Origin of the sequence: Martinezella lusitana, assembly GCF_014207095.1 — a bacterium.
Classification (GTDB): Bacteria; Pseudomonadota; Alphaproteobacteria; order Rhizobiales; family Rhizobiaceae; genus Rhizobium; species Rhizobium lusitanum_B.
Genome location: NZ_JACHBG010000016.1, coordinates 57524 through 114395, shown reverse-complemented (window position 1 = coordinate 114395; position 56872 = coordinate 57524). Strand labels below are relative to the sequence as shown.

Below are 56872 nucleotides of genomic sequence, written 5' to 3'. Positions count from 1 at the left end.
ATTGTCACCGTGGTTCCATTTTGGCCACCTGGCCAAAGAGCCGGCGCCAACGACGCTGCGAGAGGATGGTCTCGAAACACGAAGACTCTCTTGCGGACGCAGCTCAAGATCTGTCAAACGGAAAGGGTATCAAATCGACGTGACGACATGTCCCGCGGCCGACTGTAATCACGTTCAGATGGTCCGAATACAGCGCGTATTTTCCCGTCGACCGATTGAATGATTCAAAGTAGCTGCTCTCACGCACCGGCTGACGATTCACAAGAATTAGGTCGCCACCTTTGGTTCTCAATTTTTGGAGATCCCCGCCCGGTTCTCTCCAAAGGCGTTGCGCAGTATCGATTGTATATTCTCTAGTACGTAAAAGTGTACGTTTCGGTCCCCGCCTTCCCTCAATCATCACAAGTTTCTCCTGACACTCAACGGTGAAGTAACTCTTGCGGTGAGAAGTCTTGGGGAATTCGGACGCCATTGCCTTCGAGGGATCTTTGGGAAAGGAATCTGGATCGATAAAAACGATAGGCCGGGCCAATTGAGCAACTTCAACTCTTTGTTCAGTCGAGTAAATCGGCGAAGCATGGAAGGCAATCGCCGGGAGCGTCCATGCAATAAGCCTAAGAATGTTCAAATTTATCCGCGCGCGATTTGAAACGTCCCTCATAAAGAGATCCTCCCCTTTGACGATATTGAGGCCCCACTGTCATATCGCCCGGATAAACACCAAAATATACCCTGTTGAAATCTAAATTAAACTTGACACTTTCCGCTATTACTAGTTTTTTCGGCTAAGTTACCTGTGCGAATTCATCAGCAGAAAAGACATAAGACTTAAAGCGAGCGATGCGCCCGTGACGCCCTTCGGTCGGCTCTGCGGGGTCCCTGATGACTCTATTCGAGCGCTAAACCCAGGCGTCAGGATCATCGTGGGTGGGTGCGGTACGAGCTGAGGCGCTTATGCTAGCGGCTTCCGACAGATCGATCGTTGACCGCCGCGCCCTGCGCGTTGGCGAACGGATTTGACGATCGACCGTAGTCGTCTCAGCGGTTTGCTTCACGCTAATCTTTAGGGCGTTGTCGTCGCGAACATCCCTGCGATCGCCTGCCTCTCCATTTGCCGCAGTGTACTTACGGCGTGGCCTGCACCAGGCAGCCTGTGCCATCTCCGAGACAGACAACGGTGCCGGCAAAGCGAGGATCCGTCAGGAACAGACCGCGCCCCGCTTCGGTGTAGGAGAAGCGGCCGTGATCCTCGGCCGGCAGCGGCGGTAGCGGCGTTGCCGTGTCGGGCGCATAGGAGCGCGGCACGATCGCGCTGGCCAGATCCGTGCTCGGGCTTGAGGGTGGGGCCGTGACCGTCAGAATGCCCTTGACGAAGCTGAGATTGTAATTGGCCAAGGCTGCAAGGCTTCCCTGTTCAATCGCATAGCTGCCGGGGGTGGAGAAGCGATCGGCGGCGCTGGCCAGTTGACCGAAAAGCCGATCTCCGTTGACGAGGCCACCGCCTGCGACCGTATAGGTGAAGTACGGATTGGCAGCACCCGCAGCACGGCTGGCATTGTTGGCAATGACGCTGATCAGGCGCGGCGTAATCGTCAGTCTGGCACCGGTATAGGTAATTGCGTAGTTGGCGTTGCCGAGCGTGCCGAGGCCGATGGCGTAGGAGCCGATACCGGAGAACTGGCTGGCCGACGCGGCGAGCGCCCCTGTCAGCGTGTCGCCATTGACGAGGCCGGCGGCGGCATAGCCGAAGACCGGGTTTTGGTCGCCATAGGTTCGGGTTGCGCCATTGGCTGTGACGGCGATCGCCCGCGGCGTGACCGACAATGTGCCGCCGAGGAAGGTCAGGTCGTAATTGCCTGACGCGGCAAGCGAGCCCTGACCGATGCCGTAGCTGCCGACACCGGAGGCCGCCGTCGCGGAGGTTGCCAGTCCGCCTGTCAAACCATCACCATTGACAAGCCCTGCACCGCCGATCGTGTAGGAAAGCGCCGGATTGGCATCGCCGTAGATGCGGGTCTGACTGTTGACCGCAACCGTGATCGCGCGTTTGCTGACCGTCAGGTCTCCACCGATGAAGCTCAGATCGTAGTTGCCGGAGGCAGTAAGCGTGCCCTGCGTGATACCATAGGTGCCGACATTCGAGGAGCCGGTAGCCGATGTCGCCAACAGACCCGACAGCGTATCACTGTTGACGAGGCCTGCCCCGCCGATCGCATAGGTCAGAGCCGGATTGGCATTGCCATAGATGCGGCTCTGGTTGTCGGTCGCAACCGTGATCGCGCGCTTGTTGATTGTCAGGGCTGCCCCGCTATAGGTGATCGCGTAATTTGCGTTGCCCAGCGACCCTTGCAAGATCGCATAGGTGCCCACGCTCGAATATTGCCCTGCCGTAGTCACCAGCGATCCGGAAAGCGTGTCGCCATTGACGAGCCCTGCGCCACCGACCGTGTAGGTCAGCGTCGGGTTTGTATCACCATAGGCCTTCGACTGTGCGTCTGCCGTTACCGTCAGTGCCCGCGGGTTGATCGTCAGGTCTGCGCCGGCGTAGCTGACCGAGTAGTTGGAATTGCCGAGGCTGCCGATCGTGATGCCATAGGTGCCCACATTCGAATATTGCCCTGTCGTAGTCACCAGCGATCCGGAAAGCGTGTCACCATTGACGAGTCCTGCGCCACCGACGGTGTAGGTCAACGTCGGGTTTGCATCGCCATAGGCCTTCGACAGCGCATCCGCCGTCACCGTCAGCACCCGCGGGTTGATCGTCAGGTCCGCGCCGGCGTAGCTGACCGAGTAGTTGGAATTGCCGAGGCTACCGATGATGATGCCATAAGTGCCCACATTCGAATATTGCCCTGCCGTAGTCACCAGCGATCCGGAAAGCGTGTCGCCATTGACGAGCCCTGCGCCACCCACCGTGTAGGTCAGTGTCGGGTTTGTATCGCCATAGGCCTTCGACTGTGCGTCCGCCGTTACCGTCAGAGCGCGCTTATTGATCGCCAGGTCTGCGGCTGTGTAGCTGATCGAATAGTTGGAATTGCCGAGGCTGCCGATCGTGATGCCATAGGTACCCACGTTCGAATACTGCATCGCCGAAGTCGAGAGCGAACCGGAAAGCGTATCGCCATTGACGAGCCCTGCGCCGCCCACCGTGTAGGTCAGCGCCGGATTGGCATCGCCATAGGTTTTTGACAGCGCATCCGCCGTCACCGTCAGCGCACGCCTATTGATCTCCAGGTCTGCGCCGGTGAAGCTGATCGAATAGTTGGAATTGCCGAGGCTTCCGATCGTGATGCCGTAGGTACCCACATTCGAATACTGCATCGCCGAAGTCGAGAGCGCCCCGGAAAGACTGTCGCCATTGACGAGCCCCGCGCCACCGACCGTGTAGGTCAGTGTCGGATTAGCATCGCCGTAAGTTCTCGACAACGCATCCGCTGCCACCGTCAAGGCTCGCCGGTTCACAGTGAGATCCGCCCCGATATAGGTGAGGGCGTAGTTGCCGGAAGCCGTGAGCGAGCCTTGCGTGATCGCGTAGCTGCCGACATTCGAATATTGTGCTGCCACGGTCGCAAGGGAACCGGAAACCGTATCGCCGTTGACGAGGCCGTTGGTCGTATAGGTTAGCGCCGGATTGATGTCGCCATAGGTCTTCGACAGAGCGTCGGCAGTCACCGTGAGGGGGCGCTGCGTGACTGCCAGGTTCGCGCCGATATAGGTCAGCACGTAATTGTTCGATGCCGCAAGCGCGCCCTGTGTGATCGCGTAGCCGCCGACATTCGAATATTGCCCGGCGGCGGTTGAAAGCAACCCGGAAAGCGTGTCGCCATTGACGAGGCCGTTGGTCGTATAGGTCAGCGCCGGATTGATGTCGCCATAGGTCTTCGACTGCGCATCCGCCGTCACCGTAATCGCACGGGGTGCCACAGTCGCGGTGTTGCCGACAAAGGTGATGGCATAGTTGGTATTGTCGAGCGTCCCCCGTGTGAGGGTGTAAGTGCCGACGCCGCTCGTACTGGTGAGACCCCCAAGACTGCCGGACAAGACATCTCCGTTCAGCAACGAACCACTCGTCACGCTATAGGCGGGCGAAGGCGTGTCGCCATAGGTGAAGCTCTGGCCGGCATTCGCCGTCACGGTAAGCGCACGCTGATTGATCGTCAGGTCAGCGCCTACATAGTTTATGGCGTAGTTGGCATTGTCGAGGGAGCCTTGCGTGATCGCATAGCGACCCACATCGGAATACTGCCCGGTGGTTGTCGCAAGCGAGCCCGAAAGCGTGTCGTTGTTGACCGTGCCTGTAGTTGTATATGTCAGCGCTGGATCGGCATCACCATAGGTTTTCGTCTGCGCCTCCGCCGTCACCGTCAGTGGGCGTCTTCCTATGGTCAAGTTCTGACTGTAATCGACATAGGCCGTGCGGGAGCCGGTCTCGCTTAACGAGATGACTCCGGCATCAGCGTAATTATAGGTTCCGGCATTGGTCGTGGCCTTAATCGCGCTACCCCAGTTGAATGTGACATTGCCTGCGCCGACGCCCGAAAGCGTCGCACCGGTGATCGTTGAATTGCTGTCTCCATAGGTGCGGGAGGCACTTCCGATCTTGACATAGTCGTCATAGAGCCCGCTGCTGAGCGAACGCAGCATCATATAGCCATTGTTCGCGCCGCTGGTGGATTTGCCCCAGACGGACGTAAAATCCCAGCCCGCGTTGATGAAAGTGAGCGGGTCTTGCATGGCAAGGCGTCCAAGGCCGCTGGCGGAGAATGTGCCTTGACCGCTGTAGCCGGTGCCCGAGTATTGGTCGCCGGTGTCCGTGTCCCAGAAACTGTTGCTGACGGTACGTAAATTCAAGCCGACCAAACCGTACCCGGGGCGCAGGCCTGAGGTAAAGGTGTATGCAATGGTGCCGCCATTGACACCAACCAGATCACCGACATATTTGTAGCCGGTGACCGCGCCGGTCGCGTAGGCCTGCGTGACTGAACCCACGCTCCAGCCGACCAGTCCACCGACATAGAAATTGCCGACGACCGCGCCGGTCGCATAGGATGTCCAGACCGAGCCCAGGTTGTAGCCAACCAGACCGCCAACATTGTCGCTGCCGCCGTTGACCGCGTTGGTGGCAAAGGACGATGTGACCGAACCTGCGCTGTAGCCGACCAGACCGCCGACATTGCTATGACCGTAAACCGACCCGCCGACCAAACCGACGCGCGCTATCTGCGAACCCGCGCCCGCATAGCCGAATAGGCCGGCAGAATTAACGCCGCTTGCGTATAGATTGTAAATCGTGTGATTTTGTCCGTCGAAGTTACCGTTAAAACCATTGGAATTGTTCAACACGTTGCCAGCGCGATCGACGCCGATCGGCACGAACCCTGCACCGGTATTCCAGTGAGTGGTTACGGAGGCGTCTATGTTGTTGGCAAGCCGCCAAGAGGCGTTGAGAGAGGTACTCGACGAACCGATACCCTGCAGGCCATAGGCATCCGCGAGTGTGTAAGGCGTAGCGCTGGTGCCGTCACCGCCGGTGACACGCAGGAAGGACGCACCGCCGGTGATGCGGAAGTCCCTGGCCAAAAAGGCGGGCAGTGCAGCGCTGTTCTGCAGCCAACTGCCCGAAGCCAGCACGAATGTGTTGACATTGACTGCCGCCGGCGCGGAAATCACACCACCGGATGCGAGCGTCAGCCCGCCCGTCGTCACATTGATCGCCGCATTGATATTGATGTCCGAAGCGGCATTGAGCGTCAGCGTCGTTGGTGCATTCCAGGCGACTGGCGCGGCAACGGTGATGGTGCCGGCCTGCGATCCGGCACTGCCGAGGCCGCCCGTCGTCACGGTGACATTGGCGCTTGCGAGCGCATTGGTCAGCGTGTTGACGTTGATGATGCTGTCATTGCCTGACGCCGTGAAGCCCGACGAGTTGCTGTCCGTCGCCGTCGATATCGTCACATTGTAGGGATCAAGCAGCAGATTGCCGACGGAACCATGCGCCGCGGTCAGGTCGGTGAGGCCGGTATAGGACAGCTTCGCCTTGCCGGAGACCTCCACCTCGCCGCCATTGCCGGAGACCGCGCCGCCCTTCGCCGTGATCGTCCCGGCAAAGCGCGTCAGATCGTCGGACCACAGTACGACATTGCCGCCATGACCCGTCGTGACCGCATCGGCATTGATGACGGTGTTGGCATCGACAGTGAGCGTCCCGGCATGCTGCAGTGCTCCCTTGCCCTGGCGGTTGCCGCCGATATTGACCGTGCCGCCGCCGGTCTTGCCCGAGGCATTGATCTTCGCATTGGCAAGCGTGATCTTGCGGCCGGTCACCTCAACCTTGCCGCCGGTGCCATGCTTGCTGCTGGCATCGATCTTGCCGGTGACGGCAACTTCGCCATCGCCGCCCGACAGCACGATGTCGCCGCTTCTGCCCGAGACACCTTTCGCCTCGATGGTCCCCGACATGTTGACCGCCTGCCGCGCCATGTCCTTGGCCGCTGCTGCGGTGAGCTGCACCGTCCCGCCCCTCGCCGAGATCCTACCGCTATTGTCGACCAGCGCCCCACTGCCTTTAGCCTTGGTCGGCACTGCCACCTGCAGAAAGCCGTCGCCGGACAGATCAAGCGTTGCCTGCTCGCCGGATCCCAAGGCTGCCTTGCCCATCGGCACGGTGATGACACCGGAATTGGCGACCGCGCCGCCGATCAGCGCCATATAGCCGCCGCGGTTAATCGTGATCGCACCGGCATTCGTCACCGGCGCCGAGGCGCCATTGCCGGTAAACGTCCGCTTGCCGCCCATGAAGTCGTCATCGGAGATGCCGAGCGTCGAGGCGACGAAGGCGCCGGCCTTGACCGTGCCTGAATTGGTAATGGCAATGCCGTTCGGATTGATCAGATAGACCTGGCCATTGGCATTGATCTGACCTGATATGGTCGACGTCGTCTGACCGGTGACGCGATTGAGGATGGCTGCATTGGCATCGGGCTGGACGAAGGTGACGCGGTTGCCCTTGCCGACATCAAAACTCTGCCAGTTGACGACGGCGCTGCCGCTCGTCTGGTTGATCGTCAGAGCCCCTGCCGATGGCGACCCGATCGTCGCACTGCCGGCTGCCACCTGACCGCCTGTCGGCAGTGACTGCGCCAGCACTGCCGTCGAATGCACCAGTGCCGTCGAGGCAAGCAGCGCAACAAGACGGGTCTTATGGGACAGCGTCATGCGGGTCGTCTGTCTGGTCATTGCCATCACCTTCAGGAGGAGGAGGCCGGCAACCAAAGCCGCAAGCCACTCCCTTTCATCGTCCACTCGTTCGCGATGCCAAGATCGTTCGGCCGAGGCATCGCTCGAAACCAATCGCTCTCACATTACTGTTGTCGATAACGTTAGGAACGTTCTGCCAAAGGGCCAACATCCATTTTTGACATGCGATTGGAATAGGATGTTCGAGACGCTGGCGAGGGCCTGTAATCCTCGGGCTGGCTAGAACGATTCGCTCGGCTGATGACAAAGACGTATCCCCTCGGAAGAGGGCATTCCGCGATCAGCGCGGCGGCGTCAAGTTCGCTGGCATCTTTTCTGCTCTCGAAGGGATTAGAACTCGCGGCCCTCATTTGATGTCGAGACCTTCTGCCGAAGTTCAGTGACTTAGAAGTGAGATTGAATGCGCTCAACCGAGGTTATTGATGAGTTTCGCTTAAGGGTTCAGCGCGGGCTCTGTTGCGAAAATTCCATATTGAAGGGAATTGCCCCGCCCACCTGCGGTCGCTACGGGGCCTGCCCTTCGATATTCCGGGTGAGTAGAGCTACCGCTTCCGTCAGCGCCCTCGGTCCGATGCCGAAGGCCCGTTCGACGATACGGACTTCGCCACGAATGTCGCCGGTTAGATTGAAAATCGCGGCTTGGCCCTTACGAAGAGCCCGCATGGCCTCGAATCCTTTGATTGTCGCATAGGCCGCTTTCAACGTCTTGAACCCTCTCACCGGCTTGATCAGTTGTTTCAGCTTGCCGTGGTCGGCGTCGACGACATCGTTCAGAAATTTGACCTGTCGATGCGCAAGGTCATCCGGGCATTTTCCTTCTGCCTTCAATTGCGCGATGGCAATCCCATAGGTTGGCGCTTTGTCTGTGTTGGCCACAGTCGGTTTTTCCCAGTCTTTCAGGCCGTTCAAAGCCTTGCCGAGAAAGCGCTTAGCCGCTTTCGCATTGTGGGTCGGCATCCGGATATGGCAGGATTGAGATCGCTATCAATGATTGCGTGCTGCTATTTCAAAGGTGAGGTACTCCAAAAAATCAGTCCTCGTTGAGCATGTTTTAAGCGCATCATCCACATCGATCCGACTTATCGGTGGCGATACGTTATTCGTAAATATCAAACTGAATAGTGACATCAATAATTCGCTCAACTTAGTCCAATTGGCTGAATTATAAGAATTGCCAAATAGCCTCGACACATCCTCGCCGTCCAGAAAACCGCTATCGTACGATGTATGGTCCTGCTCAGGCCGCATGTCACTTAGCATTACCATGGAGATTTTTTGTACAATCCCATTTCTGGTTACGCAAATGAACTTCGTTTTCCCTTCGTAACCAGCATCTACGACATCAATGATGCCTGGCGTGTCTGCTCGATTGTTCACCGGGCTCTCCTTACTTTTGTCTTACAATCGTGTGTCCAACGAGTGATGTCGCAAAATTTGCGGGTGTCATTGTATAGCTTAGTCCTTCAGGGTCGAGAATTTTGACCATCCCGCTCTCCGTTAAACCTGAAACGACTACCCAGTGCCCTGGAAGAAGCGCGAGGAATGGCTGAGTTCCTTGAGCTGACAAGACCTTTACAGCGCTGGCCGCATTAGCTGTGGTGATTGGTAACTCAAGGCTACCGCCAATAAATTCCGCCCCCGTCTCCTTCGTCAGCGCTTTTGCCAGTTGAGGGCCTGTCGTTATTCCGTCTCCCACGAGATTGACAAGTGAGCCCTCTGACACCCCTTCAAAACCCAATACATTAGCAAGATGCGCCGAATCAGATGGTGGCTCATCGCGCGCGTCGTTGCCTGTGCTCCATAAGCACGTATCCAACAAGCAAGATTGCAAGGTAAATAAATTAAATGATTATAATAGTATCTGTCGTCTAAGGGGTTCTTCTTATGATCTTATCTCTAAATTTATCTACCATTTTTGCTTGATCACTAGCCTCTTCATGCCGCTTTACTAAAACATCTTGATCGCAATCAGCGTAATCAAGAAAATCTTGTGGCAACCGGACCTTATGCGCCCTTACCCAACGCGCGAGCACGCCGTCCCATGCGAATTTTCCATCAGTTCTAATATAATGTGGCACGTCCCATTGCCCCGTCAATGGATCTTCTGTCATCCCCATGAATTCAAGTATTGGCATACCAGAATCCATGTAATCTGCTATTTTATTGGCTTCGTAAGGGTGCAATATATTCATATTATCAAATACACTGGGGGAAGCTTCTTGCCCATATCTGCGGGTCATCTCTCTGTATGGAAGTAAGTATATCAATTGTGACACGGGCTATTTTCCTTTCGACGGAACGAACATCTTCCATTCTGCAGTTACGGTGACAGTGCGCCATTTCCTTAATGATGACTTTGGTTTGATCGCGAAAGAGGATTTGCACGCGCTCGTTCCCGCTTTGGGTGGCGTGATGTGGAATATCAGTGACGGCGACCCGAGCAAGACGGGCATTTGTTTGCTGTAGTCAGGTCTGGAATCTTATTGAGTTCACTGTCACCGTAATTCCGATGTATGAGACTGCCATGTTTACTGTGGTCTGTGAAATCTAACTCTGAATGGCAGCTTGAGTGAATGCGGGGTAAAACCGATCTCGAATCAGAACTTGTTCGATTGGGCAATCTGGATAAGCCCACTCCGCCCAATTCTCGATAAGCCATTTCGCTTTCAGGCCATGCGCCATTTCAAGGCCGCGAGATTCTGATGGAAATGTCGCCAGTAGCCTTCCAGCTTTGAAGCCGGAAGCAACTATCAGCCCAAAGCCTCTTTTGAGCTGGTCAATCAAATCAACGGCCATGAAATCTACATAGTCTTCATAGGGCCATTTGCCAGAACACCGCAGAATTGCGCCAGGCGAAATAAATTCACCTTCAAATTCTGACAGGTGCTCCCAATGCTCAGTGCCAACGTGAGGATTAATTGAATTCATATCATTTTACCTTCAAATCATGAATCCCAGGGGAAACGGTTTGCTTTGGAGTAGATGTTAAATCAATCCTGACCTTCTGTTGCCATACACCTTTTGCGTTTGTCATTTCAAAAGTACCATGCAACGTATCAACCGCATATAATGTGCCGTCAGGCGCGACGTAGACGGTCCGACCATTCAAAGTCGAGAGATCAGTAGATTTAACCCACCCGTTGGAACTACTGTGACAGTGCACTAATTTTTCGCGGTAGTGGACTTGGTTTTGCGGCCGGGGGCGAGATGAGCAAGGGCGGCACCAAATAGGATGTGCGTTCTTATTGAGTGCACTGTCACCGTAATTCTATTTTTTATTGCTCGATGACTTAAAATCCGAAATCATGTTCTCCAATAAAATCGAGGCCATGCCAGGTATACCCGCGAGCTTCCAGGCTTCGAAATAATCAGGAAAATTGCTGTGAATTCTGTTGCCAACGGTTATATTTTTTTTATCCTGGCCTACATAACCGAATTCCACTATAAATTGCAGATGCATGATGGCCATTGATCGCAATCGTCTAGAGTGCCGATCTAATCTTTCAAATAGCTCTACATCCGAATATTTGGATGTTCCTTCCAGCATTGCCAAAAGTTCGGCGTATCGTCCCAATCCCATCGCCTCATCCACCAAATCTCCCTCGGCCATTTTAACTCCTATTTGCTAAATGACACGGTTGGCTGATAGCCGGAGGTTACCGTCACTTTGGTATAGCCCAGCGACTGCATCGACTTACCTAAAGGTGTTCCCATTGCAGCCTGTTCGGGAGTCGTGCCGGGAACCGCCAACAGGCCGTTATATTTTTCGAGATTTGTCAATCCGAGCTTCCCAGAAACATTATTGATGGTTTGCCGGCTGCTGCTCCTGCGCCATTGCCGGGAAATCAAGAAGCGCCGAGGAAAGAAAAACTGCCGATGTCAGGATCTTGAAGGAAAGGGTCTTATTGGCGGGGGACATACAAAATACCCAAAGTCAAAGCCAGTCGTTTGCGCAAGGCGTACCTCGCTCAAGCGGCATATCGGTCAAAAATTCATGAAGATTCACCTGAAGGCGGTGTGGCCGATCATGGGCCTGCTGCGATCAATACCAGTTCTCTAAAAAAATACAGCGGAAAGTAGCGTCAACGCGCCGCGCTACACGCTCATTTTCAGATGGTCTTGTAAAATCTGCAACACGGACGTTCAACAATTGAGTAAAATTGTCGGCGGAGATGATCGATCCCTATCTCCACGGTGGCGCAAATTGCAATTGCCGCGCAGACTCGGATATTTGATCTCGACGGTGGCGTTGAAGCGGCGGCGCTCCCGCAATCGGGGCGCCTAAGTGCTCGGGGCGAGGATGCAACGGCCATATTATTGCTCTTGAAGAAATATGGACTCATGATCCTTCAGAGGCATTGCCGGTTCAAGCGACCTCATCTAATGAAAACAACCACTTACGCTATCCAAGGTGGTAATCTATCTTTTGGAACTATAGCCGTGGCTTTAAAAATGTTGCTGTGTTGTGGACGTCGGCAGCATTTGATTTGGCGCGAAAATGGCCATCTCCAAACTTGTTCGTCCCCGGGCTTGTTCTGCGGGCGAAGTGACTCGCTTAGTCCGTTTCTGGGCGCGGCCGATGTCAAGCGGGCTTTGTGCGCAGTGAATCGAAATGCTGCATCATGCGTTCCGCATTCGGGCGCATGCCAGTGAACAGTTCGAAGGCTTTTACGGCTTGGAACACCGCCATGCCGCCGCCATCGAGAACGCGGCAGCCTGTCTGCCGGGCGCGCTTCACCAATTCGGTTTCGATCGGGAAATAGACGATTTCGGCGACCCAAAGGCGGTCTGACAGAAGTTGTGCGTCGAGTGGCAGCCCGGGATGGGCGGCCATGCCGGTTGGCGTTGCATGAACCAGGCCGTCGGCGACATTCAAGGCCCCTGCAAGATCACGACCAACCGAGAAACGGCAAGCGCCGTGTGCCGGCTGAAGCTGATCCACAAGCGCCTGCGCCCGCACAGGATCCAGATCGAATATCTCCACGGAATGCGCGCCCATCTGCGCTACTGCGTGCGCAACGGCAACGCCAGCTCCGCCCGCACCCAGTTGCACGACGCGGCCAAGCGAAACGCCGGCCAGCCCTCGCCGGAAGCTTTCGGCAAATCCCCACCAATCGGTATTGTGGCCGATCCTGCGCTTTCCTTGAAAAACGATCGTGTTGATGGATTTCAGCGTCTCGGCATCGGGTGATAGTTCATCTACCAGCGGGACTGCCGCCTGCTTGCAGGGATGGGTGATGTTGAGGCCGGCAAAGCCCTGTGCCTCAGCTTCATCGACAAGGGTCGGCAGGTCCGAGACCGTGAGGTTGCGCACGTCCAGGTCGATGAGATCGTAGCGATAGGATAGCCCGCAATGTCCGCCCTCGCGCATATGCATCGCAGGCGTCAGCGAGCGGCCAATGCCGGCGCCGATCAATCCAACATGAAGCTGACGCGGAACCATAGCGGCTTGCGTGTTCAATCTTTCCTCCCGAGTAGCAAAATAAAGCCATGCCACATGGCTGACGAAAAATGTACGAACTAGTACGTAAAGTCAATATGACCGCAGTTCTGCATACCGGCTGAAGCGCCAGCGGACACCAAACAGTTTGGCGTGAATTCAGATCAAGTCGGGAGACGGAGTTTTCAGGAAAGCAATAATAGTGTCTACTATCAAAGACTTGTGCCGTTTCTTCAATTCCTCGGAGGAAAGGTCGCGCTCGAAGATCGCCCCGAAAGTATGTCGATTAGAAACGCGAAAAAAGCATTGTGCGCTGATCATCATATGCAGATCGACCGGATCTACCCTGCGCACGAAGCTCCCATCGGCATAGCCCCTTTCGAGGATTTCCGTGACGATATCGATGACGGCAATGTTCATCTGCGACAGGACGACCGAGCGCTTCATATGTTCGGCGCGGTGAATGTTTTCGATACTGACAAGCCGTACGAAATCCGGATTTTGGTCGTCGTGATCGAAGGTGCTCGCGATCAATTGCGCCATGGCCTGGACGGGCGGCATGTTTTCGAGATCGAGTTCGCTCTCGAGCGTGCGGATCTTCGTATAGGCCTGCTCGAGAACGGCAAGATAGAGCCCTTCCTTGCTTCCAAAATAATAATAGATCATGCGCTTGGACGTCTTGGTGCGTTCGGCGATCTCGTCGACGCGCGCACCGGAAAAGCCGGCTGCGACGAATTCTTCGGTGGCGATCTTCAGGATGTTTTCCTTGGTCGCGTCTGGATCGTTCTTTCGCGTGAGACGCTCGATCTTGGCCGCTTGCGCTTTGGTCATGCCTTGCCCGTCTTCCTGGGTCTGTCCCTGCCCATCATTGAAGATCAAAGCTTTAACACAGGCTTTACGCCGATGGGGAGAGCCTAAAGTTTCGGCAGACCAATCGGTCGCAGATGCCGCCTCAGTGCCGCGATACGAAAGATGGCATTCGCCGCACCATAGCCGCGATAGCCGCTGCGCTGGACGATTTCGAAGAAGAATCCTTCGCCATAGGTCGGGCTGTAAAGCTGGAAATATTCGCCGTGATCGTCGCGGTCGTAGAGGATGTTGTGCGCCTTGAGACGGTCCGTGAAAGCCGGCTCCAGGCCGAATCGCGCCTCCAGATCGTCGTAATAGTTGGGCGAGATCATCAAGGTGGCAAAACCGTTATCCGACAAGGCGGCAGCCGTCGCGAAGATATCATCGGTCGCAAAGGCCAGATGCTGAATGCCGGAGCCGAAGGTCTCGGCGATGAAATGACCGGCCAAGGTATTGCGATTTTCCGCGCCGTTCAGCGTGATACGCAAGGTACCCGGCTCGTTTTCGACGACTTGGCTGCGAACGATACCGGCAGGATCGATGATGTCGACCATCGGTGTCTTATGCGCATTCAATATCGCCGTGTAAAAGAGCAGCCAGGTCAACAGCTCCTCATATTTCATCGTCTGTGCGACATGATCTATGCCCGTCAGCCCGACCGTCTGCAGATTGGTGTCGTCAATGACAGGATCGAATTCGATCTCCCATATGCGGCCGAGCGCGCTCCTGCGATCGAGGAAATACAGGATGCCGCCGCCAACGCCCCTGACAGCAGGCATCTCGATCTCGCCGGCGTCCAGTGGCTGCTTAAAGCGTTCGGCACCAAGGGCTACAGCCCGCGCAACCGCCGCTTCGGCATCGTCCACCCACAATCCCATCGCATAAGCCGACTGCCCGTGCAGAGCATAGGAGGCACCGGCAAACCCATCCGGGTCGGTATTGACGACAAGGTTGATGTCGCCTTGCCGGAAAACATCGACACGCTTGCTCCTGTGGCGCCAGACATGGCGAAAGCCGAGGGCACGTAGCCGATCCGAGAGGACGGATGTCTCCGCCTCGTCGACTGTAAACTCGACAAAGGCAATGCCCTCCACCTCGGCGCGCGCCGGCATGAGCGGTAGGGTGAGGCCACTATTTTCCGCGCGACGAACCTGGTCGCCGAGATAGATGAGCGAGCGCCGGCCATCGACGGCAATGGCGCTCGGCGAACCGCCGCGAAACTGATCGTTGAAAATCTCCAGCGAGAGGTAGCCATCATAACCTGTCGCAGCGACAGCTTTCATGAATTCCAGCACGGGAAGATCGCCCTCTCCGGGCATGTTGCGGAAATGGCGGCTCCAATAGAGAAGATCCATATCGATCAACGGCGCGTCGGCAAGCTGGATGATGAAGATCTTCTCTTTCGGGATCGATCGGATCGAATTGACATCGATCTTTCGCGAAAGCGTATGGAAGCTGTCGAGAATAAGGCCGATATTGGGATGATCGGCCCGACGGACGATTTCCCAGGCGTCGCGATGATCGTGAATGTGCCGACCCCAGGCAAGCGCCTCATATCCAACGCGCAGGCCGCGCTTGGCCGCTCTTTCGCCGAGTTCGAAGAAGTCGGCCGCAGCGCGATCGATACCGCCCAGAGCCACCGACGAAACGTTCGAGCAGACAAGAACGAGATCGGTGCCCATCTCCTGCATCAGGTCGAACTTGCGTTCGGCACGATCGAATGTTCGGCTGCGCAAGGGTTCGGGCATGCCCTCGAAGTCCCGGAAGGGCTGAAAGAGTGTGATCTCCAACCCATGATCCCTAACCATTTTCCCGACCTGGCGTGGCGATTCATCGAAGGCGAGGAAATCGTTTTCGAAGATCTCCACGCCATCAAAACCTGCCTTGGCGATGGCGTGAAGCTTTTCCTTCAGGTCACCGCTGATCGAAACGGTTGCAATCGAGGTTTTCATTGTTTCATCCCGTTCACTTGGCGATTTTCAACAAACTCATCCGCGATCGCTTGATATCATCGCAGTCCCGATCAGAGGCTCACAGCTATGCCGTCCGGTCGGCATGGCCGGTCGAGGCGGCAAAGTGCCGTGCATCCTTGCCTAGTCGGTCGATCGGCGTCTGGTAAGTCTCTGTTGCGGTTGCTGCGGAAACAGCAGCAATCAAGGCTGTGATCGAAGTAAACACGGCAACCGGCACCCATCCCATGGGACCGTTACCCATCAGGGCGGCGCTGATCGTCGGGGCAAAACCGCCGAGTGCAAAGCCGATCTGGGTACCGACGGCCATGCCCGACAGGCGGACGCGGGTGTCGAACATTTCCGCGTAGAGCGCCGGCCAGATGCCGTTGGATGCGCTGTAGACGACACCTGAAAGCAGAATGCCGAGGACGAAGACGAGCGTGATATTGTTCTGGCTGATTGCCCAGATGTAAGGCCAGATCAGCACCGCACAGCCGACGGCGCCGAAGATGAATATGGGTTTGCGACCGACTCGGTCTGCAAGAATGGCCCATGCGGGGATCGCGCCAAGCGCCACGATATTGGCAAGCACCAGGACGGTCAGCATCGTCGAGCGATCGATATGCATCGTGTTGACGGCATAAGACAGCGTGAAGACGCTGAAGATGGTGCTGACGACGGATATCAGCGCAGCAAAGATAATGCGCAGGACATCGGCCCAATAGTTGGTCAGCAGCGAGACCAAAGGCAGCTTCGCCACCTCGCCTTTCTTCGTCTCCTCAAGGAAGGCCGGCGTTTCCGCCAGCGTACGGCGCACCCAGAAGCCGACGATGACGACGGCAAAGCTCAAGAAAAATGGAATGCGCCAGCCCCATGACAGCAGCGCCGCCTCGTTCAGTGCCCCCAACGGAATGAAGACCAGGGTCGCAAGGATCAGGCCGGCCTGCGTTCCGCTCAGTGTGAAGCTGGTGAAGAACGCCCGCCGGTTTTCGGGCGCATGCTCGAGCGTCATCGAGCTTGCCCCGGCTTGCTCGCCCGCAGCTGAGACACCCTGCAGCAATCGCGCAAGAACCAGAAGAATCGGCGCCAAAATGCCGGCCTGGCCATAGGTCGGTAGGCAACCGATGATGAAGGTCGAGAATCCCATAAGAAGCAGCGTGAAGGTCAGCACCTTCTTGCGGCCGAACTTGTCGCCGATATGCCCTAGGATCACCGCACCCAGTGGCCGCATGATGTAGGCGACGCCAAAGGTCGCAAAGGAAGCGATCGCCGCCGTTTGCGGATCTTCCGCTGAAAAGAATATTTTCGGGAAGATCAGCGCTGCTGCCGTCCCATAGACAAAGAAATCATAATATTCGACAGCACTTCCGAGCCAGCTCGCAAGAGCGGCACGTCCAGGCGTCTTATGGTCTGTTGACATTTTCATCATCATTCCTCCCCAGAGCATCTCAATTGCAAAGAAATGCTGCATCCGTGAGCGCCGAACCTCCGTCAGCACCCCTTCGCATGACATCCAAGCTACTTGGCAGTCACCGGCACCGCTCACGGCAGCGCTCGTCACTCCTCTGATGAAATAATGTACGAACTAGTTCGTTTTGTAAAGCGGCGGCAACTTGATAGTTGTTCGACGCGCTTGCGCGGGCGACACCGAACCGCTTCTCAGTTGTGGCAGCGGCAGGTTGTGCCTGCGGTGTTTTCACATTTCTTGAGTCTTGAAGGGATGAGGACCAAGCGGCGGTGTCACGTTATCTGTGGCTTAACGGTTCGCGGACAATGCGGTGGGCATGAGCGAACCCATCATCAGCTATGAGAACCATCGCTTTCCGCCGCAGATTACTGCCCGCGCAGTCTGGCTCTATTTTCGGTTCCCTCTGAGCCTATGGCTGGTCGAGGAGATGCTGCTCGAGCGTGGCGTTGTTGTTTCGTATGAAACGATCGGCGATGGGGCCGGAAATTCGGTCCATCCTATGAAAGCGAGTGCGCCGCAAGGAGCATTCGCGAAAGGACGTCTGGCATCTGGGCGAGGTGGTGATTTCCATCTGCCGCCGAAGGTATTGGCTGTGGCGCGCCGTCGATCAGAGCGGCCACGTTCTCGATGAAACCGTGCAGACCCGCCGCGATACCAAGCCGCCAAGCGGTTGCTGATCAAGCGTTAAAGAAGCAAGGGCTGAGGCCAAGGCGCATCATCACTGACAAGCTGCGATCGTACGGCGCGGCGAAACGGCAAGTCATACCGGATGTCGAAGGTCAGTCGCCCAAAGGTCTCAGTAATCGGGTCGAGAACTCCCATCTACCGCTACGAAAACGTGCTCTGGCTCGTGCCAGGAGTATTACCCTTACCGGCAGCAACATTGCAGAACTGGAAGCTCTCGCTGCAGCCGCTGACGTGAATCCCCAGGCTGGTGGGAAAAAGATACGCAAGCCTGAAGCTCCGCTGTCCGAAGATTTTGGAGCCGCTGCGAAGGCGCATTTCGCTCGCGCTGAAGAGGCCCCGGTGCGAGCGACCTGCACAAGCCGCTGCAATCGGTGACACAAGATCTATTCAGCCGCGACCACATGCCTGCTCTTCAGCACTGCGATCGAAAGGAGGAATACGACGGCCGAGCAGATAGCGATGATGGCTACCATCGGTCTCGCCGTACCGTCCATAAACATACCGCTGACGCCAACCACCAGCGCCGATGTCATGAACTGGACCGTCCCCATCATCGCCGAGGCCGTGCCGGCGATGCGGCCATAGTGTTCAAGCGCCAGTACCGCCGCATTCGGCACGATCATTCCAAGGAAAGCGTAGCCCGCAAACAGGAGGGCCGCCATGATGTCGAGGCGATCAACCCCACCGGCCATTATGACAGCCAGCGCCAACATCGTCAGCACATAACCAGAAGCCGCACCGCGAATCACCTTGCGCAAACCAATCCGGCGGGCAAGCCAACCGTTCATCTGCGACATGCCGATGAAGCCGATGGCATTCACCGAAAAGACGAGACTGTAAAAGGTCGGAGAGAGCCCGTAATGGCCGATTAGTACGAAGGAGGAGTTGGCGACATAGATCATGTAGCTTGACATGCCGAAGGAGGCCATCAGCACCAGACCAAGATAGTACGGGTCCCTAAGGAGTGTTCCATAGGCTTTCAATGCTCCGCCGAGGCTGCTTTCACTGCGAACCGCAACCGGACGGGTCTCCTCAAGGAAAAAACGGCCCGCGACAAAACCGACAACACCGGCGAAGACCATGACCCAAAAGATCAGTCGCCAGCTCCCGAACACCGTCACCATGCTGCCCGCGAGCGGCGCCAGGATGGGTGAGATACTGAAGACCAACATAAGCCGCGACATCAGTTGCGCGGCGGCGGCCCCCGTATGCAGGTCGCGCACGATGGCGCGGGCAATCACGACGCCGGCACAGGCGCCGGTGCCCTGAATGAAACGGAAGGCGACCAGCGAGCCAATATCGGTGGAGAGCGCGCAGCCGATCGCGCCGAGGATGTAGAGCACCAGACCGACATACAGAGGCCGCTTGCGGCCAAACATGTCCGACAGTGGACCATAGATAATCTGCGACACAGCCATGGCGGCGAAGAAGGAGATCAGGCTTGCCTGAACTGCATGGCTGTCAGCGTGAAGGTCCAGACTGATCGTCGGCAACGCGGGTAGATACATGTCGAGGGCAAAGAGACCGACGGCTGAAAGGAGGCCAAGAACGATGGCATGGTGGGAGCCGCCGGCTCCGGCGGATGAAGCGGAATCCTTGCTCTGCACGGCAAAAACCTTTCCCGCACACTATTCCCCGGACGAAGCAAAGCCTCATACAAAAAGCATGTGACGAGGGTTGAGTGGGCGATTATAGATGGGACAATGGAAGACGGAGATGGTTCCAACGCATAGCCCGTCATTCCTGTAAAATATTTTGGACAGTATTGTCCAATTGGTCAAGTCCTATATGGTGGTGTCATGAAAACTTCGCCCGCAGCGGTTTCTTCCGAGACAGAGAGTTGCCCGCCCACCACCAGCAAACGTCAGGCAATCTTGAACGCGGCCGCAGGCGTTTTTGCCGAGGACGGGTTTGCAGCGGCGAGCATCGATGCCATTGCAGCAAGAGCCGGCGTGTCACGTCAGACGGTGTACAATCAACTCGGCGACAAGGATAATCTATTCAAGGTTGTAGTTGCGGAAATCACCGAGAAGTCGAGCGCCGACTTCTTTCGGGTGTTGGATACATTTCCCGTGGCGCCTATCGATCTCGAAAAGGAACTGACCGAATTTTCAGCGCTTCTCCTGCGCAAGGCAGTCTGCGATTCGAATGGTCGCTGGCTACGCAAGCTCCTGGAGACCGAAGGTGGCAGATTTCCCGAACTGTTTGAGACCTGGAAGGAGTACGGACCAGGCAAGAAATACCCCGCAATCGCAGCTCGCCTGGCACAGCTCGCGCTGGCTGGTTATCTAGACATAGAGGATCCGGCACTTGCCGCGCGCCAATACATGGCGCTGCTCGCGACAGATCTGCGGATCAACCAACAGATCGGTCGTCCAACTCAAGAGGAAGAGGTCCACCGCATGGCAGGAGAGGCAACGAAGACCTTTCTGCGCGCATTCGGCAAGCGCTAGTGGTATCGCGACCGCAACTGTAATAGAAAGCATGTCGCTCTCGCAGGCAGACTTCTCGTCTCCGCTGCGCGCTAGATATAACCCCTGGTCACGGGCATAGCTGCGTCCGATCGAAGACGTTCGGCGCCATCGGCCGAAGTCTGACCGTCGTTACCGCGGCCAATGCGCCTACATCGACCGTATGAGCAACGCAAGCACCGAGTGCTGGCTCCGCCCTTGTGACTAACGCCGAGTAGTTTGCGAAGCTCTTGAACCGATGCGATGCGATGACCGTATTGTTGCAAACAGCCATCCGTTTGATATTCCTCAGTAATCGACATCCATCTTGTTTGCGTGGAATGACCGATTTGGGGCCGGAAGCTGACCATCTGCTTTTGCATGACCACGCAAGTTAGCTGCCATTCAGCTGCAGATCAGCCGACGAAAGCACTGTCGAGCCCAAAAGCTGTCATCTCATTTCAATGGGATCAGGCCGGCGCTCGTCGGTTTGAAGCCACAGGCGTCGAAATAAAACGGCCCGAGATGTGGATCGAAATCTACATGCAGCCACTCGCAGTCTGTCCGCTTTGTATGGGCGACAGCCTCTTCGATGAGGGCCTTCCCAATCCCCTGGCGTTGGAAAGCGGGAGCGACCATGGTGTCCAGGTCAAATGCATGCACTCCTCCATCCCACGCCACGTTCACGAACCCGACCAACCTCGCCGGTCGACGAATGCAAACCCATCCTAGACTGAAGTGATTGACTTGGGCCCACCAGTCGTCCGCCAACTCCCGGTGTTCAAAGCATTTCGCGTGGAGAGCGTTGACCTCCGCGTTCTCGAAGGCTCCGCGCCATTCAGCAATTCCCGAATTGTGAGATGAAGGAAAAGGCATAGTCACTCTTAGATCGCCGCCGTTGTCCAGGCAAGGTCCGCATCTGTCCAGTATTGCCTTAACGAAGACAGTCCACTTTCCACTCAATCGGGACATTCAGCACAAGCAAGCCGAGCGGCGGCTTTCGAGAAACTTCCGGCCCGCGCGAACGGTCGGAATGGGAAGGCGCATAGCAGCTCGGTCGATTACCTCAAACGAGGGGCCGTTGCACCGAGGCACATGGCGTCGATGGTGCTCGATGCGGACCTACGGCGCTGCCAGTAAAATGGCTGCGCTGCGCCGACGATCGTCAACCGGGCATGCGTGACTGCCGTCATCCCAGCGGATCGGCCGTGAAGAATTCGTAGCTGTTGCCATCGTCGTCCCAGACATAAACCCCGCGCCCGCCATTCAGGTGATTTATCGCCTGGTCTCGCGCAAACGGCCCCGATCCGAACAGTAGCGCGCCCGCCGTGGCGCGGCGCAGAACCGCATCGAATTCCCGGTCGCTTACCAGGAAAGCGAAATGACCGAAGGCGAAGGCACCCTGGTCATAGAAGTCGAACGTCAGCCGATCGTTGACCCGCACGGCGGCGAACGGTCCCGAGACGCGCATGGGCGCCGCGTCGATCAGGTCGGCGAAGAAGCGAGCTGCCGCCGCTTTGTCGGTGCAGTGGACGATGGCGTGATTGAGCTCGAGATCCATGTGGTAATACCTTTTCGAAAGAATGATCGGCAATCAGTGCATCAACCGGCCGCCAGCGATGTCGAGCGTCGCGCCGGTCAGCCAGCCGGCGCTTTCCGACGCCAGGAACAAGGTCGCCGCGGCGATATCGGCCGGTGTTCCCAGTCGGCGCAGCGGATGGGCATCGGCGATCTCCTGTCGCACGGCGGGCGGCATGTGCTCCGCCGTGCGATCGGTCAGCACCGCGGACGGCGATATGCAGTTCACGCGCACGCCATCAGGACCCAGATCTCGTGCGAGTTGCTGGGTGAGCAGGACGATCCCCGCCTTCGCGACACCGTAACCGAGTGGCGCCGAGGAAGGAGCGCGGCCGGCGGTCGAGGCCATCGTGACTGCAGCGCCGCGGCCGCTTTTCTTGAGGTCCGCCGCGAAGGTTCGCAGCGTGAGGAAGGTCGCAGTGACGTTATTGTCCAGACTGGAACGCCAATCCCGCTCGGTCACCTGCTCGATCGGCGCGGGCCGGCTCGTGCCGCCACCGGCAAAGGCGATCAGGATGTCGAGGCCACCCTGTCGTTCGATCAGGGTGGTACGCGCGGCCTCGAGTTGATCGGCGCTGGTACAATCGAGCTCGATCGCCGCATGGCCCGCCGAAATGGCGGCGAGTGAGGCTCGGACGTGCTCGATCCGCGACCGGTCGCGTCCGACGATCGTCACCTGGACGCCGTTATGAGCGAACCAGCGCGCTGTCTCGGCGCCGATCCCGCCGGAGCCGCCGGTGATCAGCGCGGTTTTGCCAGCGAGATCGGGAAACAGGGGAATGTTGAGCATTGCCATTTACCTCAGACGTACCGTGCCACGGCCATGCAGATGATCGTGACGACAAGCAGCGCGGCGGACACGCGATAGCCGGAGGCGGCCCGCGGCGACGCCTCCTCGGATAGCATCGCCGCCCGGATCATTATGATCTGGACCAGCAAGGCCATGATCGCGGCGGCGGCCCCCGTCGCGAGGATCATTTCGGTGCGTTGGAAGCTGCCTTGATGAAGCAGATACCAGAGCAGCCCCCCCGACAGGACCGAGACGCTCGCCGCGCCGATCTGCGGACGGAACAACGCGGCACCCCCCTGCCCGCCGTTTCTGGCGAGAACGAAGGTTGACCCTGCCCAGAAGATCGACGACAGGACATGGACAGCGATGGTGATAATCAGCAAGATTTGCATTGCGAGGCTCCGGATCGACAGGCCAATCTCAAATTAGATATACAGGTTGTATAATGAATATTTCCAGCAAATCGTCAAGACCCTATTCGACCGAAAAACGCGAAGCGAAGGCGGCGGAGACGCGGGCGCGTCTGGTTGCTGCGGCTCTGGACATTCTCCGCCAGTCCGGCGGACAGGCACTGTCGCTCGAATCCGTGGCCAGGGCGGTCGGCGTCACGCGGCTGACCGTCTACAACCAATTCGGCTCGCGCAATGGGTTGCTCGAAGCCGCGTTCGACGCGGTTGCCGAGCAAGGCAATCTGACCGGCCTCGCCAAGGCGATGGCGATGCCCGAGCCGCGTGCCGCGCTCGCCTGGGTTGTCAGAACATTCTGCGATTTCTGGATGTCGGATGAAGGGCTTGGCGGAATCTTCGCCGCAGCGGCGATGGATGCCGAATTGAGCGAGGCACTGGCCGCGCGTAACGAGCGGCGGCGCGCATTGTTGGGAATATTGGTCGATCGTCAGGGCATTGCCGAGGGACAGGCGAAAGCCGACATCGTCGACCTGCTGTTCACGCTCACGAGTTTCGCGACCTTCACCACCTTACGCGGCGAACAGCGCGACGGCGAGGCAGTGTGCGCCCTGTTGCTACCACTTTGTGATCAGATCTTTTCAGGGGAGCCTAGATCGATCTCGCCTGCCGCGACCTGATCAAATGGCAGTTTCCGGGCACTGCGGCGAATGTGCTGAACGGCAACTATGAGGGCGCAATGCGGTCAAGACCGCCGTCGGCCCCTTTGCTGCCGTTCAAGATCGATCCGAGGAACGTGCGGTATGTGCTAGGATGCGGCCAGAAGGCGGAATGCGACAGCACTGCGAGTGACCGAACCGGAATTCTTGCGATCGAGAGCCGACGCTGTACTCTTGGAAGGGGAGACGAGGACGATGCCGATACCGCAGCAACCCAGTCTAATAGTTCGACAGAAATCCCCACAGAACATCGAGTTTCCGTTTGCGTCGCTCTCCGATTGGCTGATCCCAACCGAGCTGTTCTTCGTGCGAAACCATTTCCCGTCGCCGGACCTCGATGCGCGAGACTGGAGATTACGCGTTGACGGGGCAGTGGAGCGGCCGATCGAACTTGACCTCGACAGCATCAAGGCAATGCGGAGCACGACGTTGACCGCCGTCGTCGAGTGCGCAGGGAACGGGCGCGTCTACTATGTGCCGCCGAAGGAGGGGTTGCAGTGGCAGAACGGCGCTGTCGGCAATGCCACGTGGACAGGTGTTCCCCTGCGCGAGATTTTGGAAATGGCGGGCGTTAAGCGAACTGCATGCGAGGTAGTGCTCGCAGGCGCCGACAGCGGCCTTGTCGACGCGAACAAGAAGACGGCTTCTCCCGGCCCCATCGCTTTTGCGCGCAGTTTACCGCTTGAGAAGGCCATCGCTGACATTACGATGCTTGCCTATTCGATGAATGACGAGCCGTTGACGCGCGATCACGGCTATCCGTTACGGGCGGTCGTGGGTGGCTGGTTCGGCATGGCTTGGGTCAAGTGGATCACACATATCACGGTTGTGGAGCAACCATTCCTTGGCTACTGGCAGGCGCGCGACTATTTCCGTTGGGAGCGCAACCTCGGGGAACCCAGGCTGGTCCCTCTTGCGGAGATGGAGGTCAAAGCGCAGATCGCGCGTCCCATACAGGGGGCGCGTCTCATCGTCGGCCAACCGTATCGGATTTTCGGAGCCGCCTGGAGCGGAGAGGCTGCGATCCGGCAGGTGCAGGTCTGCACCGGAGATGGCAGGGGCTGGCGCGAGGGAAAGCTCCTCGAAACAGAACATCCCTTTGCATGGCGCTTGTGGGAGTACATGTGGACCCCTGAAGACGTGGGGCGATATATACTGCGATGTCGCGCGATCGATGGGGCGGGGTGCGTGCAGCCAGACCTCCAGCGTTCCGACTGTGAGAGCTACGTGGCCAATTGGATTGTTCCGGTGGAGGTTACGGTTGTTCCCGAACCCCAGACATACGAGGAGGAGTTCGTGATCTAATCACCCGTATGAAGCGGAGCGGCGGCTCATGGCGCAACTGCGACCCGCGTTGTCACTGCGTCATGTCCGCTTCGCAGCAACAGCGACGGGCGGCTCGATGACCATTATGAAGGCGCGAAGCTGCCCTACTCCCCAGCCCGCTAAAATCCGCTTAGGGTCGATAGCGAACTTCAATCGCCCGTTCGTTCTGCGTAGTTCCACGGTGAGAGATCCCCAGTCTGGCTCTGCTTGTGGCCGTTAACGATGGCGATGAGCGTGCTGGTCAAATATGTGAGCAGCCAGTGGGTGGCAAACATATGGACTTCGCCGACTGCGAACGCTCCGTCCTGCGTTAGATATGGAAACAAATCGCGCGAGATCGGCGTGCTGCTGACCAGCATAATCGTCAATGCCGTAGCAAGGCATGCGATTGTGGCAGCGTTCAGCAGCCTTGAGCTGTCGCTGAGGTTTCGCGGGATGTTTGAGACCATCGCCTGTTGAAAACATTGTGGACGATCGCGAGCGCAAAGAGCGCGGTGCCGAAGCGTTCGTGCGACGGATTGCCGAGCCACCAGTAGGCAAGGCACAGGACGACAAGAGCAAGGCTCGCAAAATCGAGGATGAGGCGGATCCGCAACGTCTTCAAATCAACCAGACATCCGCCGCCGTTCCACGGGCATCGCCGCGGCCTATCTCTGTACGGATCTGGTTCAGCGTAATTGCCGGTCCTTTCAAGTGAGAGGCGGTTGACAGAAGTCCGGTCAGCTCTAAGAGGTTGTTTCCAACAACAGTCTTCGTGCCGTTAATATTCATTTGGGGTGTGAAAGGCCCAGACTGATGCAACGGTGCCTCATATGCAATCTGTCGGTCTGTAAACGCCTGCTTTCCAAATATGTCCTTCCAGCCGAGATAGTCCCAATATGTCACTGCAAAGCTCAATGTCAGAACATCATCGCGCTTGCTGAGCTTTATCAGGTTGGCATTGGCGGGGGGACAGGACGAACGCCCCTGGCTGGTGAAGAGTTCGACAACCATGAGAGTATGGTGGTCAATCGGTGCCCCATGGGAAATACCCGCCATGCCGCACACGGCCGTTCCAAAGATGATTAACTTCGCCAGTTGCCTCATCGCTTCTCCTCCAGTGGTTCCATCATAGGCTTCGCAATGAGACCGTCGCCTGTTACAAGCTCACGGCTTTGTGACCACAAGACCGAGTCTGCCTGGACAAGCGATCCAAGTTTTTAGGAGTGGAGCTAATCCGTCTCTCAAAGATTATTTCGCTGCGCCTGTAACAAGAGTATTTTATCACCCGTATTACCCGATAGTACCGTAGCCAGCTCTGGAGGAGTGACCATGGCGAACGTGGACCATCTGGAAACAGCGCCGCCGACGCGCCGGAAGACGACCTTCATTCACCGTCATTCGGTGCTGACGCGCATTACACATTGGCTCAATCTCCTTTGCCTAAGCCTGCTTCTGATGAGCGGTCTGCAGATATTCAATGCACATCCATCCCTATATTGGGGGCAATACGGTGCCGATGCCGATCCATCCTGGCTATCGATCGGAGCGGTCCAGGACGGAGACAGCGCACGTGGCCTTCTACGCGTTGGGAGCCTCTCTCTTGTGACAACGGGCGTTCTGGGTGTTTCGCGGGTCGGCGATGATGTGACAGAGCGCGGTTTTCCTTCTTGGGCAACCATCCCGAGCTACCAGGATCTCGCGACCGGCCGTCGGTGGCATCTGTTTTTTGCCTGGCTCTTCGTGATCAACGGATCGATCTACTTGCTGTACGGCTTCCTGGGCGGTCATTTCCGGCGCGATCTTGCGCCGAGCGCCGATGAGCTCTCACCCACTCATCTCAAACAGGAAATCGCCGACCACGCGCGGCTACGCTTCCCGAAAGGAGAAAAGGCACGCCACTATAATGCTCTCCAGAAACTCGCTTATCTGATTGTTATCTTCGTTCTGCTGCCGCTGATGCTTGCGACAGGGCTGACCATGTCACCCGGCATGGATGCCGGCTTCCCCTTCCTGCTCGATTTATTTGGCGGCCGGCAGTCGGCACGCTCCATCCATTTCATCTGCGCCTGGTCGATCGTCTTCTTCGTCCTGGTGCATGTGGCAATGGTCATCCTCTCCGGTCTCTGGAACAACATGCGCTCAATGATTACTGGCCGCTACGGAATCGAAACCGGAGGAGATGGGGAATGACATTTTCTATCACTCGACGCGATCTCCTGATCGGATCGGCCGCGGGGCTTGGCGCAATCGGTCTCACGGGCTGCGACGAGGTCGCCCACAGCGCCAAAGTTCAGACCGTGCTGGCGATGGCAGAGACGCTCACAATGAAAAGCCAGCGACTTTTAGTCCCGGGCGACAGGCTGGCCCGCGAATTTTCGGAGGCGGACCTCTCACCCACCTTCAGATCGAACGGAACCAGTCAACCGGATGGCGATGAATATGCCCGGATGATAGCGACGGGTTTTGCAGATTGGCGGCTAAAGATCGACGGCCTGGTGGAGCGCCCGGTCGCCCTCTCGTTGGCGGATCTGAAAAGGCTGCCATCGCGCACGCAAATTACACGGCACGACTGCGTTGAAGGCTGGAGCGCTATCGGAAAATGGACGGGCGTGCCGCTTGGCCCCATCCTCCAGAGTGTGGGTCTGAAACCTACGGCCCGTTACGCGGTCTTCTACTGTGCCGATCAGCTCGAACAATCGATCGATGGCAGCGGCACCTATTACGAGAGCGTCGACCTGATCGATGCCTTTCATCCGCAGACAATACTTGCCTATCAGCTCAATGGCAAAGATCTCGAAGTCGCTCATGGCGCGCCGCTCAGACTGAGGGTCGAACGTCATCTTGGCTACAAGCATGCGAAATATCTGATGCGCATCGAAATCAAGGAGAGCTTTGCCAGCCTATGGGGTGGCAAAGGCGGTTTCTGGGAGGACCGCGGCTATGAGTGGTACGCGGGGATTTAATCGCCTGGAAAACGTCTGACTGCGGGCAATTGTGCCCATCAAGAGGAGGAAAACATGATCAAACTTGCGATTGCGACTGCTTTGCTGATGTCAGCTTTCACATTGCCGACGCACGCCGCGAACACGATGATGAAATGCGATGACGCCTCGATGATGAAGGCGCAGAGTGACGTGGACGCGATGACCGGCCCGATGGCGAAGGAAAAGAAAGCCACGGCGTCAAAAGAAATGATGATGGCCAAAGAGTCGATGAAGGCCAAAAAAATGGACGATTGCAAGATGCACATGGACAAAGCCATGAAGAGCATCGGCAAGATGTAGAAGCTATCCATGGCGACCGGCCAACATCCGGTCGCCACCATCATTTGTCAGATTGGTCAAATCCCTGATGACAGTCCGCGCGCGGCAGGGCCGCTCGTGGTCTAAAACTTGGTTCCGCGTTCGGTTCTAACGAGCGCATGGGAATTGATGACGAGCCTCCAAGAACGAAGTTAGCTTCCTCTTGCGCTTGCTGTCCAACGCTCCAGTGCGGCTCGCTACGGCGCACGGATTGGCTATAAGTTCGCGCGCCTGCACCCTTATCTCCTGCCTCTGGAGTACGACATAGGCTATCGCATAAACGAGCAGCAGGCGGTAATCAGCCCCGAGAACATCGTGTGGATTTTCGCTTTGAGATGAGCCGTATTTCCATTTTGATCCTGATCCGGCCTGCCTTCGGTAGTGATTTGAAACGGTTGATTAATTCGACTCTGTTCCCGATCATTGGGAGCGACAAGCCTGATTGAGTTGGCGCAGAAATCAAAACGTACATTTGCATTGTGTCCACGACCTGATATCCATCCCCTTATAAACCTCATAATTGTAATATTCGCCGTTTTTCTACCATTAGATGCAATTATTGTGGCACAGCCAGCTGACGCAAAGGTCTCTGTCCGCATTGCGCCTGCGGAACGGTGCGAGGAGCGCATTGTTAACGTCATCGACAACGCGCAATCATCGATCCGCGTGCAGGTTTCAGCCCGGATTGCCGACATCAGAGCGGAAGTCGGCACGGTTGGTCGTACCGCAGTCTCCCGGACCTGCCGATCCAGGGCAGTGAAGTGATGGTCAATCAACAAGCTGGCGCGTCGATGAAACCTATGTGAAGGTCGGCGGACAATGGACTTACCTTTACCGGGCTGTCGATAAATTCGGCAACCTCTCGCCGATGCGCAACGCCAAAGCCGCCAAACGCTCTCCCGGCAAGGCCTTGAACGGCCTCAAAGGCTGGGAAAAACCAACCGTCATCAACACCGACAAGGCGCCGCCTTACAGCATCGCGATTGCAGACCTGAAGGCCGAAGGAAAATGCCCTGGAGAGCTGGTGCACAGGCAGGTCAAATATTCGAACAATGTCGTCGAGGCCGACCACGGTAAACTGAAACAACTGATAATGCCGGTGAGAGGGTTCAAGACGTTGAAATCAGCCTACGCGACAATCAAGGACTTCGAGGTCATGCAGGCTTTGCGCAAAGGTCAGGCTGCATTTTCAATCTGACGGCCGACTTTCATGGGAAAGCCCATATAGCTGAACGTGCTTTCGGCATCGGACCAAGCTCGTTGACGGAGGCGGCAGGCTTACTCACCCAAGAACTGGAAGGTCACACCGCGTGACGACCGAGATCATAGAGCCTCATCAACCGCCCGGAATTTTTGCAACAGAGCCATTTGGATCGTGCCCATTGTCTGAAGTCGACATATTTTGCCTGGCCTCATCTAATTTGTTGTATGCGGCCTGAATGATATCGATATCGGAAACATGGCCGATTGCAGCCAGCTTATACATCACGTTCCCGACGGCGATATCTATGCGGGTTGGCTTATCTGAATACACTTTCTTGGCGATCGGCTGAACGAATTCCCATTCGCCACCCATCGCATAATATAGCTCCAGCGACCGACGTATAAATTCCTCCCTTCGATCTTTGGCGTTCAGCAAGGACTCTCTCCCTGCCTTCAAATCCATCAATTTGACCGCATTATTCTGATATTCGCTCATCTCGCCCTTCAATGAATCATCTTTCCTTCCATTCAATATTCAAATCGTAAACATACTCTATAGCTTGAACGGGCCGGCATTTTGCGCAGTTGAGCTTGCCAGGTGACCACCGCATACGAGCAGGTTCCGGCCATCGCTCGTGCGTGAACGACGACCGAGATTACGTCAATCCTCTTGCGAATATGCCACCTTCATCGGGTGGGCAGCTGCAGGATCTCGTCCGCCGGGTCTTCACGCAAGATACGCAGCTCGTACCAAAGCGCATTCAGGATGCCCATCGACGCTGCCAGCCCCAATCCAAGAATGGATATCCTGCCCCAAGTGCATTATGGCCATTTTAAGGGTTAGGGGATCAGTCTTGTTGCTGCAAATGCATGGCGAAGACCTCTGCCGGGGCTTTCTAGCCGAGGCACTTTCTCGGCTGGTCGTTGAGCATGCGCGCAAGCTGGTTGAGGGTTGCTTGTGGCAAATGGGCGGGGTCGGTATTGGTCGGTAGGAAGCGGCGAATGCGTTGATGATCTTGTCCATGACCGGACGCAAGTGCCGGCTTGGGTTCTTGATCATCACGGTATAGCGGCTCTTGCGCTCCACAAGCGACGTGACATGGTGGCCTCCAGCTCTGGTGCGACGAGGAGCGCGCCGGAAAAGCCGTGATGACCATCGTCGTGACCGATCTCGCCGCGGAAAAGGAACGTCTGTCTGCGGAAGGCATTTTGCCCGAGACGGAGGCTCGCGGATCCTTCGGCGCGGTTGCGAGTTTCTTTGATGAGGAGAACAACCGGATCGTTCTCGCTGAACCGCCGAAAAGCTGATCCGAGCACGAAATGCCTGCCATTTTTCAAGGGAGCGAACAGATGAACATGAGTGAGTTGAAACCCGCTACAGAGCTGGCTGCGAAGCGAGTGTCCCGGTTCAAGAATGAAAGCCCGCAATATTCCGAGGCCAGAACGGCGCTGCTGGCAGAAGAAATCGAAGTCCGACGTCACCTCACCCGGCTTGCAGAGCAACGGCGGAACTTGCCCTCCGGTCCGGTTGTCGAAAAGGACTATCGTTTCAAGGACGAGAATGGCAGCGAGATCGGGCTTGCGGAACTCTTCGGAGATCACGACACGCTTGTGACCTACTTCTGGATGTTCGGCCCACAGCGCGATCGGCCCTGCCCGATGTGCACAAACTTCCTTGGCGGGGCGAACGGCAACGGGGCCGACGTCAAACAACGGGTCGCGTTCAAAATCGTTGGCCGAAGCCTCGTGGAGCGGCAACGGGCCTTTGCCATGGAGCGAGGTTGGCGTGACCTCGATTTCGTTCAAACTATAGGTGACGACTATGCCCGAGATTTAGGCCTGCTCGATGATGAGGGTCACGAGTATCCGGGCTTCACGGTTTACCAGAAGAAGGGCTCAGAGGTTCGTGTCTTTTACAATGCCGAAATGCCCAGCGAAGCGGCCGATCCCGGCCAGGATCCGAGAGGTGCTGTCGATATCGCACCGCTGTGGAATATTCTCGATATGACTCCGGCGGGGCGCGGCGCCGACTGGTATCCGAAACTAAACTACTGACATTCAACTTTAAGCGCCGAACTGGCCAAGGTTACGGAGAGGACTTCAGTATATCGGCGTGTCGATGGACGAGCTTCCATTCCCCCTCCTCGCGCCGGAAGACCTCCGTCACGCGCAGCGACATCGGAACCTCTCTGTCTTGGCCAGCCATCCTGATTTTCGCGCGCTGGAGCCCTGTCCAAAAGCCCAGATTTCCCTCCGACCAAGACTGAAGGACTTCGAAACCGCCCGTGCTTCCTTCCCTAAATAAGATGGCTCCCTTCTCGTTCGACGCGTTGACCGCCACCGCGCCTTCGATAAGGTCACCGGAGGGAGGAAAGAAGGTCGCGGGGTCGTGGGCCGTCGATATGCCGATCAGGGTCGCAGAGTTGCCGTTGATATAGTCGAGAGAAACGCTCTCACGGCGCTTCATGAATTCGTCGAACGCTTCATCCAAGGCTGGCATGGCTATCTCCTCTTCGTTAGGAGTGGAACGCCTGTGCCAAGGACTTTGTTCGGCATCGAGTTCAATGCCTCCTTCAGTGAGCCAAACGCGCTGTTCTGGATCTGTGATCGACATTTAAGGTACGGCCGCAAGCTTGGACTGCCACGGAGCAGGCCATGTCTTCATAGGAAGACAGGATCCGCGCAGTCGAGTTCCATATCAGGCTCGGTAAACACGTCCAGGCGACAATTCGCCAGTTGGGGCACCTGACCAAGAATCCCTGAATACCAAGAACCCAGAAACTGCGATGGGATCGTCAAGTCCCCTGCGCCCCTTCTGAAATCCCGTTGAGCTCGCCGATCTTGATGAGATCGCCAAGGATGGAGCGCAGTTCCGGCCAGGGACTTTCGCCTGGAGTGGTGCCGGGATCTTCCCATTCGACGAGGGAATGCAGTTTGGCCGCGACGCCGGCGATTGTGCAAGCGGGGGCCATCCAGAGGCACTGTGCGGCTTCGAGCTCGGCATGCATGACATCCAATTCCTCCTGATGCGCCCGGCTGTAGCCGATTTGGTCGTCTGCCGCCTGCCATTGCGAACGCAACGCGTCGAGCTGGGCTTTGGCGCGCCTTCTCGCATCAGCCATATGCTCTCCAGGAAGAAGAGCGTCGATTTCATCGTCGGATGCCGCGAAGGCCGAAGTCTCATCGCCCGGAATGGCCAGGTCTACAATTGGAGCGCTGCCGACCATCGCCAGAAGACGGGTTTCCATCGCCTGCTGTTTGACAGACAGAGCTTCACGCCTCTCGTGCAGCATGAACCACTCGCTCCATAGCGCCAGTGCGGCATCCCCGCGCGGTTCTGCGCCGCTTGCAAGTATGTGGCGTTGCATGATTTTTGATAAAGATCTGCTATTCTCAGAATCACCCATGATCCGAGCTCCGAACAGCTTGATTGTGGTCAGGTGTGGACACAGTAATGGCCATCGACTGAAGGAAACTTGCAACCGGTGAGACGAGAACCTGACAGATCAGCACGACGGCAAGGATCAGCGCAGCGGCCATTTCTCTTGCCGTTTCCTGAAGGGCTTTGACGAACCCACCAACCTTCAAGCGGATACCCGCCGGCAGATTAGTCTTGGCGACCAAACGATCGATATCGCCGGTCACATTGCCAAGAGGACAGCTATGCCAACCATAGAGATCACGCTCGCCCACTTGCTCCTGGATCGCAAGCACTATCCGGCCCGCAGTGGCGGTGTCATCTGCTTTGTTATGGACTTTGAATTGCTTCAGGCATGCCTCAATACGCGGGCGAGCCGAACTGCGATCAATCGTCGCTATGGGTGAACACGCATCCCGGCGGGCGTTCGCTATCCGCAGCTTACCTTGCTCTCCGCTCTCGACGATCTTTGTGACCGCAAAGAGCAAGGCCATCAGCAAGTCTGCGGTTTTGTCGCGCACCACCGTTACATGTCTCCTATGGTCCATGTCGAATCTCGGCTCGGCGGGAAGCAGAATGACTGCATCGTTTCAGCCTCCGCCCAGCTCCTCGCCCATATCGAGCCCTTGATGCAGAGAGTTTGACCACATCAAATTATCTGAATTTAAGATACCTGAAAAACAGATATACTGGAAGCCCCATCTTGTCCAAAGATGGGTGATAACGTGACGAAAACTCTCGGCACGAAACGACATCAAGCGCTGATCGCGCTTCTAATCGAAAAGCGTGAGGCTATCGGCCTTACGCAAGCGGATCTCGCTGCGAAGCTCGGCGAATATCAATCGTTCGTCGCACGTCTTGAGAGCGGGCAGCGGCGGGTAGATGTAATTGAGTTTCTGGAGCTTGCAGAAATCTTGGGCTTTGATGCAGTCCAAGCCCTCATTGCCGTCGCGCAAGCGCATTAGACTGTTGATTCCGCTTGGAGCAGATCACAACTGTCGAGTTTCACAACGTTCTGACGCGTATTTTCATATCGATATCGTTCGAGGGTCACGGCGAAATGCAAGACTGGGTGAAAGCGCGACAAAAATGAACACTCACACGCCTTCCCGCGCCGATTATTTCCCCCCGATCGGCGAAATGAGTGGACAACGAATCCCGTTGACTGTCCCAGCCTAAGCAGTGCTCTATATGGGTTCGGAAGACCAAGGAGACGAGCCGCCATGATCCCGCTGACGAAACTCGGGCCCGACTGCTTTTACTGGGCAACCCGTAGGGATGATCCAAGCTCCAAGGCTCAAATTGTTCAGGTATCGACGGTGTTCGGCGCCGAGCGTGAGTACTGGACGGTCGCCTGCATGGGCTCAGATGAGCATCGCATGCCGGGCGACTTCGAATTCATCGTCCGGATCGTGGCTCCCTCCTCAAAACTCGCAGTTGCTCTAGCTGCAGAGTAAGACCGTGCCCCGCGATGGGACCGAAACGCGGGCCATTTCAAACGCATGAGATGATCCCTACAGTCTCGATCGGCCCCTCGGCGAAGCGATTGACATTGCCTGCACCTCGCCAAATGGCGGACCTGGGCCGGCATCTGGTGATGGTCGGATCGCTTGGGAAGCCACTGATTTGCGGCAATGGACGGTTCGGAGCTAGATAAGGGGCATCCGACCAAGAGATATCATTCGAAGTAAGGCGTTAGCACCTCATCGATCCAACTCATAAAGACACGGACGCGACGCGATAGGTTATGTCGGTGGGCCACCACGAGGGAGACGTTGAGCGGCTCAGGGCAGAAATCCGGCAGGATCTCGACCAACGCGCCGCTCTCCAAGTGCCGGCGTACTCCTGAAAGCGCTACCTGAATTAAACCCATGCCCGCGAGGCCAGCCGCCTCGTAGGTCTGCACGCTATTGACGCGCAACGCGCCTGGCAACGGAAGCGTCGCATACTGGCCATTGTCATGGTCTGGATATTCCCAGCCGTGGGGCTTTGAGCCGAGTGTCCGAATATAGTGGATTGTCCGATGTCCCTGACGCTGCAAGTCTTCCAGCGAATGCGGGATGCCAAAGCGCTTGAGGTATGCGGGACTGGCGGCATTCACCATGCGCAAGCGGCCCAGCGGTCGGGCAATCAATGCCTCGTCTCCGATCGGTCCAAGGCGCAGAACACAATCAAATCCCTCCTGGACCAGATCAACTTGCCGATCCGTGCTCGAAACCTCCAGTTCCAATTCGGGATAGGTAGTCATGAAACCCGGCAGGGCCGGCACGATTGTCGTGCGGGCCAGCTCAGTCGGCAAATCGACGCGGAGACGCCCGCGCAGCGCGACCCGATCTCCCGCAAACATCGAGTGTAGGTCATCGACATCAGCCAGGAGATCACGAGCGCGTGCATGAAACGCCCGCCCGTCTTCCGTCAACTGCACGCTGCGCGTCGTTCGATGCAGCAGCCTCACACCGACATCGCTTTCCAGCGTTCGAACTGCTGTTGAGGCTCGACCCTTTTGAATGCCCAGACTGTCGGCTGCCCGGGTGAAGCTTCCCATTTCGGCGACCCTTACAAAAATCAGGATGGGTTCAAGATTCTGCATTTCGGCGGCGCCTCATTGTGATTCAGAACGGGAACAATGTGTTCCAGTCGACGCTCTTTATCATACTTCGAGGACACAGTACGCCTTGAAATAGAACTCACTCATCACCGGAGAATGGCGAATGCCCGACACTTTGAAGCCCCATCGCGCTGTCTGGATAGGACGGTTGGCGAGCGCGGTGGTTGTTGCAGCGTTGCTCCTGGATGGAGCAATGCAACTGTTCGCGTCAGCCGAGATCGCGAGCATGATGCGAGAAACCGGCTTTGCGATGAACCTGAGCCCTGTGCTCGGCGGGATCATGATCGTCTGCACGCTCCTCTACGCCATCCCGGCGACAACAGTCCTTGGAGCGATCCTTCTGACAGGTTTTTTGGGAGGAGCCATTTGTGCCCATGTGCGCTTAGGCGAACTAGGGTCACCACCGGAAATCATATCCCTGCTGCTGGGCGTCCTGACCTGGGGCGGGCTTTATCTGCGTGATCCGAGGATTCGCGCCCTTCTGCCCCTGAGCCGCAAATCATCCGAGAATTATTCATCTTGAAGCGATCAATGCGCTCCACGAAGTGCCACCCATCATCTCACGACCGTCCAATATTCCATTCGCGTGAGCATTCCGACAATTGCATCGTCAACGCAAGCGAACATCGAAGTCTTACGGAGAAAACATGACCCAACCTCATATCACCACCGCCGTCGTTTATCACTCAGGCTATGGACACACGAAACGCCTGGCGGAAGCTGTCGCCGAAGGCGCTGCAGCCTCGCTGATCACGATCGATGCAGAAGGCAATATCCCGGAGGATGGATGGGAAACGCTCAATGCTGTGGACGCCATCATCTTCGGCTCGCCAACCTACATGGGTGGCCCGAGCTGGCAGTTCAAAAAATTTGCCGACGCCTCTTCAAAACCCTGGTTCGAGGATCGGTGGAAGAACAAGGTCTTCGGCGGCTTCACCAACAGCGCCAGTATCAATGGCGACAAGCTTAATACGCTGCAATATTTTGTCCTGCTGGCTGGCCAGCACGGCGGCCTTTGGGTCAGCCTCGCGATCAAACCAGCGAACGTTAAGGCATCCAGGCGTGACGATCCGAACAGGATGGGCTCCTATATCGCGCCGATGGCACAGGCAGACGCAGATGCGGCGCCCGGCGAAATGTCTAAAGGCGACCTTGAGACGGCTCGGCTTTACGGTGTCCGTGTCGCAGAAATCACCCGTGTTTTTGCAAGGCCACCGCGGCATCACTAAATCCAAAGTCAATTTCCTCCGCAACGCGCCGCTTCGGAGGGAGGCTCGACTAATCTTACGATCGAGACGACAGCGACCTCCGGATTGAGATCATCCTATAGGCAGCTGCTTCAGTAGTTGCGCCCCATTAGCAAATTGACGGCGATCCCTGCGATCGAATCCGAAGTGCCTATTGCGAGCATGCGAGAAAAAGGTGACCTGACACTATTGTCCAATCATCCTGCCCCCTGTGATAGTGGGACATGATGATGCTAAGTGGTGGGGAGGTCGCGGGGAGGCTCCCCAGGCGCCGATTGACCGCCCTATGCTCGGGCTCGGGCGCCGGAGGGAGGAATCCGGCCATTTGAACAGCGCCCGCAATCTAGCAGCCCTGCGACAGAGGCTCAGAGAGATTATCATGGGCAAGGGTCGGCGGACCGTCTTTGGAGGACGTGTCCTTGCCGGCCTTGCCAATCTCCCGCCTCAAGCAAATCTTGGTTCCCGCGCAATATCTCCACCGCGCGGGATCGCGCAACACTGCCTAATGACCGGCATCGCTTTCAGGTCAGGATCTTGGCTGCAAACACCTTCTGGACGATTTGCCAGCGTCCATTGAGGTAAAAGCAGGACAACAAATCCGTCACCTCACGAGGTGGAATATGTAGGCGCAGCCTAAGCAACGCCATGTCGCCAGTCATAGAGAGGGAGAGGATCTGGTCGGCGCGTGCAAACCCTCCCTCCCGCGGCGAGGACAGGTTTCGCACCGCATCAAGCCAAGCAGCAACTGGGGTCACCACGATGCTGGAGCCCTCGCCACGTCTGGTGACCAAGGCTGCGGGATCAAAAATCGTCGCGAATGTGTCAGCGTCCATCGCGTAGGCCGCATCGAAGTAGACTTTCGCCAAGGCGACCAGTTCATCTATGTTTTCCATTGACTGCGTCTCTTGCAAGATCATGGTGCTTCCCTTCAGTTCAAGTGCCCGAAAGAGTATAGAGCGGGAGAGGCAATGGTTAGTCTGCACGTACTAATCAGCCTTTTAAGCAGAGCTTAGCAATCGAGGTAATCATGAAACCTTCCCTTCCGTCTGCAGGAGAGTTCAACCAGCTCCGCGCTTTCGTGGCTGTCGCCGGTTCGTTGAGCTTCAGCCGCGCCGCTGAGAACCTCGGTGTGTCCTCCTCGGCACTCAGCCAGATGGTTAGAGGGTTTGAGGAACAAGTCGGGGTCAGCTTATTCAACCGTACCACCCGCAGCGTCACCCTAACCGAGGCGGGAGCCAGATTGTTCGAACGAGTACAGCCGGCCGTCGAGGAGCTGGCGGATGCGCTAGGTGAGATGCGCGAGCACCGCGCTCTCCCCGCCGGGACGGTACGGGTGCACTGCTTCCGCGCTGCCGCAGACCTCTACCTGACACCGATCCTTCGTGACTTTAACGAAGCATATCCTCAGGTCGTGCTTGACGTCACCCTCGATGATGCCGTCGTGGACATCGTGGCCGAGGGCTATGACCTCGCCATTCGCCTCGGCGAAGTGATCGACAAGGATTTCATTGCGGTGAAACTAGGCCCGGATCTGCGCCAGACCGCGGTCGCCTCGCCCGACTATCTCGCCCGGCTCGGAACACCAGCACATCCGCGTGACCTGGTTGCGCATCAGTGCATTCGCTGGCGTTGGCCTGGGCAGAAGACGCCATATAAATGGGAGTTCATGGAAAACGGCAAATGGTTCGAGGTCGCAATCGACGGCCCATTGATCTCAAACACGAAGGATCTTGCCGTGCAGGCGGCAGTCGACGGAGTCGGTATTGCATTCGCCAGTCAGCAGCTGATCGCCCCCCACCTCGCTGAGGGTCGACTTGTCGCACTGCTCGAAAACTGGTCCGCCCCGTTCCCCGGTTACTACCTCTGCTATCCGGCTCAGCGGCAGATGGCGCCGCTACTTCGCGCCGTGATCGACACCATCCGCGGCGATCAGCGCAAGGGGACGCAAGACATCAGGCTCTATGGCCAAGAGCTGGGATTTGCCTTGCGACGGTAGTGTTTGAGAACATGAGCGATCCGTGTGAGACAATGAGTGTTAGACCAATTTCTACCGTCCGAAGCCTTACAACGTCTCAGATACGCTCTGGGTCAACAGACGGCTGTTCCCGCAGAAAGCGCCGGGTCCGCCTACGAGGGAGTCCGGCGCTGATCACCAACTTGGCCGAAAGCAGCGGCTCCTAGCGCCGCGCAACGCCGCGCGCCGATCCGGCCCGAATTGCGGCGGCCGCCTCGGCCGCGACGCGCGACATGAATTTGCGGGAAAACTGCCCGAGAGGCTTCGGATCCTCGATCGCCCAGGACGTGGCTACGTCATCGGTATTGAACTCGTCGACGATGACCCAGGCGGGGGTGTAGAGCTTCGCGCGCCGGCTGCAGACACAGATGATGCGAAAGGCGCGGGGACCCGCGCCGCTTCACAACAGACTACGTTGCGGGCGATCTGCTACGCGCGGGCAGCCTCCAACTTGCGCTTGTAGAAAGCCCAGTAAACCTCAATGAGCCCGACATCAAAAACTTGATCTTTCTTTTTCGCCAGCTCGGATTGCGGCGTCGCTTTATATGGCAGTTGGGTGGAAATCAGTTCCATCTGCACACGGCAGGCTCCTTCGAGAAAGATTCCCTTCAGCGCCGCTTCCGCGATCGAGCTTCCCGCGAACAGAACCCCGTGATTGCGCATGAGCACGGTCGAGCCCGAGCCGAGAGAACGTGCCAGGCTGGCGCCAAGCGCAGGCGTGTCGATCAAGCCGGTCGTCTCATCGAAACGCCCGACCGGAAGACCAAGGCTGACTGCCTCGTTCGTGACCGCCTGCAACTCGACATCGAGCGCGGAGAACACTGTTGCATGGAACGGGTGGCTATGTCCGACCGCGCATAAATCAGGTCGCGCACGCAAGATCTCCGTATGGATGGGCCACTCCTTGTGAAGACGGCCCTCTCCCACCAGCCTATGTCCATCGAAATCGACGAGCACGAAATCTTCAGGCCCCATCACCTCGCCCAGGCCGATACCGGAGCGTTTGATCCAGACTCCACGCCCGGTAGGATCGCGCAGCGACAGGTGTCCGAGCGTCATGTCAGCATGGCCTTCCATATGCAATATGCGGCAAGCAGTAGTGGTCTCCAGAAGGTCGTTGTGGGGTATGTCGGTCATTGATTTTCTCCATGTGTTATAACTGTCATTCGCAAACTGTGGCGGTCGCCAAGGTGACGACGATCTATTGAACCTCGGGGAAGGACACGCCGAACTCCGGCATGAAGGTTGGCAAGCCGACACCCGCGACCTTCGTGCCGAGCTGCAACAACAGGATGGCTGATGACAATTCGGTCAGCACCCATCCGAGATGAATTGGGCGACGATACCTCACTGGGTGTCTGTGCTGACTAACTGTGTGAGCCGCTGCTTATCCGCTGTTGTGGGCCTGCTACGCGATCAGGGAGGACCGGCCACCACATCATTCATGTGGAGCCCGTAGAAACTAGCAGCCTGGTTCTGTTGCGAAAGCTGCGTGATTGTAACTCTATTCATGCACGAAACGCACTCATCGAAGCACGCTCCCCGGAAGGGCAATCAACGATCCGGGCATTCATAGAGTCGAAGGCATCCACGATGGTGTTTCCTTCGCCTCGGTGGGGGCGTGTGCGACACAGTGACATCTGGAAATCACCGCACAGATCCGTAGCGTGCCATCGAACATAAAGTCGTGTGCAAAAACCAATCAAAGATCGCACCATTGCAAGAACTTGAAGCCTCCGAAATGAGTGGGAAAGTTGCGCTTAGCGAATATCGCCAAACTAAAAAGTGAACGGTGAGCATTCAGGTCAAGTCATGCCTATCCTTCTTCTTGTTGTCATTGAGCTTGAATCAGAAAACCTATCCCAGATCGCGGCGGCGGGCTTTGAGCTGCACCTCGCATCTGATGCCTCTGAGCGCGTGAAGATCATAGAGACCGTCGGCGAGAGCATCCGCGCCGTACTGACTAACGGCTCCACGGGTCTCGACGCGAAGGAGATCGCCGCGCTTCCGAAGCTGGAAATCATCTGCGCCCTTGGCGCAGGCTACGAGAAGGTGGATCTCGCCGCGGCCGGGGCAAGGGGTATTGTCGTTACCAATGGTCCGGGTACTAATGATGCTTCCGTTGCAGATCATGCAATGGCGCTGCTCATGGCAATTGCACGTGGGATCGTCCAAGCCGACTCCGCAGCCAGATCAGGCGAATGGGCACGTTCCAGGTATCCACGCCCGATGATCTCGGGCAAGAAGCTGGGCATCCTGGGTTTGGGGAATATTGGTGAGCAGATCGCCCGGCGCGGCGCCGGAGGCTTCGGCATGACCGTCGCCTATCACAATCGCAAGCCTCGCGACGGATCGCCATGGGTCTATCTGCCCTCTGCAACCGCGCTTGCGCAGTGGTCCGACTTCATGGTTATCGCCACACCAGGTGGCGCAACAACCACGCACCTTGTGGATACGACCGTACTCGATGCACTTGGTGTAGATGGTTTTCTCATCAACATCGCCCGGGGCAGTGTGGTGGATACTGCCGCGCTGATCGACGCATTGGAAAATAACCGCATCCGTGGAGCAGCGCTGGATGTCATCGAGGGAGAGCCCAATATTCCAAGCAGGGCGGCGAGGTTGAAGAACCTTATCCTCACCCCCCAATATTGCCGGCCGTTCGCCCGAAGCTGTGCAAGCGACTGTTCAACTCGTTCTTGGCAACCTGGCGGCGCATTTCAGTGGACGCACGGTGCTGACGCCCGTCGTCTAGTTCCTGACTATCCATCAGGAGGGCTACAGCGAAGTTACAGGGAGGTTGCATTCCTTGCGGACATTCTTCTATCGAGGCTTTAAGGGCTATCCGAACTGGCAGAGGGCTGATCGCAATCCGTCCGGTGGCCGAAATCCCAGCATGACTCGCTCTCGATTTCGCAATGGCAAATGCGAATTCTCAGCACGGTTGTTCAAGCTTTGATGCGATTGATGCCGAGTGCCAGCATGGCCCGGCATCGTGCTGCTGCCTCTGGTGCACCAAGCCCCTCAATGTAAATGCTTCACGATGAGGTCGCGGCAGGCGGCAGAACGCCCGCCCGTTCAGGTAGCTAAACTAAACCTGTAGTAGATGATAGGTTAATTCTACCGGCTCGACGCCACCCCGAACCGGGCATCTCGGCGTCCGGCAGTTGCCTCGAAATATGCTGTCGGACGCGTCCCTTCCACCTTATGTGGCTGGTTTCTTTCTCAAGCAGACGATTATTTCGAGAATGGCTTATCTCGCTCGCGCAGAGGTACTCCCGTGTTGGCGCTTAAAAAACCTCCAATAAGTCGACGCCGGAAAGCCAAGGGGCCGGATGAGCCTATCCTGCACGTCGCAAGGCAATTCGGTACAGGCTCATCAGGACGCAAAACGTGAACAGGAATAGGGAACCAAAGACCGTGGCGAACCCCTCGTTGCTATCAAGGCTCCACCACACGAACGGATTCGAAATGGGCAGCCTGACAAGGATTGAAAACGCGGTGTAGCAAGCCAGCGTAGCGAAGACCAGGCAAAGTGTCGCCGCAAAAAACATGCCGATCAATTTATCCACCCGCGACATTCTCACGACCTTTCGTACGATATGTAAAGAACAGTGCGCCGCTCAACCGCTCTTGCCACGAAATGGATGTCAGCGAAGTTTCGCAATAATCATCCGCCGCTGGTCAAAAGATGGCCATTCGCCGCATTGCATCTTAAGGTTTTAGGACTCGTCAAGAATTTAAATGTTAGCAACAAAGCCCCGAACTCGCGATTGGCGATAAGATGAAACACCACCTGTTTTCGCGCTTCCTTTCCAGCATTACGATCTTCGCTTTGTCGTGGACTTTGGTGTCAGCCGACCAACTGCCCGATGAATTCAAAGCCGCCAAACTCAACATCTACGGCACGGAATTTGGAAATCTCTCCTGGGGCGGCATCAACGCAATAAAATCCAAGCAGCTGATGCAGAACATTGGCGGCAAGTGGGTGATGCTTGACCGAATTGATGTAAGTCAGGATAAAATTGAGAAGGGCTGCAAAGAAAACTCGGTTACATTCACAATAATAGATGAGTACTCTTTCTCTCGACAATGGGACAAAGGGGATGGAACCGATATATACATCAATAAGACTGGGCTCCTCTACAATGTAAGAAAAGACTACAAAGCGCGGATTGATCAGCAATTGGCTGCTCTAGGCAATTCCAGTCCCGCAACTAGAGAATCTGCAGCTTCCGGGCTGCTGCAATACGCAAATCAGGAAAGCCTTTTGGTACTGTATAGCCCAAACGTCTTATTGGAAATCGGTACGAGTAACGGCTTTCCACTACTTTACGGAAGGTGCCCCAAGTAGCCTATTGGTGGGGATCTTTCCGCCGTCACGAACGAGCGATGATCGAGTTTCACAACGTTCTGGCCCGTATTTTCATTTTGCGCTGATCCATTCAATCGTCGTGAACCCATTGACGAATTTGCTATATCGATATCGTTAGAGGGTAACGGCGAAACGCAAAACTGGGTGAAAGCGCGACACAAATGAAGAGACGACAGGAGCACAGTCAGACGACTCGCGATCGCAATCGCTACGCTGCTCGGCGGGTCCTTCCGTGATTTTCTCGATCCCTGGGGAAACCCTATCGAGGTGGTCGAATATCGGGATATCCAGTTCAGCAAGACGGAGGGCGTTCTTCGACCAATGGGTTTCCATCTCGACAAGACGGAAAGGCAGCAAATGAGATCCGCCAGAAGGCTATGGCGTGACTAAGCTGCGACGAAACCGGGCGAATGGTGGCGAATATGGCTTTCGTTCCCGCTAAGACTACCACCAGAATTTCGATTTAGATCGTGGGGCCGGCGTCGATGTGTTCAGCGATTGAAACAGCAAATTCGTCGGAATTTTCGCAGACTGACCGCCGCGGGCCTGCAACCGAAATCCTTCAGAACTGAAAGGCCGCCCAACATGTCCCAGCAAATTTCTCGCCCTCGCTGCGGACATTTTCATCGGCTGGAACGCTGTCACCAATAAGACTTTTTATCAGGTCGGCAGGCTATAAACTTGCCAGCACCCGGTTTGAAATCCGACCGGCATAATATTTCCTCATCTCCACTTTCTGTTCCAGCGCGATGATGACATAGAGCGCCAGGTCGACGCCGTGGAGTTCGGCAATTTCAGGCAGGCCGCCGGGTGTGAAGACGTTGATCTCGAGAATTTTGTCGCCGACGATGTCGAGGCCGACGAGGAACATGCCATCCTCGACGAGTTTAGGCCGCAGCATTTCGGCGACTGCCAACATCTTTGGGGTTATTTCGGCGACGGCGGCTGTGCCTGCCGCATGCATGTTGGAACGGACATCGCCCTTTGCCGGCACACGGCGGAAGGCGGCATATACGCCGTCACGTTGCAGCGGCCGGCCATTCATTAGGAATAGGCGGGTATCGCCAGCCATTGCATCGGGAAGATAGGCCTGTGCAATCAGATAGCCTTCACCGCTCACCGCCTCGAAAATCTGATTGAGGTTGCTCTCCCTGCTGGAGGCGATCTTGAAAACATTCCTACCGCCTGATCCCTGCAGCGGCTTCAGTATGGCACCCTGTTTCTGCCCATCGATAAAGGCGCGGATTTCCTCGATACTTTTCGATATCAGGGTGGTCGGTCGTACTGCCTCGGGAAAACCCTGAAAATAGAGTTTGTTCTGAGCGAGTGCCAAACCGTCGGGATCGTTGACCGTGAGCACACCACGCTCGGCCGCAAGCCTTCCGAAAATCGCGCCGGCATGCGCCGCCCACGGCCGTTCATCGGCATCTTCGGATGGGTCGTTGCGTAAGAAGAGCACATCGATCTCGCTGATGGGGATAGTCTGGATTTTCGACTGTTCGCCCCGCAAGGCACTGATGAAGATATCAGCTTTTTTAGGCCGTCCACTCTTAAGGGAAGTGGTTCGGATCATAAGACTGTCGTCCGGGCGAAGCACAAAGTCGCCTGGCGTCAAGTAACAGATGTCGTGGCCGCGGGCCATGGCGGCAAGCGCAAGCGCCGTCGTCGTGTAATACTCGGTTTCGCCTTCGATGGAGTTCACAAAAAATGCTATCCGCATTCACGGCTCCTGTCGTTGGATCATGTCGAGAGGGCGCATGCCGCTTCTGGCCCGCTCCAGTCGCGCGCGCCCCGCGTCCGTGTGAAGAAAGATAGGTTGGATCGCCGGCAGGCGGAGAAGTCCGCGCTCGGCGAGTTCCTGCATGACGACGAAATGCGACGTCGCAATTTTACCCATCCAGAATGGCTCCAGAGCGCCGCCGTTTTTGAGATGATCGAGCAAGGCGAGCAGACCGCGCAGATAAATCGCGTCCTTGGCAAGTCCACCGCCGCGATAGAGCCGCAGGACAAGGTTGAAGGCCGCTTGTTCGGTGAAGTTGTTGTCGTCGACGAGCATGGAATAGGTTTCGGAAAATGTCGCGCCGTCGAGCATCGAGGCGCATCCGACGACCCGGCCCGCAATCACTTTGAGCCGCTCCGGCGTCATGCCGCCGGAGAGGTACTCAGCGAAAACGGCCAACCCCTCTTGCATACCCTCGTATCCCGAAAGGCCGGAGCGGAAGAGCCGAAGCCCTTGGGCCGAGCCGTTGAAATAGGTCAACAGATGGACGCCGATCTCATGCGATAGGAGAGGTTCGACGCGGCGTGTATCCATCAACGTGCCACGAGCGATCAGCAAACGATGTCCGGACACCATCAGACCGGACGGCAGATCGTCGCGAAGCTCGACCGATGCCCTGAAGTCTTTCCCCTGCCGCTGATAAGCCCCGATCATAGCCTTGGCTTGCCGCTCCACTTGGAAACAATCGGCGATCTGATCTCCCACGCCTGCGTCGTCGGCGCCATTCGGCTCGTTCCGGGTCAAACCAGTCAGGATTGCTTGGGCCTCACGCAGCAACGGCCGCTCGACCGGCTCGTAGAGTGCACGGCCGAATTCAACAAATTTGGGATTGTGTCGCGACGACAGGAGCGACAGCTGCAGATCGAGCTCCTGCTGCTTTTCGCGATACAGTTGATAGAGCACGGGGTCTTCGAGATGTTCGAAAGAGATCGAGAAAAGCTTCCGCTTGATCGCCTCCACCTGCAACTCAAGTGGGCGGTAGAGAAAGGCCGGCTGTATTTTGCGGCCACCCGCCTTGAAGGCGTCAAACGCAGCTGCTTCATTGATGGGCGTAACCGCCAGAAGAAAATCGAAGGTCGAGGCAACGTCATCAATCCTGCGGTCTACCTTGGAAACCGCGTCGATGAATGCCTTGCGTCCGAGCGCCCGGTGCGTCGTCAGCTTGAAGAGCTGATGCATTCCGATAAACGAGGCAAAGGCCTGCAAGCCGGCGTCGAAGAACATGGCCACAAGCTGTTCGCGAAGTTCCGGATAAATTTCTTTGGAGCCGGGTTGGCGGTAGACCGGTGCGAACCTCACTGCGACGGCCGAGCAGCCAAGTTCGCGCGCAATCTGCTTGTCGTCGTTCAAGGGAGCCGCCTCCGTCTTCTCCACTTGCGGTGTTCGGAACCGTACTTCGCTATCGCTGACTGCCGCTGAGAATGCGTCAGCTGCTGCAGTCGCATCAGCGCTCGACCAGATTGACACCTCGAATGGCGGCAGGAACGGCGCGTCGACGGTCAAGAACCTGTCCTGCGATAATTCAGCGATGTCGAGGAGGATGAAAGCGCCAAAGCGCTCTTCCAGGGCATTTGCGACAGCATCGATCACCGTTATGGCCGGCGCCGCATGCGGCGCTGTTAGGTAGGAGGCATTGGCTTGGGCAACGTCTCTGGCCGTGGGCTCGGCGCCGTCCTGCGCGATATGGATGCATAGGAAGGGCAAGGGCCTGTCCATATGCAGACGACCGCCGCCGGGCAGATCGCGGCGGATCGACTTACCTTCGCGGATGCTGATCAAAATATCTTCGAGCCAATCCGTTTCGTCTTGCCGGTTGAGCGCTCCCTCCTTACTCATCGCCGAGACTCCAGCACTTGCTCCAGCAGGGGAACGGCGGATGCGATGATGCCACGGAGCTTTTCGAGGACGGTGACATCCGGCTCGCCTGTCCATTCATCCATGAAAAATTTTTTGAATTCGACTGCGATAGCGCAGCCGGTAAGAGGGAAATGCTCGTGGATGAAGCGGGTCTGCTCGCCCTTTCCCTGAAACACGATATTTTCCCGTACATCGAGCGGGCGCCCGTCGATCTCGAAAGTCCGGAAATGATTCATGAGAGCATCGAGAACGTACGACCAGTGGACACGGTCAATGGAGGATGTGCCAATATTGATATCCGGCGCTTTTGCCCGTGCCGTTGGCGCAGCCGCGGGTCCTGCTCGACGATAATTGTAGCTATGAATGTCAAGAACCACGAACCGGCCATGCCAACGCTCGATACCTTTTAAAAAGGCCAGCAATACTTCGTAATAGTGGTCATGGGTTCGAAGAGATGTCTCGACCTCATCAGATGGAAGACTGTCTTTCCAGACCTTCAATCCCCAAGCCTGCTCGGGTGTGAAATAGATCGCTCCATCGCGGCTCCGATTGAGGTCGACTTCAAAACGGGACCGATGGAAAACGATACGGTTCGGAACGTTGAGGGAGATGAACCCCGTAAATGGGTCCTCCTCACGAAGGCGCCTATCGGATGAAAGCGCGAACAGGCCTTCCAGATCCTTGCGAACGGCGTGCCCATCATGGATCGCTGTCGCAATAATCGGTGAGATGCCGCGCTCGATTGTCCAAAGCGCGTCTGCATGCACCGAGGGCATGGTCGACAATTGAGGCATATCTATCGTTGGCACCTCTCTGTGAGCGAAGAGCTGCGTACAAGGCTCGCCGCTGAAACCTTGCTTTGTGCCTAGTCTAAACGCATACGAACAATAAAAGTTACGAAAGCCTCGACTGTCTCGAGATGCGGTGGAGCTTTCCGGATGTCTTTCGAAGCTATCAAGACGCGCCCCAATGTTTCGCCATCATGGCAATACATGCAGCCCCACAATATGGCTCTCAATCCGGATTTGCTTGCCGAGCACTCGTCCAAGCCTGAAGCCATCCAGCCCGCAGCGGTGACCGCATGAACCAATCAATCCTTCAGGCGTTGTTCTCTGTTATGGTGTCGAGCGCCGCCGGAGGTCCCAATGCCGTCCGAAGTCGAACTGAAGCTTGAACTTTCAGCCGAAGCCGCCAAGCGGCTGTCGAATCTTAAGCTTCTGACCAAGCCCGATAAGGTCCTGAACCAAACTGCCACCTACTTCGACACCGAGGACCATAAACTGTTTGAGAAGGGATTTACCCTTCGTATCCGCCGGACCGGCGATGCTCATGTGCAGACCGTGAAAGCTTTGGGACGAAGCCGGTCTCTCTTCTCCCGGTCGGAGTGGGAGATGCCCGTCAACGGCGACGAGCCGGTTATCGACGATTCCAATCCGCTCAAGACTGAATTCGGCGGTGAACTCTCAGTATCCCCCGCCTTCGACGTGGAGATCGAGAGACGCCTTTGGATGGTCAATGAAAATGGCTCGCAGATCGAGGTGGCGATCGACAAAGGATCGGTCGTTTCCGGCGACCGGCTCACGGCTGTCCGGGAAGCCGAGCTCGAACTCAAGGATGGCAGCGAGAAGGACCTGTTCGTGTTCGCGCGCAAGATCGAAGCGGTCGCGCCGATCCGTTTTGGTGTTCGTTCTAAGGCGGAAAGGGGTTTCGCGTTGATCGAACAGCAGAGGTCCGTCTTCGAGGCGGAACGTCTCGACCTCGAACCGAATATGCGCGCATCCGATGCCTTCCTGGCAATTGCGGTTTCTTGCTTCCGGCATTTCCGTTTGAACGAAGATGTCCTCCTCCGGCAGAGACATGCCGAAACCCTGCATCAGGCCCGAGTAGCGTTGCGTCGGTTGCGTTCGGCCTTCTCCCTCTTCAAGCCTCTGCTTCCCGGTGCCGAGCCGCAACGGCTAAACGACGAACTGCGCTGGCTCGCCGGCGTCCTGGGAGAAGCACGCAATCTGGATGTGCTGTTAGCAAAGGCCGCCGACGCGGATTTGCGCAGCCGGCTGGAGAACGCCCGCGAGGGCACTTACGATGACGTGGCTCGGGCATTGGAGTCCAGCCGCGCCCGCGCGCTCATGCTGGATTTTAACGAGTGGCTTCGGTGCGGCGAATACCTTTCGCTTGCGGAGACCGAGGACCTCCGGAGCCTGCAGGCGGTGGAATTCGCCGACATGGCGCTGAACGGCATGCGCAAGAAGCTGAAGAAGCACGGACAGGCGCTTGCGAAAGTCGACGATGAGCAACGTCACGAAGCTCGCAAGGATGCGAAGAAGCTGCGCTATGCGGCCGAATTCTTCGCATCCCTGTTCGACGACAAGCGCAGCCTGCGTCGCCACGAGCGCTTTCTCAAGGCTATGTCAGAGCTTCAGGACTGCCTAGGATCGTTGATCGACCTGGTGACCGGGCCTGAGGTTCTGCGTAAACACGGGCTGATTGACCATCCGGCTTGTGACAGCGTTGTCTCCCACGCGAACAAGGATACGCTGGTTGGGGACGCGCAGACATGGCTCGACACCGTGATGGATTCGAAGAGGTTCTGGCGATGAACTCGCCCCACATCAGCTAGCAACCGGGGCGGCCGATACACTCTAGAGTCGCAATTGAGAGCTAGCAAGGGGCTGAGCTTTCAGACAGCTTGGTGGTATCTTCCAATATTGTCGAGACACAGTCCGCGCGGACATGACTGAAGAGCGCTCAGTCGATCGACCGAAGCCAAGTCGAGAACGCTTCGATGTCCGCAGTTCGCGGCGCGTGGGCTAGCGAAACGACATAGAAACCATAGCCAGGCAACGAGAGCGGGTGCGCCTTGACCAGCACACCATTCCTTAGTTCATTGCTGATGACGACATCGCTGCAGATCGCTATCCCTTGGCCCGCCACGACGGCATCGATCGCGTGCAGTTCCTCTCGAAAACTCAGATCCCACACTCTGTCGGTTTCCAAGTCTGGGTCAATCGAATGGGCAGTAGCGAGCCATTGCCGCCATGTCGGAGCGCCGGGATCCCTGTTCATCCAGTCAAAATGAATCAGCGGAAAACGCAAAAGATCGGCAACGCGCTGGATCGGCCGACCGTCGCCCGCCAGTAAGTGAGGACTGCAAACCGGAAAGAAGGTGTCGCGAAAGACCTCTTGGGCAATGAAGTTCTGGGGCGGCTTGCGCGCATAGCGAATTGCCACATCGGCGGCGCCAGCACGAAGATCGAGTACCGTGTCGGTCCCGATAATCTCCAATGCGACAGTCGGGTTTGCCTCACGCCATTTCGACAGACGCGGGACGAGCCATCGACTTGCAAATGCATTCGGGCTTGTAATCCGCAAGACCGCCCGGGCGGCATCGGTTTCGGCGACCGCGGCGATTGCGCCAGAAAACGCATCAAAGCCATTTCGAAGCCCCGGAAACAGCCGGGCACCAGCTTTCGTCAGTAGAAGAGGCCGCGGTCGGCGCTGAAAGAGCTGGCAACCAAAGATCTCTTCCAGCAACCGGATCTGGTGGCTGATCGCCGTCGACGTCACCCCGAGCTCGTCGGCGGCGAGCTTAAAACTGCCATGTCTGGCCGCGGCCTCGAAGGCATGCAGCGAGCGTAGGGGTGGAAGCTTCCTCATGACGCCAATCTAGATGAAATTTCCTCATCCAGCACCTGAGATCTTTGCCTTTGCTGCACGTTGCAGACGGTGAGACGATAAGCCGTTGGTTAGGAGGGCGACATCCATGAATGTAGAGCAGTCTGCTGACACCCTGTCGGGCATACCCCATTCAACCACGTCCGCCGTCGAGCGGTTGCGGCAAGACCTTCGCGGCGACCTGGTGGTGCCGGTGGATCCCGCCTATGACCAGGCACGTCGAGTCTGGAATGGTGCGATCGACAGACGACCCGCAGCGATTGCCTTTTGTGTCGACGCCGACGATGTCATCAAGGCGGTGACCTTCGCGCGAGTATACGGCCTCCTCATCGCCGTTCGAAGCGGCGGCCACAATGTCGCGGGCCTTTCTACGTGCGACAATGGCATCGTGATAGACCTGTCGCGTATGAAAGGGATGAAGGTCGACCTCGAGCGCCGCATAGCGCGAGCCGAGGCGGGGCTTAATCTGGGCGAATTCGACAAGGCCACGCAGGCGTATGGCCTCGCAACCACGATGGGCGTCAACAGCGACACTGGCATTGCCGGGTTGACGCTCGGCGGCGGGTTCGGCAAGCTCGGACGCAAACACGGCCTGACCTGCGACAATCTTATCGCCGCCGAGATCGTGACGGCTGATGGCGCGCTGCTGCGGACAAGCGCCTCCGATCATCCCGATCTATTCTGGGGGCTGCGGGGTGGTGGCGGCAATTTCGGCATCGTGACGACGTTCGAATACCAGCTTCATCCGGTCGGCCCCACGCTGCTGGTCGGGTCGGTCCTTCACCGTTACGACCATGCCCGCGGAGCGATGAAGTTCTATCATGAGTTCTCCCGCCAGGCGCCCGATGAACTCAGCGTTGATGCCGCACTTGTAACAACACCATCGGGCGACCGATTCTTCAGCATCTCAGCGTGCTATGTCGGGCCGCACGAGGCGGGCGAGCCGATCCTTGCTCCGCTCATGAAGTTCGGCTCGCCGGTCGAAAGCAGCCTCGCCGCGCGGCCTTATCTTCAGATCCAATCGGGCGGCGATGTGCTTTTCCCACGCGGGAGGCGCTACTACTGGAAAGCTCAGTTCCTCAATGAGATCGGTGATGACCTCATCGATGCGCTCCTCGACACCTATGCAAAGGCGCCGTCGCGTGCGTCGCTGTTGGTCTTTCAGCAAGTTGGTGGCGCAATCGCCCGAGTTTCGAAGTCGGATTCGCCATATGCGAACCGCGACGCCCACTATGATTGCTTCCCGATAGCCATCTGGGACGCCTCTTCGGACGATGAGGCCAATATGCGTTGGGCCCGCGAGTTGTGGCATGCCGTCAGACCGTATTCGACGGGTGGGGTGTATGCCAACAACTTGGGAGACGAAGGTGAAGATCGGGTACGCGCGGCCTATGGCGAAAACTATACGCGCCTTGTCACACTCAAAAACAAATTCGATCCGACAAATTTGTTCCGCCTGAACCAGAATATAAAGCCGACGATTTAAGGCGTGGTTTTGAGACGGAATAGCCGCGTAAAATCCAGACAGGATCGGACTTCTGTTTGACGGTTCAAGAACTCATGCAGATACCACTTACCGGCCGCGGGGTTATCCAGGAGGTTCCCTCTGTGGCCTTGTAAGGGCCTTCAGTCATCCCGGCGATGTTGCGCAGGACCCCGGTTATCGGCCGGGCTCCACACCGACCGCAGTCCAAGCCCTTGGCCGGCGCCGATCGGGACAGGGTTCAACGACCAGCGGTTGTCCGCTGTTGCGACGCCGAAGGAACATCCCATGCTGCCACCGTCGCCCCCTCTTTCCGTGGCCGCATGCTGGCGGACGCGGACACAGCTCGGGTCAATCATGACGATGTCGCCACCGTACGTCTGCGAAACTGCTTCCAGGAGCCGATCCCAGACCCCGACCCTCCGCCAGCGGACAAAGCGGTTGCCGCAGGCGGTCGGCGGGCCATAGCGCTCCGGGACTTCCGCCCAGGGCGAGACTGTCCGGAACCGCCAGAGGATGCCATTCTGCACCCGCCGGTCATCCGCGGGGGAAAGCTGCGGGGATTGTCGGACAGCAATGGCGATATGATCGACCATTCGTGTTCTGTAAGTTCGTGGCGGCGACGCATCATCAAATGTCTCTTTGTTCGGAAACCTTGAATCATGACAGACGATAATCGCCACGCATTTCTATGAGTTTACGCCCTAGCCTCTTCTCGCTCTTCGTCGGCGGCGACCTCTTGCCCGCGCAGATCATGATGATGCCGCTGCGCGATTTCATGGTCCCGGTTGGCTTCTACCACACCTACTTCGCATTGATCATCTTTCATGTCGCTTTGCAGACTGGTTTCGCAACGCTGCTCATGCGCAAATTTATCGCGGCCCTACCGGACGAATTGCTCCAGGCTGCGCGTGCTATGGGGCATCGCTCTTTCAGACCATGCGTCATGTGGTCCTTCGCGAGGGCGATGGCAGGAAGCTGCTGTTTGTGCTCGATACGGAGCATGGGACGAAAGTCGCCGAGCTGCCGGCAGGGACCGACCTGCTGATCGGCAAGGCCGTATCGGGCGGCCGAACTTGGCGGCTACGGTGTCATGGTGATCGAGCAATCGGCCTGACGCAGCTCTCAAAAGACCCGGCGCTGAACATCGATTTGGCGCTGTGGTTTTATGGTTTCGAGCGCATCAAAACGCCGGGCCATGTTGGGAAGCGAGCTACCTTGAGACTCTTCCAATCGAACGCGGCAGATGTCGGTGAATGATTGCGTGATCTTCGATCACCTTGAGTCATCGCCATTTGCGAGCGGAACGAATAGACCGAGCTTGACATCACGCAAGACCACATTCGTATGCATGCGGCGGATTTGCGGATTCTCCGCCATGATCACAGCAGCGATGTCGTCATAGTGCTCGACATCGCGAGCAGTGACGATCGCAATCAGGTCGACAGCGCCCGTCACGTAATAGACCTGCTGGATGTGATCCTGCTTTTCCGCCCAAAGGCGAAATTTGGCAAGAGCATCATAGTTGTCCCGTTCGATCTCCATGCCGACGATGAACACCATCGGTGTTCCGGTTGCCTTGCGGTCCAGGACCGCAATTTCCGCCCTGATGATGCCATCCTCGCGCAGCCGCTTCAGGCGTCGCTGCACAGCGGACGTCGAAAGGCCAACCTCCTCGGCAATCGCCTCGGCCGTGAACTGGCAATTGCGCTGGACGATATCGAGGATATCGCGATCAAAACGATCCAGATTTTCCATTCCCATTCCTCTGAGCGGCCACCGATGCAGGGTAGCGATATCTCTATTCTGTCATAAAAGATGCGCAAGAAATATATTTTTGCGTTTTTTCTGCAATTTGATCTGAAATTGCGCGCAAAATATGCGCTTCTTCGCGATATTCTCCGCGAATTGTTTTCTATTGGAATTGGGTATGACAGAGCTGTCCTCCCAGGCGCTTTGTGTGGAAGATCTTCACAAGAGTTTTGGGTCACATCAGGTCCTCAAGGGCGTTTCAACCTCGGCCAATCAGGGGGACGTGATTTCCATTATCGGCTCGTCCGGATCCGGAAAGAGCACGTTTCTGCGTTGCATCAATCTGCTTGAGATGCCCGATCGCGGGCGCATCGTCCTCAACGGTGAGGAAGTCGTCCTCCAGCAGGGGCGCCACGGACAGATGCAGCCGAAAAGCTGGCGTCAGGTCGAGCGGATACGCAGCGGGCTCGGAATGGTGTTCCAGAGCTTCAATCTCTGGGCACACATGACCGTGCTCGAAAACATCATCGAGGCGCCGGTGCATGTCCTCGGCATCTCCCGTTATGAGGCCGTTGAGAAGGCAGAGGCGCTTCTTGCCAAGGTCGGCCTCTTCGACAAGCGCGACCAATATCCCGCCTTTCTCTCCGGCGGCCAGCAGCAACGCGCCGCGATCGCGCGCGCGCTGTGCATCGATCCGGCCGTGATGCTCTTCGACGAGCCGACCTCTGCACTTGATCCCGAACTGGTTGGCGAAGTGCTCAAGGTTATCCGTGACCTCGCTGAGGAGGGCCGAACCATGCTGCTGGTCACGCATGAAATGCGCTTTGCCCGCGATGTCTCGAACCATGTTCTCTTCCTGCATCATGGACGTATCGAAGAGGAGGGTCCGCCCGCGCAGGTCTTCGACGCACCGCTCAGCCTCCGTTGCCGGGAGTTCACCGGCATGTTGGCCTCCTGATCTTTCCCTTTCACAGAACAAAACCTAGGAGAACCCCTAAGATGAGACTGGCTTCCACTTTGCTTGCCGGGCTTGCATTTACCCTTTCGGCGATGACGGCGCAGGCGGATGTTCGCTTCGGCATCATGAACGAATCCTACCCACCCTTCTTTGCCAAGGATGCCGCAGGCAAATGGCAGGGCTGGGAAATCGACATGATGAATGCCGTTTGTGATGAGATGAAGGAAAAGTGCTCGATCGTTGAGCTCTCCTGGGATGGCCTTATTCCAGCCCTTCAGAGCAAGAAGTTCGACGTCATTTGGTCTTCAATGGCAAATACCGCGGAGCGCTCGAAGGTCATCGATTTCACCGACAAATACTACAATACGCCCAGCACACTGATCGGACCGAGAGACCAGAAGACTGGAGCCGCTGCAGAAGACGTCAAGGGCAAGACCATCGGCATCCAGGTCTCGACCATCCAGTCCGAATATTACAAGAAGTATTTTGCCAAGGCCGCAGACGAGAAAACCTACCAGACCCTCGACGAAGCATTCCAGGATCTGTCTGCCGGTCGCATCGACTATGTCTTTGGCGATTCGCTTGCCCTTGATGCCTTCCTGGCAAGCGATAGCGGCAAGGATTGCTGCGCCAAGATGGGCGATGTGGCCGACGACAAGGAAATCCTCGGAGCCGGCGTTTCGGGTGGCCTGCGCAAGGAAGACACCGCACTGAAGGCAAAGCTCAATAAGGCCATCACCGCAGTCCGTGTGAGCGGCAAGTACGACGAGATCACCAAGCGGTATTTCAACTTCGACATATACGGCGGCAAGTAAGACACAGCGACGATGGCGACCTCCCAACAAGGCATCCTGGAGCTGCTCTCCCCCTATCCACCTGGATGGGGCGGCGTACTGCTGACTGGAGCCGCCTCGACGGTCGCCATCTCCGCCGGCGCCTTTCTGATTGGCCTCCTGCTTGGTACCGGTGGCGCGCTCGGAAAACTCTCCGGCAGCAGGCTGCTACGCCTCGTGCTTGAATTCTACACTATCGCGATCCGAGCAGTCCCCGAACTGATCCTGATCGTCGGGCTCTATTATGCCGGGATCGATGGTTTCAACCGGCTTCTCGCCGTGCTCAATCTGCCGGCCTTCGGACTGAACGGCTTCGCAGTGGCCGTTGCCGTGCTCGGCTTCGTACAGGGCGCCTATATGACGGAGGTGCTGCGCGGCGCGATCCTTGCAATCCCATCCGGCCAGATCGAGGCAGCGAAGGCATTCGGCATGGGGCCATGGCTGCGCTTCCGTCGCATCATCCTGCCTGCCCTCTTGCCGAACGCGCTGCCCGGCCTTGCCAATCTATGGATGTCGATCACCAAGGATAGTGCGCTCGTGGCGGTCGTCGGATATCAGGAACTCGCCCTTGCCACTCGCCTCGCCGGTGCGAGCACCAAGCACTACTTCATATTCTTCCTTGCATCCGCCTTCATCTACCTGGCACTCACTCTCGTCTCGAATGCGATATTCGATCTCCTCGAGCGACGCGTGCGGCGTGGCCAGTCAAAGCCCACGTGAGGAGCGATGATTTGACCTTCTCATGGATAGCATCATACTGGCCACTCCTGTTGACGGGTGCCGTGCAAACGCTGACGCTGCTTGTGATTTCCGTTACCTTTGGCTTCGTGATAGCCATCGGCCTTGCCTTCTCACAGGTCAGCGGCGGTCCGCTCCTTCGAACGCTTGCCCGTGGCTATTGCACCTTCTTTCGAGGCACACCGCTGCTGATACAGCTCTGGCTGCTCTATTACGGCGTCGGTTCCCTTCTGCCAATGATCCCCGGCATCCGGCAGAGCATGTTCTGGCCGATCCTGCGAGAGGGCTTCTTCTTCGCTGCCGTCAGCTTCACGTTGAACTATGCGGCATACGAGGCAGAAGTCCTGCGCGGCGCGTTGCTTGCGGTGCCTAAGGGGGAGTTGGAAGCAGGACGTGCATTCGGGATGAGTCCCATCACGCTGACGCGACGCATTTGGCTGCCGCGGGCCATTCGAATCGCGTTGCCGACGATCGCAGGCGAAGTCGTCATGCAGCTGAAGGCGACACCACTCGCCTTCACCGTCACGGTGATGGATCTCTACGCCGTTGCAAGCAAGGTGCGCCAGGACACGCTGCTCGTCTACGAGCCGCTGATCGTCGTTACCGTCTTCTATCTCGTTCTAACCGCCATCATCGCTCGAAGCTTCCGCTTTCTGGAGGCGCAGGTGCCGGTGCGGCGCTAGCCAACACACGAAGGAGAGACCGACGCTCTCCGCAGATCCGAGCATTC

At 57.1% G+C, this 56872-nt stretch carries 53 protein-coding genes and 5 pseudogenes; 26 read left to right on the top strand and 32 right to left on the bottom strand.

Annotated elements, in window-relative coordinates:
• Positions 1 to 1125: 1125 nt before the first annotated feature.
• The 10 genes and pseudogenes from GGD46_RS24945 to GGD46_RS24900 all read right to left on the bottom strand — a co-directional run bounded on the left by GGD46_RS24945 (position 1126) and on the right by GGD46_RS24900 (position 16924).
• Positions 1126 to 7236 (bottom strand): MBG domain-containing protein, encoded by a 6111-nt coding sequence (locus GGD46_RS24945; protein WP_184709021.1) that lies wholly within the window; start codon positions 7234 to 7236, stop codon positions 1126 to 1128.
• Between the two features lie 525 nt (positions 7237 to 7761).
• A pseudogene (locus tag GGD46_RS24940) lies at positions 7762 to 8208 on the bottom strand (DDE-type integrase/transposase/recombinase); the annotation flags it as partial.
• A gap of 917 nt (positions 8209 to 9125) precedes the next feature.
• Complete coding sequence (locus tag GGD46_RS24935) at positions 9126 to 9533, bottom strand: hypothetical protein (protein WP_184709020.1); 408 nt, start codon at positions 9531 to 9533, stop codon at positions 9126 to 9128.
• A gap of 271 nt (positions 9534 to 9804) precedes the next feature.
• A complete protein-coding gene (gene imm45 / locus GGD46_RS24930; RefSeq protein ID WP_184709018.1) occupies positions 9805 to 10185 on the bottom strand; it encodes an Imm45 family immunity protein in 381 nt (126 codons plus the stop codon).
• A 340-nt stretch (positions 10186 to 10525) separates the two neighbouring features.
• Positions 10526 to 10867: a hypothetical protein gene (locus GGD46_RS24925; RefSeq protein ID WP_184709016.1), complete on the bottom strand. Its 342-nt coding sequence runs from the start codon at positions 10865 to 10867 to the stop codon at positions 10526 to 10528.
• A gap of 8 nt (positions 10868 to 10875) precedes the next feature.
• Positions 10876 to 11037, bottom strand: coding sequence for a hypothetical protein (locus GGD46_RS24920; protein ID WP_184709013.1), 162 nt, complete (start codon positions 11035 to 11037; stop codon positions 10876 to 10878).
• A gap of 802 nt (positions 11038 to 11839) precedes the next feature.
• A complete protein-coding gene (locus tag GGD46_RS24915) occupies positions 11840 to 12718 on the bottom strand; it encodes a shikimate dehydrogenase (protein WP_246806464.1) in 879 nt (292 codons plus the stop codon).
• A gap of 138 nt (positions 12719 to 12856) precedes the next feature.
• Positions 12857 to 13528 (bottom strand): TetR/AcrR family transcriptional regulator, encoded by a 672-nt coding sequence (locus tag GGD46_RS24910; protein WP_184709011.1) that lies wholly within the window; start codon positions 13526 to 13528, stop codon positions 12857 to 12859.
• Positions 13529 to 13611: 83 nt separating this feature from the next.
• Positions 13612 to 15498, bottom strand: coding sequence for a bifunctional sugar phosphate isomerase/epimerase/4-hydroxyphenylpyruvate dioxygenase family protein (locus GGD46_RS24905; RefSeq protein WP_184709009.1), 1887 nt, complete (start codon positions 15496 to 15498; stop codon positions 13612 to 13614).
• Between the two features lie 85 nt (positions 15499 to 15583).
• Positions 15584 to 16924, bottom strand: coding sequence for an MFS transporter (locus GGD46_RS24900; protein ID WP_184709007.1), 1341 nt, complete (start codon positions 16922 to 16924; stop codon positions 15584 to 15586).
• Between the two features lie 311 nt (positions 16925 to 17235).
• On the opposite strand from GGD46_RS24900, the pseudogene GGD46_RS34545 reads away from it, so the two are divergent.
• Positions 17236 to 17830 (top strand): annotated as a pseudogene (locus GGD46_RS34545) (IS6 family transposase); the annotation flags it as partial.
• Positions 17831 to 18036: 206 nt separating this feature from the next.
• On the opposite strand, the gene GGD46_RS24890 reads toward GGD46_RS34545, so the two are convergent.
• Positions 18037 to 19260: a multidrug effflux MFS transporter gene (locus tag GGD46_RS24890; protein ID WP_184709005.1), complete on the bottom strand. Its 1224-nt coding sequence runs from the start codon at positions 19258 to 19260 to the stop codon at positions 18037 to 18039.
• 192 nt (positions 19261 to 19452) lie between these two features.
• On the opposite strand from GGD46_RS24890, the gene GGD46_RS24885 reads away from it, so the two are divergent.
• Positions 19453 to 20106, top strand: a complete 654-nt coding sequence (locus tag GGD46_RS24885; RefSeq protein WP_184709003.1) for a TetR/AcrR family transcriptional regulator — start codon at positions 19453 to 19455, stop codon at positions 20104 to 20106.
• 453 nt (positions 20107 to 20559) lie between these two features.
• On the opposite strand, the gene GGD46_RS24880 is transcribed toward GGD46_RS24885, so the two are convergent.
• The 4 genes from GGD46_RS24880 to GGD46_RS24865 all read right to left on the bottom strand — a co-directional run bounded on the left by GGD46_RS24880 (position 20560) and on the right by GGD46_RS24865 (position 22863).
• Positions 20560 to 20979: a GNAT family N-acetyltransferase gene (locus GGD46_RS24880; RefSeq protein ID WP_184709001.1), complete on the bottom strand. Its 420-nt coding sequence runs from the start codon at positions 20977 to 20979 to the stop codon at positions 20560 to 20562.
• Between the two features lie 313 nt (positions 20980 to 21292).
• Positions 21293 to 21664 carry a VOC family protein gene (locus GGD46_RS24875; protein ID WP_184708999.1) on the bottom strand — a complete coding sequence of 124 codons (372 nt, stop codon included), beginning with the start codon at positions 21662 to 21664 and terminating at the stop codon, positions 21293 to 21295.
• A gap of 33 nt (positions 21665 to 21697) precedes the next feature.
• Complete coding sequence (locus GGD46_RS24870; protein ID WP_184708997.1) at positions 21698 to 22471, bottom strand: SDR family NAD(P)-dependent oxidoreductase; 774 nt, start codon at positions 22469 to 22471, stop codon at positions 21698 to 21700.
• A gap of 11 nt (positions 22472 to 22482) precedes the next feature.
• A complete protein-coding gene (locus tag GGD46_RS24865; RefSeq protein WP_184708995.1) occupies positions 22483 to 22863 on the bottom strand; it encodes a hypothetical protein in 381 nt (126 codons plus the stop codon).
• A 53-nt stretch (positions 22864 to 22916) separates the two neighbouring features.
• Between GGD46_RS24865 and GGD46_RS24860 the strand changes: the two genes are divergently transcribed.
• Positions 22917 to 23555: a TetR/AcrR family transcriptional regulator gene (locus GGD46_RS24860; RefSeq protein WP_184708993.1), complete on the top strand. Its 639-nt coding sequence runs from the start codon at positions 22917 to 22919 to the stop codon at positions 23553 to 23555.
• A 234-nt stretch (positions 23556 to 23789) separates the two neighbouring features.
• Positions 23790 to 24899, top strand: coding sequence for a sulfite oxidase (locus GGD46_RS24855; protein ID WP_184708991.1), 1110 nt, complete (start codon positions 23790 to 23792; stop codon positions 24897 to 24899).
• Between the two features lie 170 nt (positions 24900 to 25069).
• Here the strand turns inward: GGD46_RS24855 and GGD46_RS24850 are convergent, their stop codons facing one another.
• The 3 genes from GGD46_RS24850 to GGD46_RS24840 are packed head-to-tail and all read right to left on the bottom strand — an operon-like array spanning position 25070 to position 26006.
• The gene (locus GGD46_RS24850; protein WP_184709071.1) at positions 25070 to 25279 is read right to left on the bottom strand and encodes a hypothetical protein; all 210 of its coding nucleotides are present in this window, start codon (positions 25277 to 25279) and stop codon (positions 25070 to 25072) included.
• A gap of 41 nt (positions 25280 to 25320) precedes the next feature.
• The gene (locus GGD46_RS24845) at positions 25321 to 25524 is read right to left on the bottom strand and encodes a hypothetical protein (RefSeq protein ID WP_184708989.1); all 204 of its coding nucleotides are present in this window, start codon (positions 25522 to 25524) and stop codon (positions 25321 to 25323) included.
• Positions 25521 to 26006 carry a DUF1223 domain-containing protein gene (locus GGD46_RS24840; protein WP_184708987.1) on the bottom strand — a complete coding sequence of 162 codons (486 nt, stop codon included), beginning with the start codon at positions 26004 to 26006 and terminating at the stop codon, positions 25521 to 25523. The genes GGD46_RS24845 and GGD46_RS24840 overlap by 4 nt, the downstream gene beginning before the upstream one ends.
• 225 nt (positions 26007 to 26231) lie before the next feature.
• Here GGD46_RS24840 and GGD46_RS24835 point away from each other — a divergent pair, with 225 nt between their 5' ends.
• The 4 genes and pseudogenes from GGD46_RS24835 to GGD46_RS24820 all read left to right on the top strand — a co-directional run.
• Complete coding sequence (locus GGD46_RS24835; protein WP_184708985.1) at positions 26232 to 27092, top strand: cytochrome b/b6 domain-containing protein; 861 nt, start codon at positions 26232 to 26234, stop codon at positions 27090 to 27092.
• A complete protein-coding gene (locus GGD46_RS24830; protein WP_184708983.1) occupies positions 27089 to 27865 on the top strand; it encodes a molybdopterin-binding protein in 777 nt (258 codons plus the stop codon). The genes GGD46_RS24835 and GGD46_RS24830 overlap by 4 nt, the downstream gene beginning before the upstream one ends.
• Before the next feature lie 54 nt (positions 27866 to 27919).
• Positions 27920 to 28186 (top strand): hypothetical protein, encoded by a 267-nt coding sequence (locus GGD46_RS24825; RefSeq protein ID WP_184708981.1) that lies wholly within the window; start codon positions 27920 to 27922, stop codon positions 28184 to 28186.
• Positions 28187 to 28976: 790 nt separating this feature from the next.
• Positions 28977 to 29518 (top strand): annotated as a pseudogene (locus GGD46_RS24820) (IS6 family transposase); the annotation flags it as partial.
• Between the two features lie 22 nt (positions 29519 to 29540).
• Here GGD46_RS24820 and GGD46_RS24815 read toward each other — a convergent pair.
• Positions 29541 to 29903, bottom strand: a complete 363-nt coding sequence (locus GGD46_RS24815; RefSeq protein ID WP_184708979.1) for a hypothetical protein — start codon at positions 29901 to 29903, stop codon at positions 29541 to 29543.
• A gap of 191 nt (positions 29904 to 30094) precedes the next feature.
• Positions 30095 to 30214, bottom strand: coding sequence for a cytochrome bd-I oxidase subunit CydX (gene cydX / locus GGD46_RS24810; protein ID WP_184709063.1), 120 nt, complete (start codon positions 30212 to 30214; stop codon positions 30095 to 30097).
• A 342-nt stretch (positions 30215 to 30556) separates the two neighbouring features.
• Here cydX and GGD46_RS24800 point away from each other — a divergent pair, with 342 nt between their 5' ends.
• Both GGD46_RS24800 and GGD46_RS24795 read left to right on the top strand, forming a co-directional pair.
• On the top strand, positions 30557 to 30715 hold the full coding sequence (locus GGD46_RS24800; RefSeq protein WP_184708977.1) for a VOC family protein: 159 nt from the start codon (positions 30557 to 30559) through the stop codon (positions 30713 to 30715).
• A 42-nt stretch (positions 30716 to 30757) separates the two neighbouring features.
• The gene (locus GGD46_RS24795; RefSeq protein ID WP_210325712.1) at positions 30758 to 31462 is read left to right on the top strand and encodes a DUF899 family protein; all 705 of its coding nucleotides are present in this window, start codon (positions 30758 to 30760) and stop codon (positions 31460 to 31462) included.
• Positions 31463 to 31493: 31 nt separating this feature from the next.
• On the opposite strand, the gene GGD46_RS24790 is transcribed toward GGD46_RS24795, so the two are convergent.
• The 3 genes from GGD46_RS24790 to GGD46_RS24780 all read right to left on the bottom strand — a co-directional run bounded on the left by GGD46_RS24790 (position 31494) and on the right by GGD46_RS24780 (position 33349).
• On the bottom strand, positions 31494 to 32021 hold the full coding sequence (locus tag GGD46_RS24790) for a nuclear transport factor 2 family protein (protein WP_210325711.1): 528 nt from the start codon (positions 32019 to 32021) through the stop codon (positions 31494 to 31496).
• A 181-nt stretch (positions 32022 to 32202) separates the two neighbouring features.
• Positions 32203 to 32775 carry a hypothetical protein gene (locus GGD46_RS24785; RefSeq protein WP_184708975.1) on the bottom strand — a complete coding sequence of 191 codons (573 nt, stop codon included), beginning with the start codon at positions 32773 to 32775 and terminating at the stop codon, positions 32203 to 32205.
• 31 nt (positions 32776 to 32806) lie between these two features.
• Entirely contained in the window at positions 32807 to 33349 is a 543-nt protein-coding gene (locus tag GGD46_RS24780; protein ID WP_210325710.1) for an efflux RND transporter permease subunit, read from the bottom strand.
• Positions 33350 to 33538: 189 nt separating this feature from the next.
• Between GGD46_RS24780 and GGD46_RS24775 the strand changes: the two genes are divergently transcribed.
• Together GGD46_RS24775 and GGD46_RS24770 are read left to right on the top strand one after the other, a co-directional pair.
• The gene (locus GGD46_RS24775) at positions 33539 to 33790 is read left to right on the top strand and encodes a helix-turn-helix transcriptional regulator (RefSeq protein ID WP_184708971.1); all 252 of its coding nucleotides are present in this window, start codon (positions 33539 to 33541) and stop codon (positions 33788 to 33790) included.
• Positions 33791 to 34048: 258 nt separating this feature from the next.
• Positions 34049 to 34282, top strand: coding sequence for a hypothetical protein (locus tag GGD46_RS24770; RefSeq protein WP_184708969.1), 234 nt, complete (start codon positions 34049 to 34051; stop codon positions 34280 to 34282).
• A 221-nt stretch (positions 34283 to 34503) separates the two neighbouring features.
• On the opposite strand, the gene GGD46_RS24765 is transcribed toward GGD46_RS24770, so the two are convergent.
• On the bottom strand, positions 34504 to 35415 hold the full coding sequence (locus tag GGD46_RS24765; RefSeq protein ID WP_184708967.1) for a LysR family transcriptional regulator: 912 nt from the start codon (positions 35413 to 35415) through the stop codon (positions 34504 to 34506).
• Positions 35416 to 35536: 121 nt separating this feature from the next.
• On the opposite strand from GGD46_RS24765, the gene GGD46_RS24760 reads away from it, so the two are divergent.
• Complete coding sequence (locus GGD46_RS24760; RefSeq protein WP_184708965.1) at positions 35537 to 35956, top strand: DoxX family protein; 420 nt, start codon at positions 35537 to 35539, stop codon at positions 35954 to 35956.
• A 124-nt stretch (positions 35957 to 36080) separates the two neighbouring features.
• The gene (locus tag GGD46_RS24755; RefSeq protein WP_184708962.1) at positions 36081 to 36662 is read left to right on the top strand and encodes a flavodoxin family protein; all 582 of its coding nucleotides are present in this window, start codon (positions 36081 to 36083) and stop codon (positions 36660 to 36662) included.
• Positions 36663 to 37201: 539 nt separating this feature from the next.
• On the opposite strand, the gene GGD46_RS24750 is transcribed toward GGD46_RS24755, so the two are convergent.
• Positions 37202 to 37573, bottom strand: a complete 372-nt coding sequence (locus tag GGD46_RS24750; protein WP_246806462.1) for a nuclear transport factor 2 family protein — start codon at positions 37571 to 37573, stop codon at positions 37202 to 37204.
• Between the two features lie 134 nt (positions 37574 to 37707).
• Between GGD46_RS24750 and GGD46_RS24745 the strand changes: the two genes are divergently transcribed.
• Entirely contained in the window at positions 37708 to 38676 is a 969-nt protein-coding gene (locus tag GGD46_RS24745) for a LysR family transcriptional regulator (protein WP_184708960.1), read from the top strand.
• 447 nt (positions 38677 to 39123) lie between these two features.
• Here the strand turns inward: GGD46_RS24745 and GGD46_RS24740 are convergent, their stop codons facing one another.
• Complete coding sequence (locus GGD46_RS24740) at positions 39124 to 39831, bottom strand: class II aldolase/adducin family protein (protein WP_184708958.1); 708 nt, start codon at positions 39829 to 39831, stop codon at positions 39124 to 39126.
• Positions 39832 to 40506: 675 nt separating this feature from the next.
• On the opposite strand from GGD46_RS24740, the gene GGD46_RS24735 reads away from it, so the two are divergent.
• Both GGD46_RS24735 and GGD46_RS24730 read left to right on the top strand, forming a co-directional pair.
• Complete coding sequence (locus GGD46_RS24735; protein ID WP_210325708.1) at positions 40507 to 41532, top strand: 2-hydroxyacid dehydrogenase; 1026 nt, start codon at positions 40507 to 40509, stop codon at positions 41530 to 41532.
• Positions 41533 to 42478: 946 nt separating this feature from the next.
• Complete coding sequence (locus tag GGD46_RS24730; RefSeq protein ID WP_184708956.1) at positions 42479 to 43048, top strand: hypothetical protein; 570 nt, start codon at positions 42479 to 42481, stop codon at positions 43046 to 43048.
• 694 nt (positions 43049 to 43742) lie between these two features.
• Here the strand turns inward: GGD46_RS24730 and GGD46_RS24725 are convergent.
• The 3 genes from GGD46_RS24725 to GGD46_RS24715 are packed head-to-tail and all read right to left on the bottom strand — an operon-like array spanning position 43743 to position 47482.
• Positions 43743 to 44789, bottom strand: a complete 1047-nt coding sequence (locus tag GGD46_RS24725) for a glutathione synthase (RefSeq protein WP_184708954.1) — start codon at positions 44787 to 44789, stop codon at positions 43743 to 43745.
• The gene (locus GGD46_RS24720; protein ID WP_184708952.1) at positions 44790 to 46685 is read right to left on the bottom strand and encodes a flavohemoglobin expression-modulating QEGLA motif protein; all 1896 of its coding nucleotides are present in this window, start codon (positions 46683 to 46685) and stop codon (positions 44790 to 44792) included.
• Positions 46682 to 47482: an N-formylglutamate amidohydrolase gene (locus tag GGD46_RS24715; RefSeq protein ID WP_184709055.1), complete on the bottom strand. Its 801-nt coding sequence runs from the start codon at positions 47480 to 47482 to the stop codon at positions 46682 to 46684. The genes GGD46_RS24720 and GGD46_RS24715 overlap by 4 nt, the downstream gene beginning before the upstream one ends.
• A 162-nt stretch (positions 47483 to 47644) precedes the next feature.
• Between GGD46_RS24715 and GGD46_RS24710 the strand changes: the two genes are divergently transcribed.
• Both GGD46_RS24710 and GGD46_RS24705 read left to right on the top strand, forming a co-directional pair.
• Positions 47645 to 47791, top strand: coding sequence for a hypothetical protein (locus tag GGD46_RS24710; RefSeq protein ID WP_184708950.1), 147 nt, complete (start codon positions 47645 to 47647; stop codon positions 47789 to 47791).
• A 60-nt stretch (positions 47792 to 47851) separates the two neighbouring features.
• Positions 47852 to 49303: a CHAD domain-containing protein gene (locus GGD46_RS24705; protein ID WP_184708948.1), complete on the top strand. Its 1452-nt coding sequence runs from the start codon at positions 47852 to 47854 to the stop codon at positions 49301 to 49303.
• A 148-nt stretch (positions 49304 to 49451) separates the two neighbouring features.
• On the opposite strand, the gene GGD46_RS24700 is transcribed toward GGD46_RS24705, so the two are convergent.
• On the bottom strand, positions 49452 to 50360 hold the full coding sequence (locus GGD46_RS24700; RefSeq protein ID WP_184708946.1) for a LysR substrate-binding domain-containing protein: 909 nt from the start codon (positions 50358 to 50360) through the stop codon (positions 49452 to 49454).
• A gap of 106 nt (positions 50361 to 50466) precedes the next feature.
• Between GGD46_RS24700 and GGD46_RS24695 the strand changes: the two genes are divergently transcribed.
• The gene (locus GGD46_RS24695; protein WP_184708944.1) at positions 50467 to 51864 is read left to right on the top strand and encodes an FAD-binding oxidoreductase; all 1398 of its coding nucleotides are present in this window, start codon (positions 50467 to 50469) and stop codon (positions 51862 to 51864) included.
• A 269-nt stretch (positions 51865 to 52133) separates the two neighbouring features.
• Here GGD46_RS24695 and GGD46_RS24690 read toward each other — a convergent pair.
• Positions 52134 to 52492: pseudogene (locus tag GGD46_RS24690) on the bottom strand (transposase); the annotation flags it as partial.
• A 78-nt stretch (positions 52493 to 52570) separates the two neighbouring features.
• Here GGD46_RS24690 and GGD46_RS24685 point away from each other — a divergent pair.
• Positions 52571 to 52818 (top strand): annotated as a pseudogene (locus tag GGD46_RS24685) (ABC transporter permease subunit); the annotation flags it as partial.
• Positions 52819 to 52848: 30 nt separating this feature from the next.
• Positions 52849 to 53121, top strand: coding sequence for a hypothetical protein (locus tag GGD46_RS24680; RefSeq protein WP_184709069.1), 273 nt, complete (start codon positions 52849 to 52851; stop codon positions 53119 to 53121).
• Positions 53122 to 53136: 15 nt separating this feature from the next.
• Here the strand turns inward: GGD46_RS24680 and GGD46_RS24675 are convergent, their stop codons facing one another.
• Complete coding sequence (locus tag GGD46_RS24675) at positions 53137 to 53619, bottom strand: Lrp/AsnC family transcriptional regulator (protein ID WP_184708940.1); 483 nt, start codon at positions 53617 to 53619, stop codon at positions 53137 to 53139.
• Positions 53620 to 53791: 172 nt separating this feature from the next.
• Here GGD46_RS24675 and GGD46_RS24670 point away from each other — a divergent pair, with 172 nt between their 5' ends.
• The 4 genes from GGD46_RS24670 to GGD46_RS24655 are packed head-to-tail and all read left to right on the top strand — an operon-like array spanning position 53792 to position 56825.
• The gene (locus tag GGD46_RS24670) at positions 53792 to 54571 is read left to right on the top strand and encodes an ABC transporter ATP-binding protein (RefSeq protein ID WP_184708938.1); all 780 of its coding nucleotides are present in this window, start codon (positions 53792 to 53794) and stop codon (positions 54569 to 54571) included.
• A 41-nt stretch (positions 54572 to 54612) separates the two neighbouring features.
• On the top strand, positions 54613 to 55386 hold the full coding sequence (locus GGD46_RS24665) for a transporter substrate-binding domain-containing protein (protein ID WP_184708936.1): 774 nt from the start codon (positions 54613 to 54615) through the stop codon (positions 55384 to 55386).
• A gap of 12 nt (positions 55387 to 55398) precedes the next feature.
• Positions 55399 to 56124 (top strand): ABC transporter permease, encoded by a 726-nt coding sequence (locus GGD46_RS24660; RefSeq protein WP_184708934.1) that lies wholly within the window; start codon positions 55399 to 55401, stop codon positions 56122 to 56124.
• Positions 56125 to 56135: 11 nt separating this feature from the next.
• On the top strand, positions 56136 to 56825 hold the full coding sequence (locus GGD46_RS24655; RefSeq protein ID WP_184708932.1) for an ABC transporter permease: 690 nt from the start codon (positions 56136 to 56138) through the stop codon (positions 56823 to 56825).
• Positions 56826 to 56872: the final 47 nt, after the last annotated feature.

Bases quoted from the DNA above. Each gene is read 5' to 3' on its own strand.
- GGD46_RS24945 (WP_184709021.1), bottom strand. From the start codon at position 7,236: ATGACCAGACAGACGACCCGCATGACGCTGTCCCATAAGACCCGTCTT.
- imm45 (WP_184709018.1), bottom strand. From the start codon at position 10,185: ATGAATTCAATTAATCCTCACGTTGGCACTGAGCATTGGGAGCACCTG.
- GGD46_RS24925 (WP_184709016.1), bottom strand. From the start codon at position 10,867: ATGGCCGAGGGAGATTTGGTGGATGAGGCGATGGGATTGGGACGATAC.
- GGD46_RS24910 (WP_184709011.1), bottom strand. From the start codon at position 13,528: ATGACCAAAGCGCAAGCGGCCAAGATCGAGCGTCTCACGCGAAAGAAC.
- GGD46_RS24905 (WP_184709009.1), bottom strand. From the start codon at position 15,498: ATGAAAACCTCGATTGCAACCGTTTCGATCAGCGGTGACCTGAAGGAA.
- GGD46_RS24900 (WP_184709007.1), bottom strand. From the start codon at position 16,924: ATGAAAATGTCAACAGACCATAAGACGCCTGGACGTGCCGCTCTTGCG.
- GGD46_RS24885 (WP_184709003.1), top strand. From the start codon at position 19,453: ATGAAAACTTCGCCCGCAGCGGTTTCTTCCGAGACAGAGAGTTGCCCG.
- GGD46_RS24880 (WP_184709001.1), bottom strand. From the start codon at position 20,979: ATGCCTTTTCCTTCATCTCACAATTCGGGAATTGCTGAATGGCGCGGA.
- GGD46_RS24875 (WP_184708999.1), bottom strand. From the start codon at position 21,664: ATGGATCTCGAGCTCAATCACGCCATCGTCCACTGCACCGACAAAGCG.
- GGD46_RS24870 (WP_184708997.1), bottom strand. From the start codon at position 22,471: ATGCTCAACATTCCCCTGTTTCCCGATCTCGCTGGCAAAACCGCGCTG.
- GGD46_RS24865 (WP_184708995.1), bottom strand. From the start codon at position 22,863: ATGCAAATCTTGCTGATTATCACCATCGCTGTCCATGTCCTGTCGTCG.
- GGD46_RS24860 (WP_184708993.1), top strand. From the start codon at position 22,917: ATGAATATTTCCAGCAAATCGTCAAGACCCTATTCGACCGAAAAACGC.
- GGD46_RS24855 (WP_184708991.1), top strand. From the start codon at position 23,790: ATGCCGATACCGCAGCAACCCAGTCTAATAGTTCGACAGAAATCCCCA.
- GGD46_RS24850 (WP_184709071.1), bottom strand. From the start codon at position 25,279: ATGCTGGTCAGCAGCACGCCGATCTCGCGCGATTTGTTTCCATATCTA.
- GGD46_RS24840 (WP_184708987.1), bottom strand. From the start codon at position 26,006: ATGAGGCAACTGGCGAAGTTAATCATCTTTGGAACGGCCGTGTGCGGC.
- GGD46_RS24835 (WP_184708985.1), top strand. From the start codon at position 26,232: ATGGCGAACGTGGACCATCTGGAAACAGCGCCGCCGACGCGCCGGAAG.
- GGD46_RS24830 (WP_184708983.1), top strand. From the start codon at position 27,089: ATGACATTTTCTATCACTCGACGCGATCTCCTGATCGGATCGGCCGCG.
- GGD46_RS24825 (WP_184708981.1), top strand. From the start codon at position 27,920: ATGATCAAACTTGCGATTGCGACTGCTTTGCTGATGTCAGCTTTCACA.
- GGD46_RS24815 (WP_184708979.1), bottom strand. From the start codon at position 29,903: ATGAGCGAATATCAGAATAATGCGGTCAAATTGATGGATTTGAAGGCA.
- GGD46_RS24800 (WP_184708977.1), top strand. From the start codon at position 30,557: ATGACCATCGTCGTGACCGATCTCGCCGCGGAAAAGGAACGTCTGTCT.
- GGD46_RS24795 (WP_210325712.1), top strand. From the start codon at position 30,758: ATGAACATGAGTGAGTTGAAACCCGCTACAGAGCTGGCTGCGAAGCGA.
- GGD46_RS24790 (WP_210325711.1), bottom strand. From the start codon at position 32,021: ATGTCGATCACAGATCCAGAACAGCGCGTTTGGCTCACTGAAGGAGGC.
- GGD46_RS24785 (WP_184708975.1), bottom strand. From the start codon at position 32,775: ATGCAACGCCACATACTTGCAAGCGGCGCAGAACCGCGCGGGGATGCC.
- GGD46_RS24775 (WP_184708971.1), top strand. From the start codon at position 33,539: ATGGGTGATAACGTGACGAAAACTCTCGGCACGAAACGACATCAAGCG.
- GGD46_RS24770 (WP_184708969.1), top strand. From the start codon at position 34,049: ATGATCCCGCTGACGAAACTCGGGCCCGACTGCTTTTACTGGGCAACC.
- GGD46_RS24765 (WP_184708967.1), bottom strand. From the start codon at position 35,415: ATGCAGAATCTTGAACCCATCCTGATTTTTGTAAGGGTCGCCGAAATG.
- GGD46_RS24760 (WP_184708965.1), top strand. From the start codon at position 35,537: ATGCCCGACACTTTGAAGCCCCATCGCGCTGTCTGGATAGGACGGTTG.
- GGD46_RS24755 (WP_184708962.1), top strand. From the start codon at position 36,081: ATGACCCAACCTCATATCACCACCGCCGTCGTTTATCACTCAGGCTAT.
- GGD46_RS24750 (WP_246806462.1), bottom strand. From the start codon at position 37,573: ATGGAAAACATAGATGAACTGGTCGCCTTGGCGAAAGTCTACTTCGAT.
- GGD46_RS24745 (WP_184708960.1), top strand. From the start codon at position 37,708: ATGAAACCTTCCCTTCCGTCTGCAGGAGAGTTCAACCAGCTCCGCGCT.
- GGD46_RS24740 (WP_184708958.1), bottom strand. From the start codon at position 39,831: ATGACCGACATACCCCACAACGACCTTCTGGAGACCACTACTGCTTGC.
- GGD46_RS24735 (WP_210325708.1), top strand. From the start codon at position 40,507: ATGCCTATCCTTCTTCTTGTTGTCATTGAGCTTGAATCAGAAAACCTA.
- GGD46_RS24730 (WP_184708956.1), top strand. From the start codon at position 42,479: ATGAAACACCACCTGTTTTCGCGCTTCCTTTCCAGCATTACGATCTTC.
- GGD46_RS24725 (WP_184708954.1), bottom strand. From the start codon at position 44,789: ATGCGGATAGCATTTTTTGTGAACTCCATCGAAGGCGAAACCGAGTAT.
- GGD46_RS24720 (WP_184708952.1), bottom strand. From the start codon at position 46,685: ATGAGTAAGGAGGGAGCGCTCAACCGGCAAGACGAAACGGATTGGCTC.
- GGD46_RS24715 (WP_184709055.1), bottom strand. From the start codon at position 47,482: ATGCCCTCGGTGCATGCAGACGCGCTTTGGACAATCGAGCGCGGCATC.
- GGD46_RS24710 (WP_184708950.1), top strand. From the start codon at position 47,645: ATGTCTTTCGAAGCTATCAAGACGCGCCCCAATGTTTCGCCATCATGG.
- GGD46_RS24705 (WP_184708948.1), top strand. From the start codon at position 47,852: ATGCCGTCCGAAGTCGAACTGAAGCTTGAACTTTCAGCCGAAGCCGCC.
- GGD46_RS24700 (WP_184708946.1), bottom strand. From the start codon at position 50,360: ATGAGGAAGCTTCCACCCCTACGCTCGCTGCATGCCTTCGAGGCCGCG.
- GGD46_RS24695 (WP_184708944.1), top strand. From the start codon at position 50,467: ATGAATGTAGAGCAGTCTGCTGACACCCTGTCGGGCATACCCCATTCA.
- GGD46_RS24675 (WP_184708940.1), bottom strand. From the start codon at position 53,619: ATGGAAAATCTGGATCGTTTTGATCGCGATATCCTCGATATCGTCCAG.
- GGD46_RS24670 (WP_184708938.1), top strand. From the start codon at position 53,792: ATGACAGAGCTGTCCTCCCAGGCGCTTTGTGTGGAAGATCTTCACAAG.
- GGD46_RS24665 (WP_184708936.1), top strand. From the start codon at position 54,613: ATGAGACTGGCTTCCACTTTGCTTGCCGGGCTTGCATTTACCCTTTCG.
- GGD46_RS24660 (WP_184708934.1), top strand. From the start codon at position 55,399: ATGGCGACCTCCCAACAAGGCATCCTGGAGCTGCTCTCCCCCTATCCA.